The 53,882-nt window shown below is 71.1% G+C and carries 56 protein-coding genes, 3 pseudogenes and 1 riboswitch (1 of these 60 running past the window's edge); of the genes and pseudogenes, 24 read left to right on the top strand and 35 right to left on the bottom strand.

Annotation, left to right across the window (positions count from 1 at the left end; all coding sequences use genetic code 11):
• From ACFU8W_RS39980 to ACFU8W_RS40005, 6 genes and pseudogenes are all read right to left on the bottom strand, one after another.
• Positions 1–244: pseudogene (locus tag ACFU8W_RS39980) on the bottom strand (hypothetical protein); the annotation flags it as partial.
• Positions 241–642, bottom strand: coding sequence for a DUF6507 family protein (locus ACFU8W_RS39985; RefSeq protein WP_266983097.1), 402 nt, complete (start codon positions 640–642; stop codon positions 241–243). The pseudogene ACFU8W_RS39980 and the gene ACFU8W_RS39985, both read right to left, overlap by 4 nt.
• 43 nt (positions 643–685) lie before the next feature.
• Entirely contained in the window at positions 686–997 is a 312-nt protein-coding gene (locus ACFU8W_RS39990) for a pore-forming ESAT-6 family protein (protein WP_345512298.1), read from the bottom strand.
• A gap of 24 nt (positions 998–1,021) precedes the next feature.
• Positions 1,022–1,354: a hypothetical protein gene (locus ACFU8W_RS39995; protein WP_327245084.1), complete on the bottom strand. Its 333-nt coding sequence runs from the start codon at positions 1,352–1,354 to the stop codon at positions 1,022–1,024.
• Between the two features lie 155 nt (positions 1,355–1,509).
• Entirely contained in the window at positions 1,510–2,910 is a 1,401-nt protein-coding gene (locus tag ACFU8W_RS40000; protein WP_384048613.1) for an NAD(P)/FAD-dependent oxidoreductase, read from the bottom strand.
• The gene (locus ACFU8W_RS40005; RefSeq protein ID WP_384048728.1) at positions 2,907–3,626 is read right to left on the bottom strand and encodes a rhomboid-like protein; all 720 of its coding nucleotides are present in this window, start codon (positions 3,624–3,626) and stop codon (positions 2,907–2,909) included. Before ACFU8W_RS40005 ends, ACFU8W_RS40000 begins: the two co-directional genes overlap by 4 nt.
• A gap of 33 nt (positions 3,627–3,659) precedes the next feature.
• On the opposite strand from ACFU8W_RS40005, the gene ACFU8W_RS40010 reads away from it, so the two are divergent.
• Together ACFU8W_RS40010 and ACFU8W_RS40015 are read left to right on the top strand one after the other, a co-directional pair.
• Positions 3,660–4,571 (top strand): aminoglycoside phosphotransferase family protein, encoded by a 912-nt coding sequence (locus ACFU8W_RS40010; RefSeq protein WP_384048616.1) that lies wholly within the window; start codon positions 3,660–3,662, stop codon positions 4,569–4,571.
• Between the two features lie 38 nt (positions 4,572–4,609).
• Complete coding sequence (locus ACFU8W_RS40015) at positions 4,610–5,083, top strand: GNAT family N-acetyltransferase (protein WP_345512293.1); 474 nt, start codon at positions 4,610–4,612, stop codon at positions 5,081–5,083.
• A 7-nt stretch (positions 5,084–5,090) separates the two neighbouring features.
• Here the strand turns inward: ACFU8W_RS40015 and ACFU8W_RS40020 are convergent, their stop codons facing one another.
• Positions 5,091–6,092: a zinc-binding dehydrogenase gene (locus ACFU8W_RS40020; protein ID WP_384048619.1), complete on the bottom strand. Its 1,002-nt coding sequence runs from the start codon at positions 6,090–6,092 to the stop codon at positions 5,091–5,093.
• A gap of 46 nt (positions 6,093–6,138) precedes the next feature.
• Positions 6,139–7,368 (bottom strand): NAD(P)-binding protein, encoded by a 1,230-nt coding sequence (locus tag ACFU8W_RS40025; protein ID WP_384048622.1) that lies wholly within the window; start codon positions 7,366–7,368, stop codon positions 6,139–6,141.
• Positions 7,369–7,481: 113 nt separating this feature from the next.
• Between ACFU8W_RS40025 and ACFU8W_RS40030 the strand changes: the two genes are divergently transcribed.
• Positions 7,482–8,168: a pentapeptide repeat-containing protein gene (locus tag ACFU8W_RS40030; RefSeq protein ID WP_384048625.1), complete on the top strand. Its 687-nt coding sequence runs from the start codon at positions 7,482–7,484 to the stop codon at positions 8,166–8,168.
• 22 nt (positions 8,169–8,190) lie between these two features.
• Here the strand turns inward: ACFU8W_RS40030 and ACFU8W_RS40035 are convergent, their stop codons facing one another.
• The 3 genes from ACFU8W_RS40035 to ACFU8W_RS40045 form a co-directional block, all read right to left on the bottom strand.
• A complete protein-coding gene (locus ACFU8W_RS40035) occupies positions 8,191–8,688 on the bottom strand; it encodes a hypothetical protein (protein WP_037692856.1) in 498 nt (165 codons plus the stop codon).
• Positions 8,689–8,803: 115 nt separating this feature from the next.
• Positions 8,804–9,430, bottom strand: a complete 627-nt coding sequence (locus ACFU8W_RS40040; protein WP_376345531.1) for a response regulator — start codon at positions 9,428–9,430, stop codon at positions 8,804–8,806.
• On the bottom strand, positions 9,427–10,605 hold the full coding sequence (locus ACFU8W_RS40045; protein WP_384048730.1) for a sensor histidine kinase: 1,179 nt from the start codon (positions 10,603–10,605) through the stop codon (positions 9,427–9,429). The genes ACFU8W_RS40040 and ACFU8W_RS40045 overlap by 4 nt, the downstream gene beginning before the upstream one ends.
• Positions 10,606–10,916: 311 nt before the next feature.
• On the opposite strand from ACFU8W_RS40045, the gene ACFU8W_RS40050 reads away from it, so the two are divergent.
• From ACFU8W_RS40050 to ACFU8W_RS40060, 3 genes are read left to right on the top strand one after another with little or no spacing between them, the layout of a single operon-like run.
• On the top strand, positions 10,917–11,474 hold the full coding sequence (locus ACFU8W_RS40050; protein WP_345512287.1) for a heme-binding protein: 558 nt from the start codon (positions 10,917–10,919) through the stop codon (positions 11,472–11,474).
• Positions 11,475–11,506: 32 nt separating this feature from the next.
• Positions 11,507–12,109 (top strand): ankyrin repeat domain-containing protein, encoded by a 603-nt coding sequence (locus tag ACFU8W_RS40055; protein ID WP_327245071.1) that lies wholly within the window; start codon positions 11,507–11,509, stop codon positions 12,107–12,109.
• Positions 12,110–12,157: 48 nt separating this feature from the next.
• A complete protein-coding gene (locus tag ACFU8W_RS40060) occupies positions 12,158–13,552 on the top strand; it encodes a M1 family metallopeptidase (RefSeq protein WP_384048631.1) in 1,395 nt (464 codons plus the stop codon).
• Between the two features lie 27 nt (positions 13,553–13,579).
• On the opposite strand, the gene ACFU8W_RS40065 is transcribed toward ACFU8W_RS40060, so the two are convergent.
• Both ACFU8W_RS40065 and ACFU8W_RS40070 read right to left on the bottom strand, forming a co-directional pair.
• Positions 13,580–15,082 carry a M4 family metallopeptidase gene (locus ACFU8W_RS40065; RefSeq protein ID WP_384048733.1) on the bottom strand — a complete coding sequence of 501 codons (1,503 nt, stop codon included), beginning with the start codon at positions 15,080–15,082 and terminating at the stop codon, positions 13,580–13,582.
• A 304-nt stretch (positions 15,083–15,386) separates the two neighbouring features.
• Positions 15,387–15,962, bottom strand: a complete 576-nt coding sequence (locus tag ACFU8W_RS40070) for a TerD family protein (RefSeq protein WP_345512285.1) — start codon at positions 15,960–15,962, stop codon at positions 15,387–15,389.
• 181 nt (positions 15,963–16,143) lie between these two features.
• Here ACFU8W_RS40070 and arfB point away from each other — a divergent pair, with 181 nt between their 5' ends.
• Positions 16,144–16,578 (top strand): alternative ribosome rescue aminoacyl-tRNA hydrolase ArfB, encoded by a 435-nt coding sequence (arfB, locus tag ACFU8W_RS40075; protein ID WP_384048634.1) that lies wholly within the window; start codon positions 16,144–16,146, stop codon positions 16,576–16,578.
• Positions 16,579–16,702: 124 nt separating this feature from the next.
• Here arfB and ACFU8W_RS40080 read toward each other — a convergent pair whose 3' ends face one another.
• Entirely contained in the window at positions 16,703–17,209 is a 507-nt protein-coding gene (locus ACFU8W_RS40080) for a flavin reductase family protein (RefSeq protein WP_266983069.1), read from the bottom strand.
• A gap of 394 nt (positions 17,210–17,603) precedes the next feature.
• Between ACFU8W_RS40080 and cdgB the strand changes: the two genes are divergently transcribed.
• Both cdgB and ACFU8W_RS40090 read left to right on the top strand, forming a co-directional pair.
• Complete coding sequence (gene cdgB, locus ACFU8W_RS40085; RefSeq protein ID WP_384048637.1) at positions 17,604–19,271, top strand: diguanylate cyclase CdgB; 1,668 nt, start codon at positions 17,604–17,606, stop codon at positions 19,269–19,271.
• A 163-nt stretch (positions 19,272–19,434) separates the two neighbouring features.
• Positions 19,435–20,415: a carbohydrate-binding protein gene (locus ACFU8W_RS40090; RefSeq protein ID WP_384048640.1), complete on the top strand. Its 981-nt coding sequence runs from the start codon at positions 19,435–19,437 to the stop codon at positions 20,413–20,415.
• 70 nt (positions 20,416–20,485) lie between these two features.
• Here ACFU8W_RS40090 and ACFU8W_RS40095 read toward each other — a convergent pair whose 3' ends face one another.
• From ACFU8W_RS40095 to ACFU8W_RS40110, 4 genes are all read right to left on the bottom strand, one after another.
• Positions 20,486–21,334 (bottom strand): ketose-bisphosphate aldolase, encoded by an 849-nt coding sequence (locus tag ACFU8W_RS40095; RefSeq protein ID WP_384048643.1) that lies wholly within the window; start codon positions 21,332–21,334, stop codon positions 20,486–20,488.
• An 89-nt stretch (positions 21,335–21,423) separates the two neighbouring features.
• Positions 21,424–22,350 carry a 1-phosphofructokinase family hexose kinase gene (locus ACFU8W_RS40100; protein ID WP_384048736.1) on the bottom strand — a complete coding sequence of 309 codons (927 nt, stop codon included), beginning with the start codon at positions 22,348–22,350 and terminating at the stop codon, positions 21,424–21,426.
• A 168-nt stretch (positions 22,351–22,518) separates the two neighbouring features.
• Positions 22,519–23,673, bottom strand: a complete 1,155-nt coding sequence (gene nagA, locus ACFU8W_RS40105; RefSeq protein WP_384048645.1) for an N-acetylglucosamine-6-phosphate deacetylase — start codon at positions 23,671–23,673, stop codon at positions 22,519–22,521.
• Positions 23,673–24,605 (bottom strand): ROK family protein, encoded by a 933-nt coding sequence (locus tag ACFU8W_RS40110; RefSeq protein ID WP_384048648.1) that lies wholly within the window; start codon positions 24,603–24,605, stop codon positions 23,673–23,675. The genes nagA and ACFU8W_RS40110 overlap by 1 nt, the downstream gene beginning before the upstream one ends.
• Before the next feature lie 111 nt (positions 24,606–24,716).
• On the opposite strand from ACFU8W_RS40110, the gene ACFU8W_RS40115 reads away from it, so the two are divergent.
• The 3 genes from ACFU8W_RS40115 (at position 24,717) to otsB (ending at position 26,274) form a co-directional block, all read left to right on the top strand.
• Positions 24,717–24,917 (top strand): hypothetical protein, encoded by a 201-nt coding sequence (locus ACFU8W_RS40115; protein WP_384048651.1) that lies wholly within the window; start codon positions 24,717–24,719, stop codon positions 24,915–24,917.
• A 32-nt stretch (positions 24,918–24,949) separates the two neighbouring features.
• On the top strand, positions 24,950–25,243 hold the full coding sequence (locus ACFU8W_RS40120; RefSeq protein WP_384048654.1) for a DUF3263 domain-containing protein: 294 nt from the start codon (positions 24,950–24,952) through the stop codon (positions 25,241–25,243).
• 155 nt (positions 25,244–25,398) lie between these two features.
• Entirely contained in the window at positions 25,399–26,274 is an 876-nt protein-coding gene (gene otsB, locus ACFU8W_RS40125) for a trehalose-phosphatase (protein WP_384048657.1), read from the top strand.
• Positions 26,275–26,282: 8 nt separating this feature from the next.
• Here otsB and ACFU8W_RS40130 read toward each other — a convergent pair whose 3' ends face one another.
• On the bottom strand, positions 26,283–27,677 hold the full coding sequence (locus ACFU8W_RS40130) for a trehalose-6-phosphate synthase (protein WP_384048660.1): 1,395 nt from the start codon (positions 27,675–27,677) through the stop codon (positions 26,283–26,285).
• Positions 27,678–27,731: 54 nt separating this feature from the next.
• Positions 27,732–28,682, bottom strand: coding sequence for a glucosyl-3-phosphoglycerate synthase (locus ACFU8W_RS40135; protein WP_384048663.1), 951 nt, complete (start codon positions 28,680–28,682; stop codon positions 27,732–27,734).
• 152 nt (positions 28,683–28,834) lie between these two features.
• A riboswitch (SAM riboswitch) is annotated at positions 28,835–28,961 on the top strand.
• 17 nt (positions 28,962–28,978) lie between these two features.
• Here ACFU8W_RS40135 and thrC point away from each other — a divergent pair.
• The 4 genes from thrC (at position 28,979) to groL (ending at position 33,196) form a co-directional block, all read left to right on the top strand.
• Positions 28,979–30,280, top strand: a complete 1,302-nt coding sequence (gene thrC / locus ACFU8W_RS40140; RefSeq protein ID WP_327245060.1) for a threonine synthase — start codon at positions 28,979–28,981, stop codon at positions 30,278–30,280.
• Between the two features lie 33 nt (positions 30,281–30,313).
• Positions 30,314–30,592, top strand: a complete 279-nt coding sequence (locus tag ACFU8W_RS40145; RefSeq protein ID WP_317866360.1) for a MoaD/ThiS family protein — start codon at positions 30,314–30,316, stop codon at positions 30,590–30,592.
• A 433-nt stretch (positions 30,593–31,025) separates the two neighbouring features.
• Positions 31,026–31,232: a cold-shock protein gene (locus ACFU8W_RS40150; RefSeq protein ID WP_003967346.1), complete on the top strand. Its 207-nt coding sequence runs from the start codon at positions 31,026–31,028 to the stop codon at positions 31,230–31,232.
• A gap of 341 nt (positions 31,233–31,573) precedes the next feature.
• Positions 31,574–33,196 carry a chaperonin GroEL gene (groL, locus tag ACFU8W_RS40155; RefSeq protein ID WP_345512271.1) on the top strand — a complete coding sequence of 541 codons (1,623 nt, stop codon included), beginning with the start codon at positions 31,574–31,576 and terminating at the stop codon, positions 33,194–33,196.
• Between the two features lie 193 nt (positions 33,197–33,389).
• On the opposite strand, the pseudogene ACFU8W_RS40160 reads toward groL, so the two are convergent.
• The 3 genes and pseudogenes from ACFU8W_RS40160 to ACFU8W_RS40170 all read right to left on the bottom strand — a co-directional run.
• Positions 33,390–33,794 (bottom strand): annotated as a pseudogene (locus ACFU8W_RS40160) (hypothetical protein); the annotation flags it as partial.
• 170 nt (positions 33,795–33,964) lie between these two features.
• Positions 33,965–34,246, bottom strand: a complete 282-nt coding sequence (locus tag ACFU8W_RS40165) for a DUF397 domain-containing protein (protein WP_384048738.1) — start codon at positions 34,244–34,246, stop codon at positions 33,965–33,967.
• A pseudogene (locus ACFU8W_RS40170) lies at positions 34,232–34,653 on the bottom strand (Scr1 family TA system antitoxin-like transcriptional regulator); the annotation flags it as partial. The pseudogene ACFU8W_RS40170 and the gene ACFU8W_RS40165, both read right to left, overlap by 15 nt.
• 173 nt (positions 34,654–34,826) lie before the next feature.
• On the opposite strand from ACFU8W_RS40170, the gene ACFU8W_RS40175 reads away from it, so the two are divergent.
• On the top strand, positions 34,827–35,018 hold the full coding sequence (locus ACFU8W_RS40175) for a hypothetical protein (protein WP_384048667.1): 192 nt from the start codon (positions 34,827–34,829) through the stop codon (positions 35,016–35,018).
• Complete coding sequence (locus ACFU8W_RS40180; protein WP_345512269.1) at positions 35,008–35,241, top strand: hypothetical protein; 234 nt, start codon at positions 35,008–35,010, stop codon at positions 35,239–35,241. The genes ACFU8W_RS40175 and ACFU8W_RS40180 overlap by 11 nt, the downstream gene beginning before the upstream one ends.
• 53 nt (positions 35,242–35,294) lie before the next feature.
• On the opposite strand, the gene ACFU8W_RS40185 is transcribed toward ACFU8W_RS40180, so the two are convergent.
• From ACFU8W_RS40185 to ACFU8W_RS40195, 3 genes are read right to left on the bottom strand one after another with little or no spacing between them, the layout of a single operon-like run.
• Positions 35,295–36,812: a PTS transporter subunit EIIC gene (locus ACFU8W_RS40185; RefSeq protein WP_384048671.1), complete on the bottom strand. Its 1,518-nt coding sequence runs from the start codon at positions 36,810–36,812 to the stop codon at positions 35,295–35,297.
• A gap of 51 nt (positions 36,813–36,863) precedes the next feature.
• The gene (murQ, locus tag ACFU8W_RS40190) at positions 36,864–37,838 is read right to left on the bottom strand and encodes an N-acetylmuramic acid 6-phosphate etherase (protein ID WP_384048675.1); all 975 of its coding nucleotides are present in this window, start codon (positions 37,836–37,838) and stop codon (positions 36,864–36,866) included.
• Between the two features lie 41 nt (positions 37,839–37,879).
• On the bottom strand, positions 37,880–38,797 hold the full coding sequence (locus tag ACFU8W_RS40195; protein WP_266983028.1) for a MurR/RpiR family transcriptional regulator: 918 nt from the start codon (positions 38,795–38,797) through the stop codon (positions 37,880–37,882).
• 124 nt (positions 38,798–38,921) lie between these two features.
• Between ACFU8W_RS40195 and ACFU8W_RS40200 the strand changes: the two genes are divergently transcribed.
• Both ACFU8W_RS40200 and ACFU8W_RS40205 read left to right on the top strand, forming a co-directional pair.
• Entirely contained in the window at positions 38,922–39,290 is a 369-nt protein-coding gene (locus ACFU8W_RS40200) for a hypothetical protein (protein ID WP_266983026.1), read from the top strand.
• Positions 39,287–39,574, top strand: a complete 288-nt coding sequence (locus ACFU8W_RS40205) for a DUF4031 domain-containing protein (protein WP_345512263.1) — start codon at positions 39,287–39,289, stop codon at positions 39,572–39,574. Before ACFU8W_RS40200 ends, ACFU8W_RS40205 begins: the two co-directional genes overlap by 4 nt.
• Positions 39,575–39,597: 23 nt before the next feature.
• Here the strand turns inward: ACFU8W_RS40205 and ACFU8W_RS40210 are convergent, their stop codons facing one another.
• The 7 genes from ACFU8W_RS40210 to ACFU8W_RS40240 all read right to left on the bottom strand — a co-directional run bounded on the left by ACFU8W_RS40210 (position 39,598) and on the right by ACFU8W_RS40240 (position 46,487).
• On the bottom strand, positions 39,598–40,830 hold the full coding sequence (locus ACFU8W_RS40210; RefSeq protein ID WP_384048678.1) for a Cmx/CmrA family chloramphenicol efflux MFS transporter: 1,233 nt from the start codon (positions 40,828–40,830) through the stop codon (positions 39,598–39,600).
• Positions 40,831–40,925: 95 nt separating this feature from the next.
• A complete protein-coding gene (locus ACFU8W_RS40215; protein WP_384048681.1) occupies positions 40,926–41,609 on the bottom strand; it encodes a hypothetical protein in 684 nt (227 codons plus the stop codon).
• Between the two features lie 81 nt (positions 41,610–41,690).
• Positions 41,691–42,434, bottom strand: coding sequence for a GNAT family N-acetyltransferase (locus ACFU8W_RS40220; protein WP_384048684.1), 744 nt, complete (start codon positions 42,432–42,434; stop codon positions 41,691–41,693).
• Between the two features lie 146 nt (positions 42,435–42,580).
• Positions 42,581–43,609, bottom strand: a complete 1,029-nt coding sequence (locus tag ACFU8W_RS40225) for a DUF2891 domain-containing protein (protein WP_384048687.1) — start codon at positions 43,607–43,609, stop codon at positions 42,581–42,583.
• An 89-nt stretch (positions 43,610–43,698) separates the two neighbouring features.
• Entirely contained in the window at positions 43,699–44,667 is a 969-nt protein-coding gene (locus ACFU8W_RS40230) for a DUF979 domain-containing protein (RefSeq protein ID WP_384048690.1), read from the bottom strand.
• Complete coding sequence (locus ACFU8W_RS40235) at positions 44,664–45,395, bottom strand: DUF969 domain-containing protein (protein WP_345512257.1); 732 nt, start codon at positions 45,393–45,395, stop codon at positions 44,664–44,666. Before ACFU8W_RS40235 ends, ACFU8W_RS40230 begins: the two co-directional genes overlap by 4 nt.
• Positions 45,396–45,770: 375 nt before the next feature.
• Entirely contained in the window at positions 45,771–46,487 is a 717-nt protein-coding gene (locus ACFU8W_RS40240) for a GntR family transcriptional regulator (RefSeq protein WP_345512256.1), read from the bottom strand.
• A 165-nt stretch (positions 46,488–46,652) separates the two neighbouring features.
• Between ACFU8W_RS40240 and ACFU8W_RS40245 the strand changes: the two genes are divergently transcribed.
• Genes ACFU8W_RS40245 through ACFU8W_RS40255 form a run of 3 tightly spaced genes read left to right on the top strand, consistent with a single transcriptional unit; the run spans position 46,653 to position 49,014 of the window.
• Positions 46,653–47,402 (top strand): 5-oxoprolinase subunit PxpA, encoded by a 750-nt coding sequence (locus ACFU8W_RS40245; RefSeq protein ID WP_345512513.1) that lies wholly within the window; start codon positions 46,653–46,655, stop codon positions 47,400–47,402.
• Entirely contained in the window at positions 47,399–48,157 is a 759-nt protein-coding gene (locus ACFU8W_RS40250) for an allophanate hydrolase subunit 1 (protein ID WP_384048693.1), read from the top strand. Before ACFU8W_RS40245 ends, ACFU8W_RS40250 begins: the two co-directional genes overlap by 4 nt.
• The gene (locus ACFU8W_RS40255) at positions 48,154–49,014 is read left to right on the top strand and encodes a biotin-dependent carboxyltransferase family protein (protein WP_384048696.1); all 861 of its coding nucleotides are present in this window, start codon (positions 48,154–48,156) and stop codon (positions 49,012–49,014) included. Before ACFU8W_RS40250 ends, ACFU8W_RS40255 begins: the two co-directional genes overlap by 4 nt.
• Before the next feature lie 30 nt (positions 49,015–49,044).
• Here the strand turns inward: ACFU8W_RS40255 and ACFU8W_RS40260 are convergent, their stop codons facing one another.
• Positions 49,045–51,321, bottom strand: coding sequence for a heavy metal translocating P-type ATPase (locus ACFU8W_RS40260; protein WP_384048700.1), 2,277 nt, complete (start codon positions 51,319–51,321; stop codon positions 49,045–49,047).
• A gap of 255 nt (positions 51,322–51,576) precedes the next feature.
• Between ACFU8W_RS40260 and ACFU8W_RS40265 the strand changes: the two genes are divergently transcribed.
• A complete protein-coding gene (locus ACFU8W_RS40265; protein WP_384048703.1) occupies positions 51,577–52,266 on the top strand; it encodes a copper homeostasis protein CutC in 690 nt (229 codons plus the stop codon).
• Positions 52,267–52,373: 107 nt separating this feature from the next.
• Here the strand turns inward: ACFU8W_RS40265 and ACFU8W_RS40270 are convergent, their stop codons facing one another.
• Positions 52,374–53,882 carry the 3' portion of a HelD family protein gene (locus ACFU8W_RS40270; RefSeq protein ID WP_384048706.1) on the bottom strand. Its footprint extends 570 nt past the window's final position, so the window shows 1,509 of its 2,079 coding nt (coding positions 571–2,079); its start codon lies beyond the right edge, outside the window — the gene reads right to left on this strand; the stop codon is at positions 52,374–52,376.

Below are 53,882 nucleotides of genomic sequence, written 5' to 3' on the forward strand. Positions count from 1 at the left end.
GGGCGGTGGAGACTTTTTCCAGGTCGTCGCCGAAGGTGTCGGCGCGGTCCTGGACGGGTTTGGTGGAGTCGAAGAGTTTCTCGGCCTCGGGGGCTATGTAATAGGCGGACAGGCCCTGGAACTGGGTGTGGACGTCCGAGCCGGTGCTGCGGATGTGCCCGGCGTCCGCCTTCAGTCCCGCGTAGTCCTTCTCCAGCTGGCCCAGATCACCGGTGAACTGCGGGATCGCCTCCGGCTTGATCACTTGGTCTGCACTCCGGGCTTGGTGAGATCCAGATCGGGCACACCGAGCGCCTTGCGCTGGGACTCGGCGGCCATCTCCAGGTCGCCGTTGAGGTAGGCGGTCGTCGCGTCGACCGCACCGGTCAGCGACTTCCCGGCCCGCGCCGCGATGAACTTCAGGTCGCTCGTGGCGTGTTCGGCGTACTGCGACAACGCCAGCGCGACGAGACCACCGGCCGCCTTCTCGCCGTCCTTGCCCCCGCCGTCGCCACCCTCGGCGGTGATCGTGCCCGCACTCGTCGCCGCCGACGTCAGATGCTCGCCGTACGACTTCGCGTACGTCTCGATCTTCCCCGCCGTCTCACCCGTCGTCTTCAGCACGCCCTGAATACCCTGCGGCTTCAGATCCCACCCGGTCATGCGCTACCTCATGCTCCCCGTTACTGCCTGGCGCCCGCCCAGGTCAGCCGATGTTGTCGACCGCGGCCTTCGCGCGCGTGATGGTGTGCTGCGCGGTGCCGTCGTTCTTCTCCAGCGTCGTCTTCAGCAGCTGGATGATGTTCTTGACCTCCTGCGAGGCCCGGTTCCACCGCAGTTCCTTGCCGTGGTACTCGTCCGAGACGCCGTCCGCGGCGAAGTCCGCCATCGCCGCCTTGACCTGCCCGTCCCGCGCCGCGATCACTTCCTCCAGACGCGCGATCACGACCTGGATGTTGCCCTGCGCATCCGCCGACGCACCCGTGTCGTACGCACGACGGTCACTGCCACCAGCCATCACAAACCCCTGCCCCTCGAAAGATCAGCGTCCGCCGAAGCGGGCCGCGTCGAAGTTCGCCGCACCCTGCTGCTGCCGGGCGTTGTCACCCTGCTCCTGGTCACCCGAGCCGAACGCCTGCTCCATGCCCGACTGGCCACCCAGCAGCGCCGACAGCGAACCGTTCAACGCCGCCGTGATCTCGTCCGAACGGTTCTTGAACGAGTCGAACGCCACCCGCCCCGCACCGTTGAACTTCCCCTCCAACGGCGCAGCCGCCTGCACCAACTGACGGATCAACGTGCCCAAGTCATCACTCGAACCACGCGACTTCGACGTCAGAGTCGACAGGACCTGCGCCCCCATGTCGAACTTCATTCGCTTCCCCCCGTCACACCAACTGATCCCATGGAACGCCATCCTTGCGAACCCCGGCCCGGCGGTGCAACCGAGGGGCCCCGCTGTGACCAACGCATGACAGATCTGCGGGGACCCAATGCGTCCGAACAAGGACATCGGCGAACGAATGTATTTCAGTGCCGTCCCGCCAGCCGGTCCGCCGCCTTGGCGATCGGGTCGGTGGTGGCTTCGGCCGAGGTGAGTTCGCGGCGGTCCGCGGTGCGGTAGGCCGCGTACATGCTGTGGACGCCGATCCAGCGGAAGGGTTCCGGTTCCCAGCGGCGGACCTTGTGGTCGACCCAGGGGAGGGTGGTCAGGTCGGTGGGGCCCGACTGCCCGGAGTCCTGTTGGATCAGGTCGCGCAGGGTGCGGGCGGCGAGGTTGGTGGTGGCGACGCCGGAGCCGACGTAGCCGCCGGCCCAGCCGAGTCCGGTGGAGCGGTCGAGGGTGACCGTGGCGCACCAGTCGCGGGGGACGCCGAGGACGCCGGACCAGGCGTGGTCGATGCGGGCGCCCGCGGTGGTGGGGAAGAAGCGGACCAGGATCTCGCGGAGGGCCTCGATGGTGGCGGGCTGGGTGCGCGCTGTGTCGTTGAAGTGGGCGGCACCCGAGCCGAAGCGGTACGGGACGCCCCGGCCGCCGAGTGCGATGCGGTCGTCGGCGGTGCGCTGGGCGTACATGTAGGCGTGGGCCATGTCGCCGAGCGTCTCGCGGCCGTCCCAGCCGATGGTGTCCCAGACCGACTTCGGGAGCGGTTCGGTGGCGATCATCGAGGAGTTCATCGGGAGCCAGGTGCGCTTCAGGCCCTTGAGGTTGGCCGTGAAGCCCTCGGTGCAGCGCAGGATGTACGGGGCACGGACGGTGCCGTACGGGGTGTGGGCGTGCTTGGGTTTGATCTCGGTGACGGGGGTCGACTCGTGGATGGTGACGCCGAGCGCCTCGACGGCGTCGGCGAGCCCCTTGACGAGTTTGACCGGGTGCAGGCGGGCGCCGTGCGGCGTCCAGGAGGAGCCGACGGCTCCGGTGACGCGGATGCGTTCGGCGGTCTCGCGGGCGCCGCGCAGGACCCGGTCGGTCTCGCCGAAGGCGATCTCGACGGAGTGGAAGTCCTTGAGGCGGGCCAGCTGGGCCGGTGTGTAGGCCACTTCGAGGACGCCGCCCTGGTGGATGTCGGCGTCGATGTTCTCTTCGGCGGCGACGCGTACGACCTCGTCGACGGTGTCGTTCATCGCCTTCTGGAGGCGGACGGCGGCGTCGTGGCCGTGGAGTTTCGCGTAGCGGTCGCGGCCCGCGATGCCGTTGTAGAGCCAGCCGCCGTTGCGGCCGGAGGCGCCGTAGCCGCAGAACTTCGCCTCGAGGACGGTGATGTTCAGGAAGGGGACGGCCTTCTTGAGGTAGTACGCAGTCCAGAGTCCGGTGTATCCGCCGCCGACGATGCAGACGTCTGTGGCGGTGTCGCCGGGCAGGGGCTCGCGCGGGACGGGCGTGCCTTGGTCCGCGTACCAGAACGATATTCCGCCGTTGACCGTGCTCATGTTGCCCCTGCTTGTCCGTGTGAAGCCGAGTTCCTGTGGGGCGGGACGTTACTGCGCGGAGGCGGTTCCGTCCTCCCCCGGGTGAGCGGATAGCACGCGAGGCCGATGAGGACGGCGGTGATGTGGCCGAGGTCGGTGAAGGTGCGGTCGGTGAGGAGGGGGATGCCGTAGACGACGAGGACGGCGAAGAGGTACGCGTACCGCCAGGGTTGGGGGGCGTGGTACGTGAGAACGGCGACGACGCCCGCGAGTGCGTAACTGACCCCGACGTCCAGGGTATTGACCGCGGACACGGGTGCCTGTCCGTGGCGGACGGCCCAGGCGAGGACGCCCTCGCTGACGAGGGTGGCCAGGACGTGCGCGAGCGCGGCAACCGCGAACCAGCGCAGTGTGCCGAGCCAGCGTTCGGCGGGGGCGTGGAAGACCGTGAAGAGGAAGGCGTACGGGAACCACTTGCCGCCGTCGATCCAGAAGGCGCTGGAGATGAGGACGCGTACCGGGTCGCGGACCAGCTCGTGGATGTTGGTCGAGTGTTGACGCAGGAAGTCCTCCTCGAAGTCGGGGGACATCTGATGCACCACGACGGTGGTGACGAAGAGGATCGCCAGCCAGATGTACGTGCCGGGCGCGCTGCGGATCCAGAGGAGGACGGCGCGCAGGGTGCGCGTCGGGAGGGGGAGCGGGTTCGTGGGCGGGGCCGGGCTGCTGGGGGGCATAACCGATTGACGCACGGGCCTACGATCGGGTACGTGATTGACATTCCGGACGCGCTGATCGCCACCCGGTCCAAGTACAGCGGCGAGACCGGTCGGGCGTTCCTGGCCGCGCTCCCGGGGCTCGCGGACCGGTTCCTGGGCGAGTGGGGGCTGCGGCCGGACGGGGCCGCGATGCACGGAATGTGCGCGCTGGTGCTGCCGGTGGTCCGCGCGTCGGACAGCCGACGGGCGGCGCTGAAGCTCCAGGCGGCGGACGAGGAGACGGCGGGGGAGCCGGTCGCTCTGCGTGCGTGGGGCGAGGCGGGCGCCGGGGCGGTGGGACTGCTCGGCCACGACGCCGGGACCGGCACGATGCTGCTGGAACGGCTGGACGAGCGGCGGCCGCTGTCGGCGGTGGCGGACGAGCGGACGGCGGTCGAGGTGCTCGCGGGGCTGTTGGCCCGGCTGACATCCGTGCCGGCGCCGGACGGGCTGCGACGGCTGGGGGATGCCGTGGAGCAGATGCTGGACGGGGTGGAGCGGGCGGTGGCGGGGCTGGCGGACGCGGAGGAGCGGCGACTCCTGGTGGACTGTGCGGCGGCCGTACGGGAGGTGGCCGGCGAGCCGGGGGACCGGCTGCTCCACTGGGACCTGCACTACGAGAACGTCCTGGCCGGACGGGCGGAGGAGGGCCGGGCGCACGAGTGGGTCGCGCTGGACCCGAAACCGCTCGCAGGGGACCCCGGCTTCGATCTGATGCCCGCCCTGCACAACCGGTTCGACGCGTCGACGGTGCGGTGGCGGTTCGATCTGATGACGGAGGCCCTCGGTCTCGACCGGGAGCGGGCGCGTGCCTGGACGCTGGGGCGGGCGCTGCAGAACAGCATCTGGGACGTGACGGACGGGGAGAGACGCTTGGGGCCGGAGCAGGCGGAGATCGCCCGGCAGCTGCTGGGCCGGGGGTAGAGGGAAGCCGGTGGGGGGTGGCTGCTTACGCTGCCCCCATGATTCGTACCGCTACTGCTGCCGATGTCCCTGTCATCCATTCCATGGTCCGCGAACTCGCCGATTACGAGAAGGCGCTCCACGAGGCGAACGCCACCGAGGAGCAGCTGCACGAGGCGTTGTTCGGCGAGCGGCCCGCCGCGTATGCGCACATCGCCGAGTCGGACGAGGACGGGGAGATCGTGGGCTTCGCGCTCTGGTTCCTGAACTTCTCGACGTGGCGCGGGGTGCACGGCATTTACCTGGAGGACCTGTACGTACGCCCCGACCGGCGCGGCGGTGGGCACGGCAAGGCGCTGCTGAGGGAGCTGGCGCGGATCTGTGTGGAGCGGGGGTACGAGCGTCTGGAGTGGTCGGTGCTGAACTGGAACGCCCCGTCCATCGCGTTCTACGAGTCGCTGGGCGCGCGGCCGCAGGACGAGTGGACGGTGTACCGGCTGACGGACGGGGCGCTGGCGGAGCTCGGCGGCTGACCTTCCCTCAGGGGACGAGGACGACCTTGCCCATCGTGCCGCGCGTCTCCAGGGCGCGGTGGGCGGCGGCCGCCTCGGCGAGCGGGAAGCGCTGGACGGCGGGACGCAGGCGGCCCGCGGCGGCTTCGGCGAGCGAGCGTTCTTCGAGGACGCGCAGGCCGCCCGCCTTCTGCATCATCGCCGGGCCGAGGACGCCTCGGGAGGTGATACCGCGTTCGGCGAGCTCCTCGTCGGTGAAGGTGAGCGGCGACCCGTCGTGAAGTCCTTCGCCGGACCAGCCGAAGACGATGTGCTGCCCGCCCTTGCCGAGGAGGTCGACGGCGGCGCGCGCGGTGACGCCGCCGACGGAGTCGTAGACGACGGTGGCGCGGCGGCCGAGGCCGTCGAGGTAGGTACGGACCCGGGCCGGCCAGTCGGGAAGGGTGTAGTCGACGGCGAGGTCGGCGCCGTTTTCCTTCACCGCCGCGACCTTGGCGGGTCCGCCGGCGAGGCCGATGACGGTGGCTCCGGCGTGCTTGGCGTACTGGACGAGCAGGGTGCCGATGCCGCCCGCCGCGGCGGGGACGACGGCGACCGAGTCGGGGCCGAGCTCGGTGAACTGCAGGATGCCCAGGGCGGTGCGGCCGGTGCCGATCATGGCGACGGCCTCGGCCTCGTCGAGGCCGGGCGGGATCGGGTGGAGCTTGTCCGCGTCGGTGACGGCGAGTTCGGCGTAGCCGCCGGGGGCCATGCCGAGGTGGACGACGACGCGCCTGCCCAGCCAGTCGGGGTCGGTGCCCTCACCGAGCGCGTCGACCGTTCCGGCGACTTCGCGGCCGGGGACGGTGGGCAGCTCGGCGGGGGCCGGGAACGGCCCTGTCATGCCCTCGCGCAGGGCGGTGTCCAGGAGGTGCACACCGGCCGCGGCGACGGCGATCCGGACCTGGCCGGGGCCGGGCACCGGGTCGTCGGCCGTCTCGTACGTGAGGTTCTCGGCGGGTCCGAAGGTGTGGAGGCGGACGGCATGCATGGCGGGCTCCCCGGGTCGGCTGGCTCTTGGGGATCACCCTCCGACCTCAACCCTGCTCGAGGTCAAGGGCGGGTCGGGACGTCCGGGACCGTGCGCTCGCTCCGACGGCGAGCAGGGCGGCCTCCAGCCCGCTGTTGAACGACACCTCGCTGAGCAGTCCGGGCGCGGCGACCTGGTCTCCCGCGAGGTAGATGCCGTCGCCGCGGTCGATGGCGGGACGGTCCCGCCAGGTGGTGCCGGGCCGGTCGACCGCGCCCGTACGGCCGACGGCAAGGGCCTCGCGCCGCCACTCGGTGCGGTCGCGCCAGCCCGGGTGGCCGAGGTCGAGGAGCTCTTCGGCGCGGGCGATTCCGGTGGCCTTCGACTCGCCGGGGGCGACGGGGAACTGGCCCTGGACGAGCCGTCGGCCCGCCGGGGCGAGGGTGCGCTCCTGGGCGCTGCTGTGCTTTCCCGGTGGACGCCCCGGGACCTCCTGTTCGATCCAGCCGGGGGCGTCCAGGTCACAGACGGCGGACGCGTCGCCGCGCCGGGTGCGCAGGGCCAGGTCGATGAGGGCGGTCCTGCCGCTGTCCCAGGTCAGGGTGGGGTCGTTGAGCAGGCCGCGGGCGGCGTCGAGGGAGGTGGCGACGACGACCGGGCCGGTCCGGGCCAGGGCGTCGAGGGTGCCCGGGCCGATCCGGGTCGCCGTCTCGATCCGGACGCTCATGTTCCAGGCGCGGGCTGCCATCCGGTCGATGATCTGCGCCCAGCCGCCGACCGGGTGGCGCGCCTCGGGCGGCAGTGCGGCGGCGCGGCGCAGCCGTTCCTGGACGAACGCGGCGGAGAGCGAACCGGGGTCGTGGTGGAAGAGCGCGACGGCGGCGTAGTGCGCGGCCGCGCGGGCGGTCTCCTCGTCGGCCCGGCCGGTGGCCCAGGTACGGAAGTCGGTGTCGACGGGGGCGTGTCCGGCGCGGCGGCGGATGAGCCGGAAGAGGCCGGGGGGCGGGGTGCGGCGCAGGGTGCCGCCCAGCCGGAAACGGAGCCGGGTGGCTCGGAGGAGCGGCGCCGTGGCGACCGGGCCGAGGAGATCGCGCTGTGCGAGCCAGGCCCAGTGCGGTCCGTGGCGGTAGAGGGCGTGGGGTCCTTCGTTGGTGCGGTAGGGGCCCTCGGTGGTCCTGGCGCGGCCGCCGAGCGTGTGGTGGGCCTCGTGGACGGTCACCGGGGCGCCGGACTCGGCGGCTGTGATCGCTGCGGTGAACCCGGCGAGTCCGCCGCCGATGATGTGGATGCGCTGCATGCGTCCCTGTCTCCTCGTCGTCGTGAACGATGACAAAGAGGTGACGTCCGGAGAGGGCCTGGGTGTGACATCGGCGCGGGGGCGTTGTCAGTGGCGTGGGTCACGATGGGGCCATGGCACGTAACAGCAGGAGTGGTGGCGGGAAGGATGCCGTGGCGGCGGCGCGACGGCCGGAGGTGCGGTTGCCGCCGCTCGTTCCGTACGACGGGGAGGGGCTGGAGCCGGACGGGGACTACGACGGTGTGCGGTTCGAGGGGACGGACTTCGCGGACGAGTCGGGTCCGGGCGCCCGGTTCATGGACTGTGCGCTGGAGGGATGCGCGCTCGACCGTACGGAGCTGATCAGGGCCCGCTTCATCGACTCGGTCCTGACGGGGGTGCGGGGGGTGGGCACCGATCTCGCGGGGGCGTCGCTGCGCGATGTGGAGGTGGTGGACGCGCGGCTGGGCGGGGTGCAGCTGCACGGTGCGGTGCTGGAGCGGGTCCATGTGCGCGGCGGGAAGATCGATTATCTGAACCTGCGCACGGCACGGCTGAAGGACGTGGTCTTCGAGGGCTGTGTGCTGTCGGAGCCGGACTTCGGGGACGCGCAACTGGTGCGGGTGGAGTTCCGGGACTGTGTGCTGAAGCGGGCCGACTTCAGTTCCGCACAGATGGAGTCGGTGGACCTGCGGGCGGCCGCCGAGCTGGACATCGCGCGTGGGGTGGAGCGGCTGGCAGGGGCGGTGATCAGCCCGGTGCAGCTGATGGAACTGGCCCCGGCGTTCGCGGCGCAGATCGGGGTGCGGGTGGAGGCGTAGGAGAGGTGTCCGGATCCGCTCGTCAGACCCGGGGGAAGCGGGCCTGGAGGTCCCAGATCACAGGGTTGTCGGCGAGCCCCTCATGCATGTCGGCGAGGTCCGCGATCAGGTCGTGCAGGAAGTCGCGGGCCTCGCGGCGCAGCAGGGAGTGGCTGAAGGTGAGCGGGGGCTCGTCGCCGGGCATCCAGTCGGCTTCGACATCGACCCAGCCGAAGCGGCGCTCGAAGAGCATCCGGTCGGACGACTCGGTGAAGTCCAGCTCGGCGAACTGCCGCCGGTGCGAGCGGCTGCCGCGGGGGTCCTGGTCGATCTGCTCGACGATGTCGCAGAGCGCCCAGGCGAAGTCGAGCACGGGCACCCATCCCCAGGCTGTGGATACCTCGCGGTCCGCCTTGGTGTCCGCGAGGTAGACGTCCCCGGAGAACAGGTCGTGCCGCAGGGCGTGGACGTCCGCGCGGCGGTAGTCGGTCTGCGGGGGATCGGGGAAGCGTCGGGAGAGGGAGTAGCCGATGTCGAGCACAGTTCGATGGTGTCATGCCCGGGGGTGCGTCAACGCCGGATCGGTGGGTTGCCCCGCTGCCCGGGGGACCGCGGGCGCGTGGCGCTGCGGCGGTCCTCGCCGCAGGCGGCCCGGCTCACGGCAGCAGCCGCTGCTCCTTCGCCACGGCCACGGCGCCCGCGCGGGTGTCGACGCCGAGTTTGTCGTAGATGCGGCCCAGGTGCGTCTTGACCGTGGCCTCGCTGATGAACAGGGCCCGGGCGATGTCCCGGTTGCCCAGGCCCTGGGACAGCTGGCCCAGGATGTCGCGTTCGCGGTCGGTGAGCGTGGGCAGTGGACGGCGCATGCGGGCCATGACACGGCTGGCGACCGGTGGGGAGAGCGTGGTGCGGCCCTGGGCCGCCGAGCGGATCGCGGCGAATAGTTCCTCCGGGCGTTCCGCCTTCAGCAGATAGCCGGTGGCGCCCGCCTCGATGGCGCGGGTGATGTCGGCGTCCGTGTCGTACGTCGTGAGGACGAGGACGTGGACGCCCGTGGCCGCGATGCGACGGGTGGCCTCGACGCCGTCGATTCCTTCGCCCAGTTGGAGGTCCATCAGGACGACGTCGGGGGTGAGCCTGGCGGCCAGGGCGACGGCCTCCTCGCCGCTGCCCGCCTCGCCGGCGACCTCGATGTCCGGTTCGCTGCCGAGGAGGGCGAGCAGTCCGGCGCGTACGACGGCGTGGTCGTCGCAGAGCAGGATCCGTACGGCGGGTGAGGTCATGAGGGTTCCTCCGACGAGGGCGACGGGGCGGGGGCGGGCAGGGGGACCGCGGCGGAGACGACGGTTCCCTCGCCCGGTGCCGATTCGATCGTGAGCGTGCCGCCGAGCTGGTGCAGCCGGGCGCGTATCGCGGGCAGCCCGTGGCCGCGCACGCCCGCTGCCGGACGCAGAGCGGCCGGTGCGGGCGGGGTGAAGCCGCGGCCGTTGTCGGCGATGTCCAGGACGGTCCGGTCGTCCAGGTGGGTCAGTGTCAGCGCGGCCTCCGTGGCGTCCGCGTGCTCCCTCACATTGGCCAGCGCGCCCTGGGCGATGCGCAGCAGTGCGGACTGCACCCGGTCGGGCAGCGCCGCGTGCGGCGTCCCCTCCACATGGCAGCGGACCGTGAGCAGCCCCTGGGCCTGCGCCGTTTCGCGGGCGGCCAGTGCGTGCAGCGCCGCCTCCAGGCCGCCGCCCTCCGCGAGATCCGCCGGTGCCAGGTCGTGGACGAAGCGGCGGGCTTCGGCGAGGTTGCGTTCGGCGATGCCCGTGGCCGTACGGACGTGGCGGCGGGCGGTCGCCTGGTCCGCGTCCCAGGTGCGGTCCGCGGCCTGGAGCAGCATCTGCTGGCTGGACAGGCCCTGCGCGAGGGTGTCGTGGATCTCCATGGAGAGCCGCTGGCGTTCGGCGAGGGTGCCTTCGCGGCGTTCGGTGGCGGCGAGTTCGCGGCGGGTACGCAGTAGATCGTCGATCAGTTCGCGCTGGTGCACGGCCTGGCGCTGCATATGGACGAAGACCGCGGTCGCGATGGCCGCCACGGCGGGGGGCGCGAGCACCAGGTTCGGGTCGAAGCCGTGGGCCAGCCGCAGCTGCGCGGCCACGACGAACACGGTGAGCAGTGCGACGAGGGCGAGCGCGGCGCGCGGCGGGAGCAGCCGCAGCCCGGTGTAGAAGAGCGGCACCGCGCACCAGGCGAAGCTCGGCGCGAGGACGACGAGCACCATCCACACGGCCACGAGCACGGCGAGCCAGGCGAGCCGACGCGGGGTGGGGCGTGAGCCGAGCACCGGGCCCAGCAGATACAGCGCGGCGAGCGTGACGGACAGCGCGATGATCCACGGGGTGCGGTCCTCGCCCGGGTGGCGGAGCAGGAAGCGGGCCAGGGAGGCGCCGAGCAGCAGGAAGAACGCGGCGTGCATGAGCAGCGCGAGCCACCGGACATCCGGGTCGGCGGCTTCGGTCGGGTGCTCCACCTCGTACCTCGTACTCCCTGCCTACTGCCGAAAAGCTGATGCTGACCTGCGCAGATACATCCATGGTGACCCGGTGGGGCCACCCCCGCATCAACCGATCGGCCGATGGGGCCGTCAGCCGTCCTGACCGCGGTGTCGAGCCGGTACGTCGACGTTACGGGACCGGATCCGGCCGGAGGATCGAACACAGAGCCGGACACCGCCCGACCGGAACACCGCCGGGCGGAAACACCGTCGAATCGTCGAGGAGCCCCACCATGAAGAAGATGTCGCTGCGCACCCGTGTCCTCACCGGTGCTGTCGCCGCCGCCGCGCTCGGTGCCGGAACCTTCGGTGCCGTGTCCGCGAGCGCCTCCGCCCCCGCCGCTGCTCCTGCCGCCGCCGTCACGGCCGACACGGCGAACCGGAACCTCCAGCAGACCACCCATCTGACCGTCGCCGCCGCCACCGAGGCCGCGCGCGCCGCCCTCGACGCCGCCGAGAAGGAGAACCAGCGTGTCTCGGTCGCCGTCGTCGACCGGAACGGCAACACCATCGTGACGCTGCGCGGCGACGGCTCCGGCCCGCAGGCGTACGAGTCCGCCGAGAAGAAGGCGTACACCGCCGTCTCCTGGAACGCCCCCACCTCCGTGCTCGCCGGTCGTCTGGCCCAGGCTCCGAACCTGAAGGACATCCCTGGCACCCTGTTCCTCGCGGGCGGCGCCCCGGTGCAGGTCAAGGGTGCACCGGTGGCCGGCATCGGCGTGGCCGGTGCCCCCAGCGGCGACCTCGACGAGAAGTTCGCCCAGGCGGGCGTCGCCGCACTCGCGAAGTAGGACAGCCCTCAACAGCCCGGGAGAGACCACGGATGAACGCCCTCGATCACGACCTGCTCCGAGCCGCGCGCACCGGTGACGCCGATGCCGCACGCACCGCGATCGAGGGCGGCGCCCGCGTCGACGCCCGCGACGAGGAGCGGCGTACCCCGCTGCTCCTCGCCGTCCACGGCGATCACGTCGAGCTCGCACGGCTGCTCGTCGAGGCGGGTGCGGACCCCGATGCGCAGGACCGGCGCGAGGACAGTCCCTGGCTGGCGACCGGTGTCACCGGCAGCGTCGCGATGCTGCACACCCTGCTGCCGGCCGGACCCGACCTGAAGCTCCGCAACCGGTTCGGCGGCATCGCGCTGATCCCGGCGAGCGAGCGCGGCCATGTCGGTTACGTACGGGAGCTGCTCCGCGTCACGGACATCGACGTCGACCACGTCAACCGGCTCGGCTGGACCGCCCTGCTGGAGGCCGTGATCCTGGGCGACGGCGGCCGGGCGCACCAGGAGATCGTCGAACTGCTGCTGGCTGCGGGCGCGACCCCCGGTCTGCCGGACGGCGACGGGGTGACGGCGCTGGAACACGCGGAGCGGCGCGGGTTCGCGGAGATCGCGGCGCTGCTGCGGAACCGGGACCCGAGGTGAGCATCCGCTGATCCGCCAAACCGACATTCCGCACATAGGATCATCGGTGTGCGCCCCACCGCTCTGATCCTGGCCCTCGTCACGACCACCGTCGTCTCCCTCACCGCCGGCTGCTCCGGCGGTGTGGAGGGCACCCCCGGCGCCGCCGGTCTGCGCGACCCGTACTTCCCGAAGGCCGGTAACGGCGGGTACGACGTCACCCATTACGACCTCACCTTCGACGTCGATCCGGCCACCCAGCACCTGCGCGGCACTGCCGTGATCACCGCGCGCGCCACCCAGGACCTCAGCGCCTTCAATCTCGACCTGGCCGGGCTGACCGTCGATTCCGCGCAGGTCGAGGGCCGCCGGGCCGCCGTCAACCGGGCGGCCCACGAACTGACGCTGCGCCCCGATGCCGAGGTGGAGAGCCACCTCCACAAGGGCAGGACGTTCCGCACGGTCGTCCGCTACTCCGGCTCTCCGCTGACCCTCACCGACCCGGACAACTCGAAGGAGGGCTGGCTGAGGACGGCGGACGGATCGGTGGCGCTCGGTGAGCCGGCCGGGGCGATGGCCTGGTTCCCCGGCAACAACCACCCGAGCGACAAGGCGTCCTACGACCTCACGGTCACCGTTCCCAAGGGCCTGACCGCCGTGTCCAACGGCGAGCTGACGTCCCGCAGGACCTCCGGGGGCACCACCACGTACCACTGGCACACCGCCGCGCCCATGGCGACCTATCTCGCGACGCTCGCCATCGGACGCTTCGACACGAAGGCGTCGACTACCCCTGACGGCATCAAGGTGTTCACGGCCGTGGACCCGAAGTCGGCGGCGGCCGGCGCCCGGACCCTGGCCCGGATCCCCGAGGTCGTGCGGTGGGAGGCCGAGCGCTTCGGGCCGTATCCGTTCTCCTCGACCGGCGCGATCGTCGACCGCCCGAACGACGCCGGGTATGCGCTGGAGACCCAGAACCGTCCGTTCTTCCCCGGCCCGCCGGACGTCGGGCTCCTCGTCCACGAGATGTCCCACCAGTGGTTCGGGGACTCCGTCACGCCCGAGAGCTGGCGGGACATGTGGCTCAACGAGGGTTTCGCGACGTACGCGGAGTGGCTGTGGCAGGCGGACAAGGAGGGCGTCCCCGTCCAGGACAGCTTCGACCGCGCCTTCGCGAGCGATGCCAACTGGGCGTTCCCGCCGGCCGATCCGCCGACGGCCGCGGACATCTCTCAGCCGCCGGTGTACGGGCACGGGGCGATGGTGATCCACAAAATCCGGCAGGCGATGGGCGACGACAAGCGGTTCTTCGCCCTTGTCAGGGGCTGGACGAAGGCGCACCGGCACGGCAACGTGTCGACGGCCGACTTCACCGCCTATGTGGAGAAGACGACCGGCCTGGATCTGACGAACCTGTGGAACACCTGGCTGTACGGCAGGAGCCGGCCCGCCGCGAAGGACTGACCGGCTCCTGGAACCGCAGAGGCAGAGCTACTTCACGTTGATTCCGGACCAGGCGGCGGCGACGGCCGCGTACTCCGCGCCCCCCGCTCCGTACAGATCGGTCGCGGCCTTCAGGGTCGCGGTCCGTGCCCCGGCGTAGTCGGTGGTCGACGTCATGTAGGTGGACAGGGCCCGGTACCAGATCTGAATGGCCTTGTCGCGCCCGATCCCCGTGACCGTGGAGTTGTTGGAGGTCGGCGAGTTGTAGGAGACCCCATTGATGGTCTTCGCGCCGCTGCCCTCGGACAGCAGGTAGAAGAAGTGGTTGGCGGGCCCGGACGAGTAGTGGACGTCGAGCCGGCCGACGGTCTTCGACCAGGAGTCGGCGGAAGCGCCGTCCTTGCTCGGCTTGTCCATGTAGCGCAGCGGGGTGCCGTTGCCCCTGATGTCGATCTTCTCGCCGATGAGGTAGTCGCCGACGTCGCTGCTGTTGGCCGCGTAGAACTCGACCGAGGAGCCGAAGATGTCGCTCGTCGCCTCGTTGAGACCACCGGACTCGCGGCTGTAGTTGAGCCTCGCGGTGGCCGCGGTCAGACCGTGGCTCATCTCGTGTCCGGCGACGTCCAGCGAGGTGAGCGGCTTGAGGTTGCCCGAGCCGTCGCCGTACGTCATGCAGAAGCAGCTGTCCGACCAGAACGCGTTGACGTACGCGTTGCCGTAGTGGACCCGGGAGTAAGCGGCCTTGCCGTCGCCCGCGATGCCGTTGCGTGCCAGGACGTTCTTGTAGAAGTCCCAGGTCACGGCGGCGCCGTAGTGGGCGTCGACGGCGGCGGTCTGACGGTTGGTCGCGAGACCGTTGCCCCAGATGTCGTCGGCGTCGGTGAAGAGGGTCCCGGTGCCGGAGGTGCCGCCGTTCAGGTCGTACGTGTTGTGGCCGCCGCGACCGCCGTCGGTCAGGTTGTAGCCGGAACCGGAGGCCGTGGTGCCCAGGTTCACCGTGCCGCTGTACTGGCTGGTGCCGGACCCGGTGTCGATGGCCTCGTACGCGTAGAGCTCCTTGCCGCTCGCGGCGTCGGTGATGACGTGGCGTTCGCTGGGAGTCCCGTCGTCCTGGACGCCCTTGACCACGTTCTCGTACGCGAGCGTCGGCTTGCCGGTGGCGGCCCAGATCACCTTCCGTGCACCGGCCTCGGCGGTGAGTGCGGCGGTCGTCGACGGGACGGCGATGTCGGCGGCGGTGGCCTTGGAAACCCCCTTGAGCGAACCGTCCTTGCGGGTGTGGGTGACGAGGTCGCCGCCGAGGACGGGCAGTCCGTCGTAGGTGCGCTCGTACCGGGTGTGAACCGTGCCGTCGGCGTCCTTGATCACATCGCGGACGACGAGCTTTTCCTTGCCGCCGAGCTTGATCTTCGCGGCGGTCGAGGCGGCCCCGGCCTGGGCCTCCTTGAGGGCCGAGACCCGCTGGGACGCGCTGAGCGGCAGGGCGGTGGCCCCGGACTCGCGGTCCTGGGCCGCACCGGCCGGACCTGCTTGTACGCCGACGACGACCATGGCGGCGGTTGCGGCAAGAGCGGCGGCACGCAGAGTGGTTCTCACTCGTTCTCCTTCACTCGGTCCATGAGCTCTGTGAGGGGGGCGCGGTGAGAATGCCACCGACGCGCCCCTGTTGGCAGGGGCGCGTCAATGATTTGACCGGATCTTGTCCGTTGGTGAGGCAGCGTCATCCGATATGCGTCATACGGCCGTCGGTGCCGTGGCGGGTGGCCGACGGCACACAGACGAACGGGAGCCCTTGGCCGAAAACAATCGGCCGGGGGCTCCCGCTGTTCGGGCCTTCAGGCCCTGGGGCTCTGCGTCAGATGTTGACGCCGAAGTCCTGCGCGATGCCGCGCAGACCCGAGGCGTATCCCTGGCCCACCGCGCGGAACTTCCACTCCGCGCCGTTGCGGTACAGCTCGCCGAAGACCATCGCGGTCTCGGTGGCGGCGTCCTCACTCAGGTCGTAGCGGGCGATCTCGGCGCCGCCGGCCTGGTTGAGGATGCGGATGAACGCGTTGCGCACCTGGCCGAAGTTCTGGCTGCGCGTCTCGGCGTCGTAGATGGAGACCGGGAAGACGATCTTGTCGACATCGGCAGTGAGGCCCGCCAGGTTGACGTTGATCTGCTCGTCGTCGCCCTCGCCCTGGCCCGTGACGTTGTCGCCGGTGTGGACGATGGACTGGTCCGGCGTCGACTTGTTGTTGAAGAAGACGAAGTGGCCGTCGGAGACGACCTTCCCCGCCGCGTTCACCGCGATCGCCGAGGCGTCGAGGTCGAAGTCGGTGCCGGTGGTGGTGCGGACGTCCCAGCCGAGGCCGACCGTGACGGCGGTCAGGCCCGGGGCCTCCTTGGTGAGCGAGACGTTGCCGCCCTTGGACAGGCTTACTGCCATGGGAAGTCCCTTTCATCGTCGTGTGCGGGCTTCATGCGTTCACGAAGCTACCGTCACCCGTCCTAACGCAGGCGGAGGACCGAGAGGTTCCTGGTCTCTTTGCTTTCTTTACCGAATTCCCAGCCGGTCGACGGCCGGGCGCGGCAAAAAGAGGTGACGAACGGGTCCCGGGCCAGGGAACATGGGTGTCATGTCCGGGCCCTATGTCATCCGCGGTTCGGTCTCCCTGCCGGAGGCCGAACTCATGTGGCGTTTCTCGCGGTCCTCCGGGCCCGGCGGTCAGCACGTCAACACCAGCGACACCCAGGTGGAGCTGCGCTTCGACCTCGCGGCGACCGAGTCGCTTCCCGAGGTGTGGAAGGAGCGGGCGCTCCAGCGACTGGAGAGCCGGCTGGTGGGCGGTGTGGTCACCGTACGGGCGTCGGAGCACCGCTCCCAGTGGCGCAACCGCGAGACCGCACTCGTCCGCCTCGCCGCCCTGCTGGCCGAAGCCACCGCTCCGCCCCCCAAGCCGCGCCGCAGGACCAGGATCCCGCGCGGGATCAACGAGCGGCGGCTGCGCGAGAAGAAGCAGCGCGGTGACACGAAGCGCGGCCGCTCCGGCCGCGACTGGTAGGCGGTGGCTCCGGCCGCTCCGGCCGCTCCGGCCGCTCCGGCCGCTCCGGCCGCTCCGGCCGTGGCGGGTGGGCCGCACCCGTGATCCGCTCCGGCCCCGACCGGCGGGTGCCGGTGAATCCGGGTCAGCTCAGCTGCCGGTAGCGCCCCCGGAAGTACGTCAGCGGCCCGCCGTCCGCGCTCGGCAGCGCCGCGCTCACCACCCGCCCGATCACCAGGGTGTGGTCACCCGCGAGTACCCGCTGCTCCGTGCGGCACTCCAGGGTGGCGAGGGCGCCGCCGACCAGGGGGGCGCCGGACACCTCTCCCCGTACATAGGGGATGTCGTCGAACAGCAGCCGATCGCTGATCCGGCCCTTCATCGAGAACCGTCCCGCGATGTGCCGCTGGCTCTCCGCGAGCACGGAGACCGCCCACAGCGGCTGCTCGTCCAGCAGGTCGTCCATCCGGGAGCCGTTGCGCAGGCTCACCAGGACCAGGGGTGGGTCCAGTGACACGGACATGAAGGCGGTTGCCGTCATTCCCACGTCCTCGCCGCGGCCGTTCTCGTCGAGCGGCGGCTCCTGGGCGGTGATCAGGACCACGCCTGCGGCCAGCCGGGCGAGGGCGCCGCGGAACTCCTCGTTGCTCACCCCTTCAGCATGGGGGATGGGCTCGGATCGCGGGGTGGGGGGTTTCGTCTGCAACACACGGGCACGCTAGCCGTTGCCCGCGCGCGGTCGCATCGGGCCAGGGGACCAGCCGGGTCCTAGGACTCCGGCCGCATGAGGGTGCACCGCCACGGCACAATGCAACGGGGCGCGCCGCTGTGCAACCTACGGATTTGCGTTCAAGAAAAGGACGGACTGCTTCCGTAGACCACTCGGTACCCTTCACCATCTGTTGTGACTTGAGTCACAGAGCGCAATATTTGTTGACCCTGTGTACCGGGTGCACAGCTCACTGTGATTCAGTGGCCGTGACACTGAGAACAAGTACGTCGATATGAAACCTGGAGTGCTGTCGAGGTCTCGGGGAGTGCGAGCAATGGAGGCCGAGTCGGAGCCGTACGTTCGTCTAGCGACGATGCGGCAACTGCATCAGGCCGTCGCCGATCTCAACACGGCGCGGAGCCTGGCCGACACACTGCAGACCGTGGCCGACGGAATCGTCGCCGGTCTCGGGTACGAGCTGGCCTGCGTCAACCTCGTCCGCTCCGACGGCGACCTCGTCGTCGCCGCGTTCGCGGGCAACACCGCCGCCGAAGCCCTGATCACCGGCCGCGTCGGCTCGCGCGCCTCCTGGGAGCGCAGGCTCTCCATGGGTGAGTGCTGGGACGAGCTCTGTTTCATACCGCACACCGACGGCTGGATCCTCCACGACGACGACGTACCGCAGTGGCACACCGAAGGTCCCGAGCCCCGCTTCGAGGACGAGTGGCATCCGGAGGACCGGCTCTACGCCCCGATGTACGCGTCCGGCGGCGGCCGGGACCTCCTCGGCGTCATATCCGTCGACCGCCCGCGCAACGGCCGCCGCCCCGGCGCCTGGGGGCGCGAGGCCCTCCAGATGTACGCGTCCCAGTCGGCCATTGCGATCAGCAACGCCCGGCTCCGAGCAAACATGCAGCGTGCCCTGGTCCGGCTCGAACGGGAGCAGCAGGCGCTGCGGGCCAGCGAGGAATCCTTCCGCCAGGCCTTCGAGTACGCACCCAGCGGCATGGCCATCGCCGAAGTGGGCGGCGACCAGCACGGCCGGCTGCTGCGCACCAACGACGCCCTGTGCCGGCTCCTCGGCCGCCCCGCCTCCGTCCTGCGCCGCTACTCCTTCGCCGACCTCGTGCACCCCGAGGACATCGGCACCCTGCTGCGCACGTCCGCCGAGGGCGGCCGCGCCGAGCTGCGGCTCGGGCGCCGGGACGGCACCTACCTCTGGGTCTCGCTGCGCAACTCCGTCGTCGCGGACAGCACCGACGGACCCCGCTTCCTCCTCACCCATGTGGAGGACATCGAGGAGCGCAAGCGCCACGAGCTGCACCTCGCGCACCGTGCCTCGCACGACGCGCTCACCGGCCTGCCCAACAGCGCGGAGCTGCGCGCCCGGCTCGGCGCCCGGCTCTGCGAGCGCCCGCACTCGACGACGGCGGCCACCGCCGTGGAGGCGCTGGACGCGGCGTACGGCGGCGTCGAGGACGGGGACGCCGCCCGGACGCACGGCTTCCGGGCCGACGGCTTCGAGGCGGACGCGGTGGCGGGCGGCGGGCCGTACGACCACCATGTGCACGCGGTGGCGCCCGACAGCGAGCAGGACGACGGGACGAAGGGGCTCGCGGTCCTCTTCTGCGACCTCGACGGCTTCAAGTCCATCAACGACCGCTTCGGGCACCACACCGGCGACGCCGTCCTGATCGAGGTCGCCCGGCGGCTCACCACGTGTGTGCGTGACGGCGACACCGTCGCCCGGCTCGGGGGTGACGAATTCGTCGTCCTCGCGGACGGGCTCGGCGCCGCGGACGCCGCGGACCTGGCCGTACGGTTGCGTAACGCCATCATTCCCCCCATTCGGGTGGATGGCCGTGCCGTGCGCGTCGGGGCGAGCTTCGGGATCGGCTGGGCCGCCTGCGGCATGACCGCCGAAGAGGTGCTGCGCTCCGCCGACCAGCGGATGTATGTGGAGAAGCGGTCCCGGTCGAAGGTTCACCGCAGGGCCGGCTGACGTTCACGGACGGCCCGTTCCCGTGCCCCGCCCAGGTTTCGCCACGGCACCCCGAAGGCCGACGGCAATTCTTGGTGTGCTCCGTTCGAGGTAGGCTCGGCCGGTCGGCGACGGCTGGCGATATTCGGCGACGGCTGGCGACATGGTGAGGAGTGACCCAGGGATGACGGCCGGGAACAACGGCGCAAACACACCCGAGGACGACGATCCGTTCGGCTACCTGTACGAGGATGGACAGGCGTCCGGCGCCCAGTCGCCACGGCAGGGCGGCTACGGCTATCCGGGTCCCGCTTCTCAGCCCGGCGTGCCCAGAACCTCGTACAACCAGGTGCGGACGGTCGGCGAGCGCCAGTACGGGCAGCCGGTGCCGCAGCAGCAGCCGTACGCCGGACAGCAGCAGGCACAGTACGGCCAGCCGAACGCCCAGTACGCCGCCCCCGAGACGTACCCCGGCGGCGGGCCCACCACGCAGGTCCCGGCGCAGGGCGGCCATGGCCGCAGCGGCGGTCCCGGCAGCGGTGGTCCGAACACCAAGGGTCTGCTGATCGGTGCGATCGCGGTCGTCGCGGTCGTGCTCGTCGGCATCGGCGTCGCGATGATCACGAACGACGGCAAGGACAGCAACAAGAAGGACGAGGCTGCCACCTCGGCCGGTCCCGCCGGTCAGGTCGAGGAGTCCCCGAAGCCGAAGCAGTCCGAGGCGTCCTCCGAGCCCCCGGCGGAGCTGCCGAAGCAGGACGCCGCGACGCTGAAGCTCGGCGGCACGGCCACGCTCGACAACTCGGTCAAGGGCGCGAAGAGCGCGAACGGCCAGTACATCAATCTGAACGAGGTCGGCAGGTCCGCGACCTGGGCGGTCGACGTGCCGGCGGCCGGTGAGTACACGCTGTTCGTGACGTACGGCGTGCCCGGCAAGGACGCCAGGACGTCGCTGACGGTGAACGCCGAGGCCCCCCGCTCGATCAACATGACGAACTTCGCGAAGGCCCCGGAGGGCGACCTGGAGAAGGGCTGGACGACGACGTACGCCTACGTCAACCTCAGCAAGGGATCGAACACGCTGATGATCTCGTGCAACGAGGGCGATCAGTGCGACGCCAACCTGGACCAGCTGTCACTGAAGGCCGGCCACCAGACACGCTGAACCCCGAACGCGGTCCGGCCCCACCACCCGACAGGGGCGGTGGGGCCGGTTTTCGTATGTGCCGGGAGGGTCAGCCCATCAGGCTCAGGAACCCCGCCACCGTCGTGGCCATCGCCTCGCGGCCCGGGACGATGTACTTGCGCGGGTCGACGCCCGTCGGGTTGTCGGCCAGGTACGCGCGCACCGCGCCGGTGAACGCCGTGTTCAGCGCCGTACCCACGTTGATCTTGCGCATGCCGGAGGCGACCGCCTGGCGGATCTCCTGGTCCGGGACGCCGCTGGAGCCGTGCAGCACCAGCGGGACCGGGACCGCGTCGCGCAGCCGGCCGATGAGGGCGTGGTCGAGGGCGGCGGTGCGTTCCGTCATCGCGTGCGAGGAGCCGACCGCGACGGCCAGCGCGTCGACGCCGGTCGCCGCGACGTAGGCGGCGGCCTCGGCCGGGTCGGTCCGGACGCCGGGGGCGTGGGCGTCGAGCGGGGCCTCGCCCTCCTTGCCGCCGACCTTGCCGAGCTCCGCCTCGATCCAGATCCCGCGCTCGTGGCCCCAGGCGACCGCGTCGGCCGTGGCCCGCACGTTCTCCTCGTAGGTCAGCTTCGAGGCGTCGAACATCACCGAGCCGAAGCCCTCGTCGTGCGCCTGGTGCAGCAGCTCCACGGACTCGACGTGGTCGAGGTGGAGCGCGAGCGGTGCGTGGGAGGCGCGGGCGACGGCGGCGGCCGCGGCGGCGATGGCCGAGAGCCGGCCGCCGTGGAACTTCACGGCGTTCTCGGAGATCTGCAGGATGGCGGGCGCCCCGGCGCGTTCCGCGCCCGCGGCGATGGCCTCCGCGTGCTCCAGCGTGATGACGTTGAAGGCGGCGACTGAGCGTCCGTCGGCCTGGGCGGCCGAGACGAGTTCACCGGTGCTGACGAGCGGCATGCTGCCCCCTGGGACTTCGTGCGGTGCGGGATGGTGCTGGGTGGTCCGGGACGGTGCCGGGCGCGCGACGCGGGCTGGTTCCGCGCCGTTCAGACCGTCGGTGCTTGTTCCTCGATGCCGACGCGCGGCAACAGCTCCTCGTACGCCGCCCGGTCGAACTCCCCGGCTGCCGGTGCCAGCACCGTCGCCGTCGACAGTGCCACCGCCCTGCGCAGCCGGTCCGGCCAGCTCAGCCCCTCGACGAGACCGGACAGCAGCCCGGCCACCGCGGAGTCGCCCGCTCCGGTGGGGTTGCCCGCGACCCGGTCCGGCGGCGCCGCCCGCCAGGCGCCCTCGGGTGTGACGGCGAGCATGCCGTCCGCGCCGAGCGAGGCGATCACGCCGTGCGCGCCCCGGCGGCGGGCGTCACGGGTGGCGCGCAGCGGGTCGCGGGAGCCGGTGAGCTGGGCGAGCTCGTCGGCGTTCGGCTTGATCAGGTCGGGGCGGGCGGCTATGCCCCGGCGCAGCGGTTCGCCGCTGGTGTCGAGGAGAACGGGGACCTCGGCGGCGCGGGCGATGCGGACCAGTTCGGCGTAGGCGCCGACGTGGATGCCGGGCGGCAGGCTGCCGCAGAGTGCGACCGCGTCCGCGTCGGCGAGGAGCTTCTCGTACGTGGCGAGGAAGTCGGCCCACTCGTCGGCGCTGACGAGCGGGCCGGGTTCGTTGAGCTGGGTGGTGTCGCCGGTGGACGCATCGACGACGGCGATGGTGCGGCGGGTGTTCCCGGCGACGGGGACGAGTGCGTCGCGCGGCGGGAGGTCCGTCAGGAGCTCGCGGAGCACGGCTCCGGTTGCGCCTCCGGCGAAGCCGGTGACCACGGTCTCGTGGCCGAGCGCGGAGAGCACCCGGGCGACGTTGAGCCCTTTGCCGCCGGGGCGTTCGGAGATGTCACCGACGCGGTGGCTGGTGTGCGGGACCAGCGCCGGTACGCCGTACGTCAGGTCGAGTGCCGTGTTCAGCGTGACCGTGAGGATCACCTCGGTCACCCCTTCGATCCGTGCCGGAGCGCGGATCCCTTGCCAGAACGCGCTTTCCCTGCTGTTTACGGAAGCGATCATGCCAAAGAGCAAGCGGTCGGCCCAGACCTCCGGGCCAACCGCTGTCTCTTCGTTACGTATTCGGCCCACTGTCAAGAATGGCTGAAATCACCCGAGTTCGGGCTCAATAACCCATTCGCCCTTGCGCATGACGCCCTTGAGCGCGAAGTCCGCGTCCAGGACGACCAGGTCCGCATCCTTGCCCGGGTCGAGCGAGCCGACCCTGTCGTACACGCCGAGCAGCCGTGCCGGGTTGGCGGAGATGGACTGCACGACGTCCTCGATCGGGATCCGGTCGATCGTGACGGCCCGGCGGAAAGCGGTGTCCAGGGTGAGCGTGGAACCCGCGATCGAGTTGCCCTCGACGAGCCGGGCGACGCCGTCCTTGACCTCGACGGCGAGCGGGCCCAGCTGGTACTGGCCGTCGCCGAACCCGGCCGCGTCCATCGCGTCCGTGATCAGCGCGACGCGGGCGGCGCCCGCGTGGTGGTACGCCAGCTCCAGGGCGGCCGGGTGCAGATGTGTGCCGTCGTTGATCAGCTCGACGGTGATCCGCTCGTCCTCCAGGAGGGCGGCGATCGGACCGGGCTCGCGGTGGGCGAGCGGCGGCATCGCGTTGAACAGGTGGGTGGCGACGGTGGCGCCCGCGTCGATCGCCTCGACGGTCTGCTCGTACGTCGCGTCGGTGTGCCCGATCGCGGCGATCACGCCGTGCTCGGCGAGCAGCCGCACCGACTCGATGCCGCCCGGCAGTTCGGTGGCGAGCGTGAACATCTTCGCGGTGCCGCGCGCCGCGTCCATCAGCTTGCGGACCTCGGCCGGGTCCGGGTGGCGCAGCAGCTTCTCGCTGTGCGCGCCCTTGCGGCACGGCGAGATGAACGGGCCCTCGAAATGGATCCCGGCCAGGTCGCCCTGCTCGACCAGCTCGGAGAGGATGCCGGCCCGCTCGGCGAGGAAGTCCATCTCGCCGGTGACGGTGGAGGCGACCAGGGTGGTGGTGCCGTGCTCGCGGTGGGTGCGGATGCCGGTGAGGACCTCGTCCACGGTGCCGGAGGTGAAGGACGCACCGCCGCCGCCGTGGTTGTGCATGTCGACGAAGCCGGGGACGACCCAGTGGCCGGTCAGATCGATGGTCCGAGCACCCTCCGCCGGACTCCCGGCGATCCGAGTTCCCTCGACGATCACCCGGCTGTTCTCGACGGTGCCGGTGGGAAGAACCACCCGGGCCCCGGCGAGAACCGTGCTGTCTGCGGGTCCGGCCATCAGGCGGATACCTCCGTGGAGAGAAGATCCCAGGCGAGCAGCCCTGCACCCAGGCATCCGGCGGTGTCCCCGAGGGCCGCGGGGACGATGTCGGGCAGCTTCTGGAACGTGACACGTTCCTCGACGGCCGCACGGAGTGGTACGAACAAGGTTTCCGCTGCCTCGGCGAGACCGCCACCGATGATGAGCGTGTGGGGGTCCAGCAGGGTCAGCGCGGTGACGAGCCCGGCGGCGAGCGCGTCGACCGCGTCCTGCCATACCCGTACGGCCGCGGGATCGCCCGATTCGACGGCCTTCGCGCAGTCCGCGGCGTCGGCCTCCGGGTCCCCCGACGCGGCGGCCCAGGCGCGGCTGACGGCGGAGGCGGACGCGAGGGTCTCCAGGCAGCCGCGCTGTCCGCACCCGCAGTCCGGTCCGTCCGGCCGGACCACGATGTGCCCGATCTCGCCCGCGTACCCGTGTGCGCCCGCCTCGATGGTGCCCGCGATACCGATGGCTCCGGCGATGCCGGTGCCGAGCGGGACGAACAGGAAGCGGTCGGCGCCCCTGCCCGCGCCGATCCTGCCCTCGGCGAGGCCGCCGGTCCTGACGTCGTGGCCGAGCGCGACGGGTACGCCGCCGAGCCGTTCGCCGAGCAGGGTGCGCAGGGGGACGTCGCGCCAGCCCAGGTTCGAGGCGTAGACCGCGATCCCGTTCGCCGGGTCGACGATGCCGGGCACGGCGACACCGGCCGCGACGGCGCTCTCGCCGAAGTGTTCCTCCCCGTGGGCGCGCAGTTCCGCGGCAAAGGCGAGGATCGACTCCACGACGGCGTCGGGTCCGCGCTCCCTGCCGGTTGCGCGCCGGGCCTCGTGCAGCAGAGTGCCGTCGGCCCCGACCAGTGCGGCCTTCATTCCGGTGCCGCCCACATCGAGGGCGATGACGTGTTTCACGGGAGACAGTTTCGCCCGAGGACCCCCGATAGGTCTAGTCCACTATTGCTGTTTGTTGAGGATCCATACAAAAGTGTGGCAAAGCCTCGGAGTGCGCTCCGGAGCACGCCTTTGACCGGGCCTTCTGCCGAGCTCGGGGAGACGGGATCACATGGTTTCGTGCTCGCGGGCCTGACGATCCCTGCGTACACGTTTCTCATGCGGCTCACCGCGGGGCGGACACAGACACTCAACGAAACGGCCGCCGTGCTCGGTTCGATCTCGGCGGAGGCGTCGAAGGCGGCGGGCGCGGAGGGGCGGGTGACCGGGTAGCGGGTCCGGGGGCGGGCGATAGGTTGGCTCATATGACCGCCCCCGACGACGGCTCCAGCGAAGCGGAACCCCCTGCCGACAGCCCCGCCGACCGCCCCGGCACCGGGCTCTCCGACCGGGAGCGTGCGGTCCTGGCCGTGGAACGGCGCTCGTGGCCCGGCCCGGGGGCGAAGGAGCGGGAGATCCGGGAAGGCCTGGGCATCTCGCCGACGCGCTACTACCAGCTGCTGAACGCACTCCTGGACGACCGGCGGGCACTGGAGGAGGACCCGGTGACGGTGAACCGGCTGCGACGGATCCGGGAGGCTCGGCGGGGGCGGCGGTGATGCTGCGGCATCGCCGCGCATCCAGCCCCTCCGGCGACGCAGGAGCGGGTGCCCCGGTGCGGAGCCACCGATTCCGGGCAGGGTGGGCAGGGGGAACAGGCCGAGCGCGGGCGCGGGCCGTAGCCGCACCGCACCACCCTCGATACCCTCGACCCATGGGCAGCACTCCGGAACAGTCCCTGCCGACCCCCACCACCCCGGCCGGCCGCGAAGGCCTCGCCGCTCTCCTCGCCCGCCCCGAGCGCGCGGTCGTCGCGCTCGATTTCGACGGCACCCTCGCCGAGATCGTCCCGGACCCGGAACAGGCCCGCGCCCACCCCGGCACCGTCCCGGCCCTGGCCGCGCTCGCTCCGAAGGTCGCCTCCGTCGCCGTGATCACCGGGCGCCCGGCCGACGTCGCGGTCCGGCACGGCGGCTTCGCCGGGGTCCCGGGCCTTGACCACCTCGTCGTTCTCGGCCACTACGGCGCCGAACGCTGGGACGCCGTCTCCGGCGCCGTCCACGCCCCCGCCCCGCACCCGGGCGTCGCCGCAGTCCGCGCCGAACTTCCCGGCCTGCTCGAACGGTTCGCCTCCTGGCGCGGTACCTGGATCGAGGAGAAGGGCCGGGCGCTCGCGGTCCACACCCGCCGTGCCGCCGACCCGCAGGCCGCGTTCGACGCGCTGCGCGGCCCGCTCGGTGCGCTCGCCGCCCGGCACGGGCTGATCGTCGAACCGGGCCGTCTCGTCCTGGAGCTGCGACCGCCCGGCATGGACAAGGGTGTGGCGCTCACGGAGTTCGTCCGGGAGACGGACGCCGAGTCCGTTCTCTTCGCCGGCGACGACCTGGGCGACCTCGCGGCCTACGCGGCCGTGGAGAAGCTCCGCGCCGAGGGCCCCGACGGCATCCCGGGCCTACTGGTCTGCAGCGGCAGCGCCGAAGTACCCGAACTGGCCGAACGCGCCGACCTGTTGCTGCCGGGACCGGGAGCCGTCGTGGAGTTTCTCTCGGCCTTGGCGCACCGCCTCCGGTCGGGTCCCATCGAGGTGTGACGGGCGCGTCACCCCTGCCGCAGCGCCTCCAGCTGCTCCAGGAACCACTGCTGCGGCGGCAGCGCCGTCGCCGCAGCGGCCAGCCGCTTCGAGCGCTCAGCCCGTTCCCCGTCCGGCATCGTCAGAGCCTCGTGCAGGGCGGCCGCCGTCGCGGACACGTCGTAGGGGTTGACCACGATCGCGTCGGCGCCCAGCTCCTCGTACGCCCCCGCCTCCCGTGACAGCACCAGCGCGCAGCCCGCGTCGGAGACCACCGGGACCTCCTTGGCGACGAGGTTCATGCCGTCGCGGATCGGGTTGACGAGCGCCACGTCCGCCAGCCGGTACGCCCCCAGCGAGCGCGCGAAGTCGTCGTTCACATGGAGCAGGACCGGGGTCCAATCGGGTGTCCCGTACGCCGAGTTGATGTCGTCCGCCAGCCTCTGCACCTCGGCCGTGTACTCCCGGTACACCGTCAGGTCCTGCCGCGACGGGTACGCGAACGCCACATGCACCACCCGCTCGCGCCACTGCGGGCGGGTGCTCAGCAGCTCCCGGTACGCCAGCAGCCCGCGCACGATGTTCTTGGACAGCTCCGTACGGTCCACCCGCACGATCGTCTTCCGGCCGGTGCCGCCCACCTGCTCCCGCAGCACCGCCATCCGCTCGTCCACGTCCGCCTCGTGTGCGCGGCGGCGCAGGAAGTCCGCGTCCGCGCCCAGACCGTGCACGCCGATCCTCGTCCGGCCCGTGCCGCCCAGGATCTCCGTGCAGCAGCCGATGAACGCGTCCGCCCACCGCCGGGTCAGGAAGCCCGCCCGGTCCGCGCCGAGCATGCCGCGCAGCAGCTGCTCCGCGATGTCGTCGGGCAGCAGCCGGAAGTAGTCGACCGGGGCCCACGGGGTGTGCGAGAAGTGGCCGATCCGCAGGTCGGGCCGCAGCTCGCGGAGCATGCCCGGGACCAGCGCCAGGTGGTAGTCCTGCACCAGCACCGCGGCGCCCTCGCCGGCCTCCTCGGCGAGCGCCTGCGCGAAGGCCAGGTTGTACGTTTCGAATGACGCCCACTGCCGGCGGAACTCCGCGTCGAAGACCGGATCCAGCGGTGTCTGGTACAGCATGTGGTGGACGAACCAGAGCACCGAGTTCGCGATGCCGTTGTAGGCGTCGGCGTGGACGTCGGCGTCGATGTCGAGCATCCGTACGCCCGGCTCGGCGATCTTGTGCCGGACCGCCGCCCTGTCCCCGTCGCCGAGCGCCGCGCAGACCCACAGCTTGTCCTCGACCGCGCTCAGGCCGGAGACGAGCCCGCCGCCGCCCCGTCTGGCGCCGATCGAACCGTCCGCGCGCAGCGCGTACGAGACGGGGCCGCGGTTGGACGCGACGAGTACCTGGGCAGCCGACGTGACCGCGTGCTCGGAGACCATGTTGCGGAATCTAGCCCGATCGCGAACCACCCAAACGTGCGAAGTCAGGCCGCGTCAGGCCGCGCGGCGTGAAACGTACTCCGTGATCTCGCACATCGGGGGCCGCTCCTCCGTGTCCACCGGATGGGTGCGCGGTACGAAGCCGTCCTCGCCGCGCTCGAACTGGGTCAGGGCCGGACGTACCAAGTGACCTCGGGAAAGTCGGAGTTGAGCGGTGCGATAGATCGCCGCAGCCATCCGTCCCAGCGCCTGGCCGTCCTGGTGGCGGTGTCTGCGCACCCCCACGTCGACCTGCGCCAGCGCGTCCAGCCCGACGGTGTGCAGGGCGTCCACCAGCAGGCCGAGTTCCACTCCGTAGCCGACGGGGAACGGAAGCCGCTCCAGGAGCGAGCGCCGTACCGCGTATTCACCGCCGAGCGGCTGGACGAAGCCGGCCAGCTGTGGCCAGTGCAGATTGAGCAGCGGGCGGGCCACCAGTTCCGTGACGCGGCCGCCCTGACCCGCGGTGTCGCCCAGGGGGCGGTCGTACATCGCCTTGACGAACTGCACCCCGGGGTCGGTGAGCAGCGGGCCGACGATGCCGGAGACGAAGTCGGCGGAGAAGTCCCTCAGGTCGGCGTCTATGAAGCAGACGATGTCACCGCTGGTGACCAGGAGCGAGCGCCACAGGACCTCGCCCTTGCCGGGGAGCGCGGGCATGCGCGGGAGTATCGCGTCGCGGTGCACCACTCGGGCGCCCGCCTTCCGGGCGACTTCCGCCGTGCCGTCCGTCGAGCCGGAGTCGATCACCAGCAGCTCGTCGACCAGCGGCACCTTCTCCATCAGCTCGACCCGGATCGTCTCGACGATGGCGCCGACCGTCGCCTCCTCGTTCAGGGCGGGCAGCACCACGCTCACGCTCCCGCGCCGCGGGTCCCGGCCCTTGGCGGCGACGAGCCGGTCCAACGGGCGGTCGGCTGCCGACCAGGAACGCCTGGCCAGCCAGCGTTCGACCTCTTCCAGCACGGTCGATACTCCCTGTATGTGATCCATCTCGCGGTTCGGACGACTATCTCAACCGTCCGATGCTTCGGTTACAGTCTTGAACAACGCGGATGACCGGCGCATGTCGGGGTCCTCCGCCAATAAATGCCTGGGTCGATGATCCAGTGCCATAGCGCTCATCCAGAGGGACTGAGGGAACGGCCCGTTGAAGTCCCGGCAACCCTCCCGCCGACCGCGAGGTCAGGTGGGGAAGGTGCCAATTCCGGCTCGTGGCGAAATGCGCCGCGAGGAAGATGAGGAGAAAGGGCCTCGCCATCATGGCTGCGCAGACTGTTGCAGTAAGCACCGATTCTTCCACCGACGCCGTCGACCTCGGCCCCGCAGCGGCACTCTCCTGCCGCGAGTGCGGAGAGCGTTTCGAGCTCGGTCCCCTTTTCGCCTGCGCGTCCTGTTTCGGGCCGCTCGAAGTGGCGTACGACCTGCCGAGCGGCTCCCCGGACGAGCTGAAGAAGCGCATCGAGGCCGGACCGAACAACATCTGGCGCTACGCGCCGCTGCTGCCCGTCCCCGCCGATGTCGCGGACAAGCCCAACATCAACCCCGGTTTCACCAAGCTGGTCAAGGCCGACAACCTCGCCCGTGAGCTGGGCGTCACCGGCGGGCTGTACGTCAAGGACGACTCCGGCAACCCGACGCACTCCTTCAAGGACCGCGTCGTCGCGATCGCCGTCGAGGCCGCCCGCGCCTTCGGTTTCACCACCCTCTCCTGCTCCTCCACCGGCAACCTCGCCGGTGCGGTGGGCGCGGCCGCCGCCCGGGCCGGCTTCCGGTCCTGCGTGTTCATCCCGCACGACCTGGAGCAGGGCAAGGTCGTCATGGCCGCGGTGTACGGCGGTGAGCTGGTCGGCATCGAGGGCAACTACGACGACGTCAACCGCTTCTGCTCGGAGCTCATCGGCGACCCGCTCGGTGAGGGCTGGGGCTTCGTCAACGTCAACCTGCGCCCGTACTACGGCGAGGGTTCCAAGACGCTCGCCTACGAGATCTGCGAACAGCTCGGCTGGCAGCTGCCCGACCAGCTCGTCATCCCGATCGCGTCCGGCTCGCAGCTCACGAAGATCGACAAGGGTCTTCAGGAGCTGATCAAGCTCGGTCTCGTCGAGGACAAGCCGTACAAGATCTTCGGCGCCCAGGCCGAGGGCTGCTCCCCGGTCTCCACGGCCTTCAAGGCCGGTCACGACGTCGTGCGCCCGCAGAAGCCGAACACGATCGCCAAGTCCCTGGCGATCGGCAATCCGGCCGACGGTCCGTACGTCCTGGACATCGCCCGCCGCACCGGCGGCGCGGTCGAGGACGTCAACGACGAACAGATCGTCGACGCGATCAAGCTGCTGGCCCGCACCGAGGGCATCTTCGCCGAGACGGCGGGCGGGGTGACGGTCGGCGTGACGAGGAAGCTGATCGAGGCGGGTCTGCTGGACCCGACGCTCACCACGGTCGTCCTGAACACCGGTGACGGTCTGAAGACTCTGGACGCGGTCGCCCCGACGACCGGCCCGACCGCGACCATCCGGCCCAGCCTGGACGCGTTCCGCGACGCCGGCCTCGCCAACGGCTGACCCGACCACCCGAGACGTAAGGAAGGCACCCACATGAGCGTCAAGGTCCGTATCCCCACCATCCTGCGCACCTACACGGGCGGCCAGGCCGAGGTCCCGGCCGAGGGCTCGACCCTCTCCCAGGTCATCGAATCGCTGGAGCAGAACCACCCGGGCATCGCCGCGCGTGTCCTGGACGACCAGGGCAAGCTCCGCCGCTTCGTGAACGTGTACGTCAACGACGACGACGTGCGCTTCGAAGGCGGTCTGGAGACGGTGACCCCGGACGGCGCGGGCATCTCCATCATCCCGGCGGTCGCGGGCGGCTGCTGACGTGTAGTCGGCCTCTGCGGCCGACTCCGCAGCGTTACCGGAATTGCCCCCTCTGCGAGCTGAGCGGAGGGGGCAATTCTGCATGGTTGAGCGCGGTAGAGTTGGGAAGTCCCCTCCGCTGCCCGTGCCGACCGCATATGAGAATGCGCCCGCCCGCGACAAGATGCAGCCAAAGTGTTCCAACTCCTTGCGCCGTAAGTGGCCTTTGTCCGGCCCGACTTGCCCTGGAATCACATAAATTCCCCATATTCGGGCGTTCGGCGCTGCCCAGAATTCTCGTCCGATTGACCTGTTGCAGAGGGCAGTTGGGCAGATACATTCGGCCGCGGTCGACGCGTTCCGGCGCACGCACCCTCTCCTGTCGGAGGGTGAGTTCTGACCCGGGTCCGCGAAGTGCGGTCCTGTGCAGGGGCCAGTAATAGGGGAGTTAGGCATGGCTCAGGGCACCGTCAAGTGGTTCAACGCGGAGAAGGGGTACGGCTTCATCGCGGTCGACGGTGGTGCGGATGTTTTCGTCCACTACAGCGCGATCCAGATGGACGGGTACCGCACCCTCGAAGAGGGTCAGCGAGTTGAATTCGAGATCTCGCAGGGCCAGAAGGGGCCGCAGGCGGACATGGTCAAGCTCGCCGTCGGCTGAGCTCGGCGCGGTCGGCCAACGACACCACTCACGCACGAAGGGCCCGTACCCACCGGGGGGCGGGCCCTTCGTGCGTGCCCCCGCCCGTCGCGCCCCCCGGCACTCCGCGCGCCGTCGCCCGGCTTCCGGGTTGTCCGCAACCGCCGGGGGCGCTTGCACTCGGGGGGGTCGAGTGCTAATCATTGGCGTTAGCACTCTCCAGGTGAGAGTGACAGAACTTGGACCGGGCCGGTGAGGCCCGCAAGCTTGGTGGGGCAAGGAACCACCGGGCGCGCAGGCCGTCCGTCGCGGGCGCCACTCGGTCCGGAGAAATCCACCCCTGTCCGGGAGGACCACTTCACATGGCCAAGATCATCGCGTTCGACGAGGAGGCACGGCGCGGTCTCGAGCGCGGGATGAACCAGCTCGCCGACGCCGTCAAGGTCACCCTTGGCCCCAAGGGCCGCAACGTCGTCCTCGAGAAGAAGTGGGGCGCGCCCACGATCACCAACGATGGTGTTTCCATCGCCAAGGAGATCGAGCTCGAGGACCCGTACGAGAAGATCGGCGCCGAGCTGGTCAAGGAAGTCGCCAAGAAGACGGACGACGTCGCCGGCGACGGTACGACCACCGCCACCGTTCTCGCCCAGGCGCTCGTCCGTGAGGGCCTGCGCAACGTCGCCGCGGGTGCCAACCCGATGGCCCTCAAGCGAGGCATCGAGAAGGCCGTCGAGGCCGTCTCCGCCGCTCTGCTGGAGCAGGCCAAGGACGTGGAGACCAAGGAGCAGATCGCTTCGACGGCCTCCATCTCCGCCGCCGACACCCAGATCGGCGAGCTCATCGCCGAGGCGATGGACAAGGTCGGCAAGGAAGGCGTCATCACCGTCGAGGAGTCCCAGACCTTCGGTCTGGAGCTGGAGCTCACCGAGGGTATGCGCTTCGACAAGGGCTACATCTCGGCGTACTTCGCCACCGACATGGAGCGCATGGAGTCGTCCCTGGACGACCCGTACATCCTGATCGTCAACTCCAAGGTCAGCAACGTGAAGGACCTCCTTCCGCTGCTGGAGAAGGTCATGCAGTCCGGCAAGCCGCTGCTGATCATCGCCGAGGACGTCGAGGGCGAGGCCCTGTCGACCCTGGTCGTCAACAAGATCCGTGGCACCTTCAAGTCCGTCGCCGTCAAGGCCCCGGGCTTCGGTGACCGCCGCAAGGCCATGCTCGGCGACATCGCCATCCTCACCGGTGGCACCGTCATCTCCGAGGAGGTCGGTCTCAAGCTCGAGAACGCCGGCCTGGACCTGCTGGGCCGTGCCCGCAAGGTCGTCATCACCAAGGACGAGACGACGATCGTCGACGGCGCCGGTGACACCGACCAGGTTCAGGGTCGCGTCAACCAGATCCGTGCCGAGATCGAGAACTCCGACTCGGACTACGACCGCGAGAAGCTCCAGGAGCGCCTGGCGAAGCTGGCCGGCGGCGTGGCGGTCATCAAGGCCGGTGCCGCCACCGAGGTCGAGCTCAAGGAGCGCAAGCACCGCATCGAGGACGCCGTTCGCAACGCGAAGGCGGCCGTCGAGGAGGGCATTGTCGCCGGTGGTGGCGTCGCGCTGCTGCAGGCTTCCGCCGTCTTCGAGAAGCTGGAGCTCTCGGGTGACGAGGCGACCGGTGCCAACGCCGTCAAGCTGGCGCTGGAGGCCCCGCTCAAGCAGATCGCCGTCAACGGTGGTCTCGAGGGTGGCGTCGTCGTCGAGAAGGTGCGCAACCTGCCGATCGGTCACGGCCTGAACGCCGCGTCCGGCGAGTACGTCGACATGATCGCCGAGGGCATTCTCGACCCGGCGAAGGTCACGCGCTCCGCTCTGCAGAACGCCGCGTCGATCGCCGCGCTGTTCCTGACCACCGAGGCCGTCATCGCCGACAAGCCGGAGAAGGCCGCTGCGGCCGCTCCGGGCGGCATGCCGGGCGGTGACATGGACTTCTGATCCTGACGGATCGGTAGTTCGGTCGTACATCGGCCCCCTGGACCTGCACGGGTCCAGGGGGCCGATGCCATGTCCGCGGCGGCGCTGACGCTCCACGAAGTCCTCGATGGGCATGTCGGGGCGGTCGGCGATGCTGGGGGTCATGGCGTCGCCTCCTTCCCACCGGCGTGCCCCCGCTTTCGGTGCGGGTGAGGGTGCGGCCGAGCGCGGCGAGCAGGACGAACGCCCGTGAGCGGGTCGGCCGTTGCTGTTCCGGCGGTGCGTCGCCGCTGGTGAACGCCGCCCACCGGTCGTCGTCGCGCGGCGTGCGGGAGAAGGACGTACGCGTCACCCAGCGTGCGCCGCCCGAGCCGATGAGGTGCTCGCTGCCCCGGCGCAGATGCCCGGCCCGCTGGAGGTTGTTCAGCGCGGTCCGCAGCGCGCACTGCCCGTACGGCAGCACGGTGGCCAGCGTCTTCACGGAGATGTCGGCGCCGTCCGGCAGCCGGTCGACATGGGCGGCGAAAGCGGCCTCGCGCGGCGGAAGATGTGCGAAATCATACGCGGTACGGGGTTGTTGGTCGTGTGCAGACCGCTTGCCGTAGCCCGGATCGGCCATCGGGTGGGGCGGTACGTGCGGTGCGTGCGAGGCGGCACCAAACTGGCTCGAAGCCATTGGATCGCCTTCTTCGATCTTGGTGGTCAGACCCCTGTTCGGTGTTCCCGCACCGACGGGGGTCGTTCGTTCATCGGAACGCCAGAGCGTTCGCGCCGTGTGCGGCAAGCCGGTCACGAAAAGTGAACACCCCTGCTGGGGAGGGTGGGTGGGGTGGAGCCCTCCACCCATTCCTTGGAAAGGGCGCTCGGGCTCCGTGGCTTGAGCCCCGGGAAGCACACGGAGAAGGGGGCAGGGACCACACCGGGGTGCCCGTCGGCGACTTCCAGACGGTCCCCGCCGCTGCCGCCGCTGTACGTCGACTTCCGCCACGTGGCCACTTCGAGGCAGTCGCCGCCGCTCGCACCGCTGTACGAGGACTTGTGCCGGATCGTCGTGGTCAGGTCGTCGATCACGTTCTCCGGCGCCGTCGGCCGGTACGCGCGGAACACCGCTCGCGCGTACGCCTCCGTCTGCAGCAGACCGGGAGTCAGCTGAGATGCGTACTCCTCGATGGTCTTCGCGACGGCTTCCGCCTCCGCCGCCTCCGCGAAGTGATCCGGGTACTTCGACTTCTTCAGGGCGACGCAGTTCCGTACGAAAAATCCGTTCGCGCGCAGGATTTTTCGTCGAACTTCTGGGCCTGGTCCATCTGCATCCGGCGTGTACCGGACTCCAGTTGGCCGATGGACGAGCCACTGACGAAGAGCGGGAGACCGATTTCTTCCCGGGAGAGACCGGCTTTGTTCCTTCGGTGCCGGAGTTCGGCGCCGAGGGGGGCGCGCGGAGAGGAGGACGGGTCGAGTTTCTTGGGCCTCCGCATGACAACTCCCTGTGAAACACAGGCGGTTGTTGGTTCTTCGCCCTTTCCGGGCTAGCCGCGTGTTGGACACGCTGGGTGTGCATTGCGGTTACTGAGCGTGGAAGGTGTGCAGGATGACCACTACAGGGCGATGACGGGTTGCTGCCGGAAGAGTGGGGGAGGCGGAGGACGCGGTGGAGAAGTTGAGGCAAGAGCTGAAGGGCGTGGGGCTCACGCTGCCGTCGCTGCGGGTCGATCCGGTGTCGTGCGCAGGGAACGAGCCCGCGCCGCTGGTGGACCTCGGGCGGTGCACCGTCGATACGGCGCTGCGGCTGAGTGCTGTGCCGGCACGGACGGGCAACAGGGAGGCCGGTCATGACGAGTGAGGGGCTCGAACCGTGTACGCCGGAGCCCGGGTCGTTCGCGGTGGACTCCCGGGACGGGCGGGTGGGGCGCGTGATGGGGTGCGTCGGGCCGTACGTACAGCTGCGGCCGCCGGGCGGCGGTGCGGAGTGGGACTGCCCGCCGGAGGCTGTGCAGCCGGCGTCGCCCGGGGATGTGCTGCGGGCCAGGGTCAGGGAGGTCAACCGGGAGGGGAGGCTGCCCTGAGAAGCGTGAAGGGCGGCACCCGGTGCGGGTGCCGCCCTCCTTGCGTGACGGGATCAGGCGCGGGCAGGTTCCTGCGCCGGGTCCGTGGTCGGGGCGGCCGGGATGCCCGTCGCCGCGACCGTCGAAGCCGCCGGTTCCTGCGACACGTTGAACTCCGCCAGCAGGTCCTTGCTGAAGCCGAAGAAGTACGTGGCGACGAAGCCCGCCAGGTAGCCGACCAGCAGGCCGCCCGCGTAGATCGCGATCGTCGTGCCGAGGCCGTGGTTGCCGTCCAGGAGCGGGAACAGGGCCCAGCCGGACGGGCCGATCGCCGTCGAACCGACCGCGCTGCCCAACTGGTTGAAGAGGCCGACGAACGCGCCGCCGAACGCGCCGCCCACGCATGCCGTGACGAACGGGCGGCCGAGGGGGAGGCTGACGCCGTAGATCAGCGGTTCGCCGACGCCCAACAGGCCCGCCGGGAGAGCCGACTTGATCGTCCTGCGGATCGACTCGTTGCGCGGGAGGCGGAGGTAGACCGCAAGGGCCGCGCCCACCTGGCCCGCGCCCGCCATGGCGAGGATCGGGAGCAGGACCGTGTAGCCCTGCTGCTCGATCAGAGTGGTGTGGATCGGGATCAGCGCCTGGTGCAGGCCCAGCATCACCAGGGGAAGGAAGAACCCGCCGAGGATCAGCCCTGCGCCCGCACCACCGTTGGAGAGCAGCCAGTTGGCGAAGTCGCCGATGGCGGTGGAGACCTCGCCGGCCACGTACATCAGGCCGAAGATCGTCACCAGGCCGGAGACCAGCACCGTCAGCGTCGGGGTGACCAGGACGTCCAGCGCCTCCGGGACCCAGCGGCGGCACCACTTCTCCACGTACACCGCGAGGACGGCCGCGCCGAGCGCGCCCAGCACACCGCCCTGGCCCGGGGAGAGCTTCTGGCCGAACGCCTCGATGTTCGCGACGCCCGGGAAGACGATGATCGCGGCGACCGCACCGCCGAGGATCGGCGTGCCGCCGAACTCCTTCGCCGTGTTGTAGCCGACGAACACGGCGATCAGCGCCATGAAGCCGGACGCCATCGCGGCGAGGGCGGGGGTGACCGAGGTCAGCCAGCCCAGGTTCACCAGCAGGCCGTTGAGCCCGGCGATGATGCCGCAGCCGATGAGCGCCGGGATCAGCGGGACGAAGACATTCGCGATCTTCCGGAGGAAGAGCTTGAACGGGGTGGCGTTCTTCGCCTTCCGGGCCGCCTTGATCGCGGCGCCCTGGGCGGCGAGTTCGTCCGCGGTGGTGGTGGTGTGCGCGGGCACCGGTTCTGCTGCCCGGCCCTCCTCCACCAGCTGCTCGAACTCCGGGGTGACCCGGGCGACGGTGCCCGGGCCGAGGACGATCTGGTACGTGTCGTCCTCGACCACACCCATGACGGCGGGGAGCGCCTTCAGGGCCTCGTCGTCGACGAGCGAGCGGTCACGCAGACCCAGCCGGAGCCGGGTCATGCAGTGGACGACGGAGCTGACGTTCGAGGCGCCACCAACGAGCGGAAGGATCGCGGCGGCAGTGGCGCGGTTCTTGTCTTCTGTAGCCATGGTGCGTGGTGCCTTGCTGTGCGGGGGTGCGGAGCGGTGCCCCGGATGGGGTCAGGTGGTGCGGGGTGCGGCCGCGAGGGCGGCGCGGAGGTGGCCGTCGGACGCGGACAGGAGCGTGGCGGCGGTCGGACCGTCGACCTGGCCGAGGATGGCGAGGATCGCGTTCTTCACCTCGCCGTCGGTGGCGGCGAGCGCGGCTTCGATCTCCGTGTCGGAGGCGCCGGTGGCGAGGGAAACGATCCGGCGGGAGCGGGCGCGCAGCTTCTCGTTGGAGGCGCGGACGTCGACCATGAGGTTTCCGTACGTCTTGCCGAGTCGGATCATCGTGATCGTCGACAGCATGTTGAGGACGAGCTTCTGCGCCGTACCGGCCTTCAGGCGGGTCGAGCCGGTGAGGAGCTCCGGGCCGACGACGACCTCGATGGGGTGCTCGGCCGCGGCGCCGAGCGCCGAGTCCGCGTTGCAGGACAGGCCGATGGTCAGCGCCCCCTTGGCGCGGGCGTGTTCGACGGCTCCGATCGCGTACGGCGTACGGCCGGAGGCGGAGATGCCGACCACCGTGTCGTCCGGGGTGAGATCCAGTCCGTCGAGGTCGGCGGCGGCCAGCTCCTTGCTGTCCTCGGCGCCCTCGACTGCTGTGACCATCGCGGACGGGCCGCCCGCGATCAGACCGACCACCTCGGACGGGTCGGTGTTGAACGTGGGCGGGCACTCGCTGGCGTCCAGGACGCCGAGCCGGCCCGCGGTGCCCGCGCCCGCGTAGATCAGCCGGCCACCGCGGGCCATGCGTCCGGCGACCCCGTCGATCGCCGCGGAGATCTCGGGCAGCCGGGCGGCGACGGCGGAGGGGACGGACTGGTCCTCGCCGTTCATGATCCGGGCAATCTCCAGCGTGGCCAGCCGGTCGATCTCGGCGAGCTCGGGCCGGAACGCCTCGGTGGTGAGGGTGGCGAGTTCGGCGCGCAGCTCTCCGTACTCGGAGGGCTGATCGGGCGTCGCGGCGTTGGCGTCGGTGGTGGAGGTCATGGAGAGCGGCTCTGCTTTCTCGAACTCGTGGCTCGTACGGTTCAGCGGGTGCGGGGGGTGTGGCGGTGGGCCAGTGCCTCGTACGAGGCGGCGAGCGCCGGGGCTGCCGTCTCGTACGTCCGCTGGGCAACCCCTATGAACAGGCAGTCCACGACGAGGAGCTGGCTCGTCCGGCTCGACATGGCGGCGGGGCGCAGCTCGCTCTCGCGGGCGGTGGATGTGGTCAGCACGTGGTCCGCGTACTGCGTCACCGGGCCGTCGGGGCGGCCGGTGATCGCGATCGTCGTCGCGCCCCGGTCGAACGCCACCCGGAGCGGTTCGATCACGTCACCGGTGGAACCGGAGTGGGTGATCGCGATCGCCACATCGCCGGAGCGGAGCTGCACGGCGTTGGTGACAGCCAGGTGCGGGTCCATGTGCGCGTGCGCGATCAGGCCGATACGGAGCAGCTTCTGCCCCAGGTCCTGGGCGACGAGAGAGGAGGCGCCGACACCGTAGATGTCGATCCGGCGGGCGGTCGACGCGGCGGCGACGGCGGCACCGAGCTGTACCGTGTCGAGTCCGGCGGCCGTGTCCGCGAGGGTCTGCTGCTCGTCGAAGGCGAGCTTCGCGACCACGTCGGCGATCGGGTCGTCGACGGCTATGTCCGCCGTGACGGAGGGGGCGCGGCCGGACTGCTGGTGGGCGGCGAGCCCGGCGAGGGCGAGGCGCAGATCCCGGTAGCCGGGGTAGCCGAGGAGGCGGGCCGTGCGGACCACGGTCGCCTCGCTGGTGCCGGTGAGCTCGGCGAGACCGGTGACCGTCAGGGCGGCGCAGCCGGCCGGGTCACCGGCTACGGCCTCGGCGACCCGCTGCATGGAGCGCGTCATGGACGGCGCGAGCGTCCGCACCTTGGCCGCGAGTGCGGCCGGTGCGGGCGGCGCATCCCCGCTGAAACTTTCCTTCAGGTCATTGGTCACATTTGAAAGATATTTTCAACCCTGCGGTCCGTCAACCCCCTTTGGTCCCGACCTCTGACGGAACGGAGGACGGGACGGGTAACCGGACGCAGGACCTGTCCGCACTCGGGGTGACAATGGCTGCATGGAGCTGAACCGCCTGGAGCAGGCGCTGCACACCGCCCGCGCCCTGGTCATGGCCGATCTCGCCGCAGGCGGTGTCGCCGAGGCCGAGATCGTCTCGCTCGTCGAGGACGCGGTGACGCACCGGCGCTGGTGGGTCGAGCACTGGCCGGACGGCGTGGAATACGTCGTCGGCCTTGTCGCCCAGGACGTCCAGGACGCGCTGCTGGAGCGGTACGGCCGCTGGCCGCTCTGCCCCGTGTGCGACGCGGGCGACCCGCACGCCCTCGACGTCGAACCGGAGCTGGGCCCGGACCCGCGCTGGGTCTGCACCAAGGCGACCGTGATGGTGGCGCGCGTGGGCGCGCTGAGCGGAGTGCTGGGCCGGTGACGGTCTATATCGACCCGCCCGACTGGCCGGGCCACGGTCGGCTCTGGTCGCATCTGGTCAGCGACGTGTCCTTCGACGAACTGCACGCGTTCGCCGCCGCCATCGGCTGCCCGCCGCAGGCGTTCGAGCGGGACCACTACGACGTACCGGAAACGCGGTACGCGGACGCGGTGCGGGCCGGAGCCCGCGAGGTCGGCTCCAAGGAGCTCGTCCGCCGGCTCACGGAGGCGGGACTACGGCGCCCCAAGGGCCGCCGGGCGCCCGGCTGGGTGCCCGGCGGCTGAACCGACTGCCGAAGCCACCCCGCTCAGGCGGCGGAGGAGCTCCCCGCTTCCACGTCGACCGACGTCGGCGACGACATCGCGGCGGGCGACCCGGTCACCCGGCGCGACCTGCCTCCGCCGTGCAGTCGCAGCGAGAACACCACGGCGACCAGCGCCAGGACCGTCATCGCCGCGCCCGCCCAGGCCGTCGCCTCGAAGCCGAAGTCCGCGTCGATCACAGTGCCGCCCAACCAGGGGCCACCCGTGTTTCCCAGGTTGAAGGCGGCGGTCGTCGTCGCGCCCGCCAGGGTCGGGGCCGCGCCCGCGATGTTGAACATCCGGGCGTTCAGTGCCGGGGCCGTGTAGAACGCCGACAGGCCCAGCAGGAACGCGAGCCCGACCGCCGCGACCTGGTTCGAGGCGAACAGCGCCAGCGCGACCAGGAAGACCGTCGAGGCCGCGATACCGCTCATCAGCACCCCGAAGAGGTGCGCGTCCGCGACCCGGCCGCCGATCGTCGTACCGACCAGCGCCCCGATCCCGAACAGCGCGAGAACCGTCGGTACCCACCCCGAATCCAGCCCGGCGACATCCGTCAGCAACGGCGCCAGATAGCTGAACGCGCAGAAGACCCCGCCGGCCGCGAGCGCCGTGATCACGATCGACAGCCACACCTGCCGGTCGCGGTAGATGGACATCTCCCGCTTGAGCTGCGGCTTCTCCTCCGGGAGCGGGATGCGGGGGATGAGCGTCGCGACACCGACGAGCGCCACGGCGGACGCCGCGCCGACCGCCCAGAACGCCGACCGCCAGCCGAGGTTCTCACCGAGGAACGCCCCCAGCGGTACGCCGAGGACGTTCGCGATCGACAGCCCGCCGATCATCACGGCCATCGCTCTGGCACGCGCGTTCACCGGCACCGTCGCGATGGCGACCGCCGCTCCCACCGCCCAGAACCCGGCGCACGCGAAGGCGCTCACCACGCGGGAGGCGAAGAGCACCTCGTACGTCGGTGCGAGCGCACCCGCGACCTGCCCGAGGCCGAAGACCGAGATCAGTGTGATGAGGGTGGTGCGGCGCGGGAGCCGGAGCGTGGCCACGGCCAACAGGGGCGCGCCGATCACCATGCCGATGGCGAAGGCGGATATGAGGAGCCCGGCCCGGGGGATCGACACGTTCATGTCGTCGGCGATCGGTGGCAGCAGCCCCGAGAGCATGAACTCGCTCGTGCCGAGGGCGAAGACCGAGAGGCCCAGAATGTATACGGCCAGAGGCATGCGGGTACGGCGGCGAACGGCAGAGTCGGGCATGACAGCTGCCAACAGCGATCGTGACCGTTGCATTCCCGTATCGAGGTATCCCGTCTGCTGTCTCAACGGGTGAGCAGTTCCAGCTCCGTCAGCAGGTTCTGCCGGGCCCGCGGCTCCCACTCGGCGAACCCGTGCGGCGTACGGAACAGCCGCGGCAGTCCGAGCAGCTGCCGCAGGACGGCCGCACGCCCGCCCCGGAAGGCTTCGTCGGGGACGAAGCCGTACTCGTCCCGCACCTGCGCCGCGTACGCCGCGTACTCCTTCGGGGCGGCCGCCAGGATGGCCAGGTCCGCGTCGCACAGCACCTCGCCGTTGGTGTCGCCGTCCGCGGGGTCATGGGTGACGGTGAGCCGGACCAGCCGGGCGACCTCGGCGGTGACGGCGTCCGGGACACCGGCCTCGGGCAGGGCGCGCTCGGCGAGGGCGGCGCTGCGCTCCTCGTTCTCGGAACGGTCCGGGCGGTACACCGCGTCGTGGAACCAGGCGGCGAGGCGGACCGCGTCCGGGTCGTCGGCGTGCCCGGCGAGGGTGTCGATGCGGTCGAGGACCGCCGTCAGATGGGCGGTGGTGTGGTAGCGGCGCTGCGGTTCGGCCCAGCGGGCGAGCAGGTTGTCGGCGTACGGCAGCGGATCGGGGCCGGTCGCGTCGTCCCCTCGTGCGGCGACCAGGGCGTCGCTCCAGCGGGCGCGGAGCGCGTCCGCGGCGTCGGGGGAGGATCCGCTCTCGTGCGCGCTGTCGTCCGTCATACGCACGAGAGTAGATTCCCCCCGTCGTCCACGGCGAGCAGCGGGCGGGCCAGCCCTTGGGCGCGGGCACCGGCAACCGGCTCAAGCACTTCCGGTGGGTCCGTCCGGATCCAGGAGGACGCTGAGTTGGCTCCCGAGTTCCCGGAAGCCGAGCGCCCGCGCGACCTGGCGGGAGGCGGGAGGCCGGGCCCGCCACTGGGGCAGCAGACCTGCGGCGAGTGCGTGCGCCACCGCTGCGGAAGCCGTCTGCCGGGCCAGTCGGCGGCCTCGCCACTGCGGGTCGGTCAGCACACAGACATGCGCGGTCGCGACCGGCCAGGCGCGGTATCCCGCCGCGGCCACCACGTCCGTTCCCTCGCGCACGACGAACGCCGGAGAGGTGATCTCTTCCAAACCGCTCTCGTCCGCGTCCTCCGGTCCCGCCGACCGCACCAACTCACGAAGGCCGCGATGCCCAGGCGCGAGCTGCTCGACGGCGTGATGGGCCGGCGCGGGCCGGAAGCCGTCCCTCGCGACGTAGGCCAGCGTGGCCGGACCGAGTAGCTCGGTCACGGGCAGTACGGCCGTGACCGCTTCGGGCCGAGTGAGCGAACCGGCCGGCACCGCAGCCAGCACACGGCGCACCACCTGTGCAGCACCCCCGGTGGGCACAGTGGCGATGGCCGCGTCGCCCAGCATCACGATGCCGGCCCATGACGGTGGGCACAGACCTGAGCCGGGCGAAGTGACCACGGTCAAACCACCGGAGGGCGCGAACGACACCGGGACGGCGGCCAACGTCTCCCACAGACCACGAGCACGGATCAGCAGCGGATCGACAGGCATGACCCGATCCTGTCACCCCGAGATCGCCGGGCGCCCGGGAAATCAACCTCCGCAAGCACGGCACATCGGATGCTGAAGTGGTCCCGCGCTCACCGGAGAAACCCGTCTGTCAGTTCAAGGGACGGTTCCCGAATCCGCCGGACCGGTCAGTGGCCGGGCGGGGTGTCCAGGGCCAGTGCGGCGAAGGTGGCCAGCCAGTGGTCCGTGCTGAAGTCACCGGAGGAGACCGAGGGCAGGCCGACGGCGAGATGAGCCTCGGCCGAAGCGGTCAGAGCGGCGTGGGCGGGGCCCTCGCCCAGCGCGTCGCCGATCGTACGGAGGGCCGCTGCCCGGCTCAGGGTGAGGCCCAGGAGGTGACCGATCTGCGGGTCCGCGTGGTCGGAGATCACGGGCGGGGTGAGCAGCGGAGAGTCCGTCAGCCCCGGCAGGAACCCGGCCAGCCAGGTCCGGAACTCGGCGACGGGGAGCACCCGGCGCATCGCGTCCGCCTCGGTCAGGGCGGGGGAGAGGAAGTCCTGCCCGGACGGCTCCCAGTGGGCGGGGGCGTCGTGGTCCTCGGCGAACCAGGTGCGCAGCCGGTCCGTCACCGCGTCGAGGACCGGGCGGGACAGCCCGGCGCGCTCGCCCGCGTCCAGAACCATGCCCAGGCCGAAGGCGCTGTTGGGGTGGATCCCGTGCCGGATCGGGTAGGTCGCCTTGGGCAGCCAGACGGTGAGGAGTTCGCCGACCGTCTCCACGGCTGGGGCGAGGGCGTCGGCCCAGCGGTCTCCCTCGGGGGTGGCGAGCGCACGGCTTTCCGCCGCCAGCGCCACCAACCACGCCCAGCCGTAGGGGCGTTCGAAGTGCGGACGGTTGCGGAGATACGCCGCCTCGACGGCGAGGTTCTCCGGGGTGAGGTGGGAGTTCAGCACCTCGTGGACACGGGTGGTGACCGTGGCCGGGAGGTCGCCGGTGGCGGAGAAGCGGCGCAGCAGGCGGACGAGCAGCCAGTGCATGTGCACGGTGGAGTGCCAGTCGTACCCCCCGTAGAAGGCGGGGTGCAGGGTGCGGGGCGCGACCAGTTCCTCGGGGCCGGCGTACAGATGGGCCGGGGCGTTGGGGTATTCGCGTACGACATTGGCGAGGGCCAGTTCCGCGAAGGGGACGGCGTACGCGGCAGGGAGCGCGGGGGGCATCGGGGTCACTCCAGAGGGGTGGGTGAGCGGCTCGGGTCAAGGGGCGGCTCGGGGCGGGGCAGGGGTGGCGCGGGTCGGGGCGGCCCGGGTCAGAAGGCGAAGAGGGCCATGATCGCAACGTTGCAGACCAGCAGGGCCGCCGCCGTGGGGATCTGGGCCTTGATCGGTCCGTACTGGTCCTTGAGTTCGAGCAGAGCGGCGGGAACCAGGTTGAAGTTGGCGGCCATCGGGGTGACGAGGGTGCCGCAGAAGCCGCAGAGCATGCCGATCGCGAGGATCGCGGGCGCGTTGCCGTTCATCTGCTCGATGAGGACGGGCCAGCCGATCGCGGCGGTCATCACCGGGAACGCGGCGAAGGCATTGCCCATGACGATGGTGAACAGCGCCATGCCGCAGCAGTAGACGGCCACGGCCACGAACTTCTGGCCGTCCGGCAGCACCGCCTCGCTGATCCTTCCGACCTGCTCGCCGACGCCGGCGGACTGGAAGATCGAGCCGAGGACCGCGAGCAGCTGAGGCAGGATCAGCGCCCAGCCCATCGATTCGAGCATGTTGCGACCGGAGTGCAGTGGTACGGAGAGCCTCCGCTCGCGCAGCAGCACCATGCCCACGATCAGCGCGGCGATGGCGCCGACGCCGAGGCCGAGGATGGTCTCGTACCCCGGTTCGAGGACCGGTTCGCCACCGATCTTCCAGTTCTTCGCGAGCGTCGCACAGATCATCGCGACGACGGGGACGGTGAGGGCCGGAAGGAACAGCTTGTTGCCGAGGCGGGCGGCCGAGGCTGCGCGCTTCTCGCGGGAAGGAGTGTGTGATGCGCCCTTGCCGGTGAGACCGCAGCCGCCCAGGACGATCAGGATCAGGACGGCGACGCCCAGAGGTTCGGCGGGGAGGGACTTGTCGACGACTCCGGAGGAGTAGAAGAACGCGGCGCCCAGCAGTCCCCAGAAGCCGGCCGAGCCGAAGCGCTTGGGGTTGGTGCGGTCCCTGACCATCTGCGCGGCCATGACGAGGAACACCGCGCCGACCAGCCAGAAGAAGTACTCGGACTTGATCACTTGGCGTCCTCCGTCCGGAGCCCGGCGTGTGCCGTCATGTCGTTCTCGGCGGCGGCGACGGCGAGTTCGCGCTCCAGCTGCCGGTCCAGGTTGAGCAGGCGGGCCCCGTGGATCAGGAAGGCGCAGATCGCGGAGGGGATCGCCCACAGAGCCAGATGCAAGGGTTCGAGGTGCTGGTCGTACGTGGAGTTCACGAAGCCGGTGATCAGCAGGATCGATCCGATGGCGATGAAGCAGTCCTCACCGAAGAACACGCCGATGGTGTCGGCGCCGGACGCGTGCGAGCGGACCTTCTCGCGCAGCTTCTGCGGCAGCGGACGGCCCGCCTTGGCCTCGGCCGCGGCCTCGGCCATCGGGGCGATCAGCGGCCGCACACTCTGCGCGGGGCCGCCGATGCTGGTGAGGCCGACGGAGGCGGTGAGCTGACGGATCAGCAGGTAGAGCGCCAGGAAGCGGCCGGTGGTCAGCCTGCCCAGTTTGCCGATGAGAGTACGGGCCTGCTCCTGGAGTCCGTACCGCTCCAGAAGCCCGATGACGGGCAGGGTGATGACGAAGACGGTCACGGAGCGCGAGGAGGCGAAGCTGTTCCCGAATGTGGCCAGCACCTCCTGCGGGGAGAGCTTGCCGAGCAGCCCTGTGACGATGCCTGCGACACCCACTACGAGGAGGGGATTGCGGCGGGTGGCGAATCCGAGGATCACCACGAGCACGCCGAGGAGAACGATCACGCGTCGGCCTTCTTCCGCGCATGGACGTGCAGGCAGGCCTGCTCGGTCCTGATCAGACGGGGTAGTGCGCGAGACATTAAGCGATTGTTCAACAAACCCACAAGGGTGTGGGCTACATGGATCGAAATGTGCGTGGTGGGGGCGTGGTGTGCCCGGGCAGGCGGTGCGCGGTTCGTCCGATCCGGGCAATGGCTGACGCGAAATGCCCGTGATGTGCGGTTATGGCTGGAGGGAGGTCCGGCGCGTGGGGTGAGGGATGGGGTTCGGTGGATGGCGAGGATTGTGGAACATCCGATGCTTCGCACGGGCCGGCGCGGTGCGAAGCGCGGGGCCGTGCGGAGCGGGGTACCCGCGAGGCGGGCAGCCCGGGCAGGACTATCGCGTGGTCAGGCGCTCCGCGTACGCCTCCGCCAGCTGGCGCCGCGAGTCCTCCAGGTAGAAGGCCAGCATCCGCTCGGCGCCCGCCGCGTCGCCCTCGGCGAGCCTGTCCGCGATCTCCCTGTTCCGGGTGAGGTAGGGCTCGTGGAAGCGGCGCGGGTCGGCCATCACATGGAAGGCCAGCCGCAGTTCGGCGAGGACGTTGCGCATCAGCTCGTCCGTGCGGGGACTGTTCGCGAGACCGGCCAGGGCCTGATGGAAGCGGATGTTGGCGGTCGAGCAGACGGGCCAGTCGTCCGCCAGTGCCGCCTGCTCGCCCGTCGACACGGCGGCTTCGACGGCCGTCAGGTCGTACGGCGGTTCGCCCAGCGTCCGCAGGGCGGCGCACTCGACGAGCAGCCGGACCCGGTAGATGTCCACCAGGTCCTCGACGGCCAGGACGCGGACGAAGACACCCTTGTTGAGGCGGTGTTCCAGGAGGCGCTCGTGCGACAGCAGGCGGAACGCCTCGCGCAGGGTGTTCCGGGACACGGCGAGGGCGCCGCTGATGCTCTCCTCGGAGAGTCGGGTGCCCGGCGGGAAGTAGCCTTCGGTGATCCGGTCCCGCAGGACGGCGGCGACCCGCTCGGCGGTGCCGGACCGGGCCAGGGAGGCGCTGTCCGCCGCCAGTTCCGAGAGATCCGGAGAAGTCCGGCCGCCCGCAGTCCCCGCCATGCCCCGTCCCCTGCCTGTTGCCGTGCGCGTCGTCAGGTGCGCACTCTGTGCCCAGTGAACCGTACCGGCATCCCGCTCCCCGAGCCGGGTCTTGTCAGATTGTTGAACAATCGCTAGCGTGCGCTCGTGATGGATCTGACGAACCCGGCGAGTCCGACGAACCCGATGGATCTCAACGCGGATCTCGGCGAAGGGTTCGGGCACTGGACCCTCACCGATGACGACGCGCTGCTCGACTGCGTCACCAGCGCCAATGTGGCCTGCGGCTTCCACGCGGGCGACGCCTCCGTGATGCGGCGGGTCTGCGACACCGCGGCCGCCAGGGGCGTACGGATCGGCGCCCAGGTCGCCTACCGCGACCTGGCCGGCTTCGGGCGTCGCTCCATGGATGTGCCACCCGCCGAGCTCACCGCCGAGATCGCCTACCAGATCGGCGCCCTGCGGGTCTTCGCCGAAGCGGCCGGCTCCACGGTCGCGTACGTCAAACCGCACGGCGCCCTCTACAACCGCGCCGTCTGGGACGACGATCAGGCCGCGGCCGTGGTCGAGGGCGTCCGGCTGGCCGGCGGGGACCTGGCGGTCCTCGGGCTCCCCGGTTCGCGCCTGCTCGCCCACGCCGGGGCCGCGGGTCTCCCCGCCGTCGAGGAGGCCTTCGCCGACCGCGCGTACACCCCGCAGGGCACGCTGGTCCCGCGGAGCGAGCCCGGCGCCGTGGTGCACGACGAGGACGAAGTGGTACGCCGCAGTGTCGGGATGGCGGTGGGCCGGGGCGTCACCGGCGCGGACGGCAGCCGGATACCGGTCGCCGCACGCTCGCTGTGCGTCCACGGCGACACCCCGGGCGCGGCGGCGCTGGCGCGCAGGGTCAGAGCGGCGCTCGAAGAAGCGGGCGTGGCCGTGCGGGCTTTCGCATGAGCGTGGGCGCGGGTGCCGGCGCCGCTCGTGCGGTCACGGCCGAACGGGGCGCCCCCGCAGGGCAGTCGCGCGACGCGCATACGTCCCCCGACGCGAGCGCTCCGGACGGCATCCGCGTTCTTCCCGCCGGGGCCGGGGCACTGCTCGTCGAGTTGTCCTCCGGTGAGCACGCCGAGGCCTTCCACGCCGAGCTGCTGCGGCGTCGTGCACGCGGCGAGCTGCCCGCCGTACGCGAGATCGTTCCCGGTGCCCGGACCGTGCTGCTCGACGGCATCGCGGACCGCACCCCGGACGGCAGCGCGCGGCTCGCCCGGGAACTCGTCTCCTGGCGGATACCGCCGCTGCGGCGTGACACCGGGGAAGCCGTCGAGATCCCCGTCGTCTACGACGGCCCGGACCTCGCCGACGTCGCGGCGGCCTGGGGCGTCACCGCTGCCGACGTGCCCCGCATCCACGCCGGGACCGAATTCCGCGTGGCCTTCTGCGGGTTCGCCCCCGGCTTCGGCTACCTCACCGGTCTCCCCGAGCACCGGCACACGCCACGCCGTGCGACGCCGCGCACCAGGGTGCCGGCCGGTGCGCTGGCCCTCGCGGGGGCGTACACCGGGGTGTACCCGCGCCCGTCGCCCGGCGGCTGGCAGATCATCGGGCGGATGCCCGAGCCGGGCGAACTGTGGAACCCGGCCCGCGAACCGGCCGCCCTGCTGAGCCCCGGGGCGCGGGTGCGGTTCGTCGCGACGGAGGTGCGGCCATGACCGGTGCCATCGAGGTGGTCAGGGCCGGAGCCCTGACCACCGTTCAGGACGCGGGCCGTATCGGCTGGGCGCACCTCGGGGTGCCGCGCGCCGGGGCCCTGGACGCCCCCTCCCGCCGCCTCGCCAACCGGCTGGCCGGAAACCCCGCGGACGCGGCACTGCTGGAGACGACCGCCACCGGCTGCGCGGTCCGCCCGGACCGGCCCGCGGTCGTCGTCGTCGGCGGTGCGCCCTGCCGGGTCACGGTCGACGGGCGGCCCGTGGCCTGGGGGACTCCCGTGCACGTACCGGCGGGCGCGGTGCTGGACGCCGGCCCCGCGGTGCAGGGGCTGCGCAGCTATCTGGCGTTCGGGGGCGGCCTGTTGCCGGAACCGGTGCTGGGCAGCAGGTCCGCGGACCTGCTCTCCGGGCTCGGCCCGGCCCCCCTGCGTGACGGGGACGTACTGCCGCTGGGACACGGGCCGTCGAGGCCCGCGGCCTCCGACGCCGTGCCCTGGCCGGGTGCGCCCGCCGAACTCGTACTCCCCGTACGCCTCGGTCCCCGCCACACCTGGTTCACGGATGAGGCGCTGCGCACGCTCACCACGGCCACGTACCGGGTCTCGCCGCAGAGCAACCGGATCGGCCTGCGCACGGAGGGCCCGGCCCTGGCGCGCACCCACGAGGGCGAACTGCCCAGCGAGGGGATGGTGCTCGGCGCCGTTCAGGTGCCGCCGGACGGCCGCCCGGTGGTGTTCCTCAACGACCATCCGACGACCGGGGGCTACCCGGTCGTCGGCGTCGTGCACGAGACCGCACTCGCGGGGGCGGCACAGGCGGTGCCGGGAACCCGGGTGCGGTTCGTGAGCGCGGGCTGAGGGCCTGCCCCCGTCGGGGTGGGCGGCTTCCTACGCCGCCGCCCTGAACCCGCGCAGCCGCAGCGAGTTGCCGACCACGAAGACCGACGAGAACGCCATCGCGGCGCCCGCGATCATCGGGTTGAGCAGTCCGGCCGCGGCGAGCGGCAGGGCGGCCACGTTGTAGGCGAAGGCCCAGAACAGGTTCGTACGGATGGTGCCCAGCGTCCTGCGGGAGAGGCGGATGGCGTCCGCCGCGGCCCGCAGATCCCCGCGTACCAGCGTCAGGTCGCCGGCCTCGATCGCGGCGTCCGTACCCGTACCCATCGCCAGGCCCAGATCGGCCTGGGCGAGAGCGGCCGCGTCGTTGACGCCGTCACCGACCATGGCGACCGAACGGCCCTGGGACTGGAGTTCCTTGACGACGTCGACCTTGTCCTCCGGCATGACCTCCGCGTACACCTTCTCGATCCCGACCTCGGCCGCGACCGCCTCGGCCACCGCCCGGTTGTCACCGGTGAGCAGGATCGGGGTCAGCCCCAGGGCCCGCAGCCGCCGAATGGCCTCCGCACTGGTGTCCTTCACCGCGTCGGCGACCTCGAGGACCGCCCGTGCCTCGCCGTCCCAGGCGACCGCGATGGCCGTCCGGCCGGCGGCCTCCGCCGCGGCCTTCTGCCGGGCCAGCTCCACCGGCAGGTGGATCTCCCACTCGGCGAGCAGCTGCTCACGGCCGACGAGGACGGCGTGCCCCTCGACGACACCCTGCACGCCGAGCCCCGCGATGTTGGCGAAGTCCTCGGGGGTGGGCAGGGCGGCGCCGGTGCGCTCGGCGGCTCCGGCAGCGACGGCCTGGGCGATGGGGTGTTCCGATGAGTGCTCCAGGGCGCCCGCGAGCCGCAGCACATCGCGCTCGTCCGTACCGTCCGCCGTGTGCACGTCCAGCAGCGTCATCCGGCCGGTGGTGACCGTGCCGGTCTTGTCCAGGACGATCGTGTCGACGCGACGCGTGGTCTCCAGAACTTCCGGGCCCTTGATCAGGATGCCGAGCTGTGCGCCGCGTCCGGTCCCCACCATGAGGGCGGTCGGAGTGGCGAGGCCCAGCGCGCACGGGCAGGCGATGATCAGTACGGCGACGGCGGCCGTGAACGCGGCCGTCAGACCCGCCCCGTTGCCCAGCCAGAACCCCAGCGTGCCGAGCGCGAGCGCGATGACCACGGGCACGAAGACCGCGGAGATCCGGTCGGCCAGTCGCTGCGCCGCCGCCTTGCCGTTCTGTGCGTCCTCGACGAGCTTCGCCATCCGGGACAGTTGGGTGTCGGCGCCGACCCGTGTCGCCTCGACGACGAGCCGGCCGCCCGCGTTGAGCGTGGCACCGGTGACGGAGTCCCCGACCCCGACCTCGACCGGCACGGACTCGCCGGTGAGCATCGAAGCGTCCACCGCCGAGGCGCCCTCGACGACCGTGCCGTCGGTGGCGATCTTCTCGCCGGGGCGGACCAGGAACCGGTCCCCGACCTGCAGTTCCGCGGTCGGGACGGTCACCTCACGGCCGCCCCGCACCACGGTGACCTCCTTGGCGCCCAGCTCCAGCAGCGCCTTGAGCGCGGCGCCCGCCTTCCGCTTGGAACGGGCCTCGAAGAAGCGCCCGGCCAGGATGAACGCGGTGACTCCGGCCGCCGCCTCCAGATAGATGTTCCCGGCGCCGTCGCTGCGGCCGATGGTCAGCTCGAAGGGGTGCGTCATGCCCGTCATCCCCGCCGTGCCGAAGAACAGCGCCCACAACGACCAGAGGAACGCGGCCGACGTACCGAGCGAGATCAGCGTGTCCATCGTCGCCGCACCGTGCCGGGCATTGGTCCAGGCGGCGCGGTGGAACGGCCAGGCGGCATACGTGACGACCGGGGCCGCCAGGGTCAGCGACAGCCACTGCCAGTAGTCGAACTGGAGCGCCGGGATCATCGCCATCGCGATCACGGGGACGGCGAGCGCCACGGCGGTGAGCAGCCGCTGCCGCAGCGGACGGAGCTCATCGGCCTCCGCTTCGGCTTCCGACGGTGTGCCTTCCCCGGCAGTTACCGGAGGTGCGGGCTCCTGTGCGGTGTAGCCGGTCTTCTCGACCGTGGCGATCAGGTCCTGTACGGAGATGTCCTCGCCCCGGTAGCTGACCTTGGCCTTCTCCGTGGCGTAGTTGACGGTGGCGGTGACGCCGTCCATCCGGTTCAGCTTCTTCTCGATGCGGGCCGCGCACGATGCGCAGGTCATGCCGCCGATGGCGAGTTCGACCTCTGCGGTGGTGTCGGTGCCGGTTGCGGCGGTGGGCGCGGACACGGTTTCCTCCCGGACGTAGACGGATGCTGCATACCCCTAGGGGGTATCTAATCCTGATCCATGTATACCCCCCACCCCTATGAAACGCAAGGGTGGATCCGGGATCGAGAGATGGATCATGTGCGTCCGATTGCCGGGTACCGCTCCGACTTCGCGTATCTTCGCGTTCGCACCGAGGCTTCGTCTTGGCGCGACTGACCCGTAGGCTGGCCATTGGACTAGACCTGTAGCTGCTTACTGGAGGAATGGGGTCCCATGAGCAACCGTGCAGTCCTGGAGGTGATCGCTCTCGACGCGGAGGACGCGGTCGCTGCCCAGGCGGGTGGTGCAGACCGGCTGGAGCTGGTCACCGACATGGCGTCGGACGGCCTGACCCCGTCCTGTGCGACCTTCGCGGAGATCCGTGCCGCGGTCGACATTCCGCTGCGTGTGATGCTCAGGGTGGCGGACGGATTCGCGGCCGGTGACATCGATGTTCTCGTACGCAAGGCGCGCGAGCTGCGGGCCGAGGGTGCTGATGAATTCGTCCTCGGCTTCCTGGACGCGGCGGGCCACGCGGACCTCGTCGCCGTCGAACGGCTCGTCGCCGAGCTGGACGGCTGCCGCTGGACGTTCCACCGCGCGATCGACCGCGCCACCGACCGGGACACCCTGCGCAAACAGCTGGCAGATCTGCCGGGCCTCGACACGTACCTCACGGCGGGATCGGCGCGCGGCGTCGACGACGGCATCCCGACGCTGCTCGCCGAGGCGGCCCACAAGGGTGAGCCCGGGTACGAGCCGCAGATCCTGGTGGGAGGCGGACTCCGGCTCGAACACCTGCCCCAGCTGCTGGTCGCGGGCATCGACGCGGTGCACATCGGGGGTGCGGCCCGCCCGAAGGGCTGGGCGGCGCCGGTGGACGCGACGGCGGTACGGGAGTGGCGGGCGCGGCTCGACGGGTAGGCGGCTCACCGGGGTGACCGGTTCCGTCGGCAACCTCCCCCATGCCCTTGCGGCCATGGGGGAGATCGACGACAAAGCGGCCACCGGACGTCCCCGGTCACCGTCGCTCAGCCCCCGAGCGCCTCCGGCAGCCCCGTCGCATGCACCACCGTCAGCCCCGACACCGCACGGGTCAGCGCCACGTACAGCCGGCGCAGACCCGTGCGTTCGTCCGGCTCGCCGTCGACCACCGCCGCCGGCTCGTCCAGCACCACGTAGTCGTACTCCAGGCCCTTCGCCAGCGACGCCGGGACCAGCGTCAACCGCGACTCGGCCGTCGTCTCCTCGCCCGGCGACAGATACGCGTGACCCGCCGCCGTCAGCGCCTCCGCCAGCACCGGGATCCGCGCGTCCGCCGCGATCAGCCCGATCGATCCCTCCTGCGCCAGCGACTCCTCGCAGGCCGCGAGCACCGCCGCGTCCAGTCCGGCCACGTCGGGCACCTCCCGTACCGTCAGCGAACCCGGCGACTCACGCACCGACTCCACCGCCGCGAGACCCGGCGAGATGACCGGCAGCAGCCGTGACGCGTACGCGATGACCTCCCGCGGGACACGGAAGCCCGCCGTCAGCTCCTCCACCACGGCGTCCTCCTTGCCCAGGTGGTGCAGCGCCTGCGCCCAGCTCTCCGTCGACCACGGCGTCGTCCCCTGCGCCAGGTCGCCGAGCACCGTCGCCGAACCCGTCGTGCACCGCCGCCCCACCGCCCGGTACTGCATCGGCGACAGGTCCTGCGCCTCGTCGAGGACGACATGGCCGAGCGAGTGCGTACGGGCCACCAGATCGCTCGCCTCGTCGATCAGCACCGCGTCCGCCGCCGACCACTTCGCCGATTTCACGCTGCGGGCCGGCTTCGTCCACAGGATCGTCTTCTGCTCGTCCTCGGTGAGCAGTCCGTCCGCGTGCGCGGCCAGGAAATCCGGGTCGGAGAGCAGTCGCAGCACCAGCTTCGTCGGATCGACCGCGGGCCAGATCGCCTTCACGGCCGCCTTGACCGCCGGAGTACGGGCCACCGCGTTCTGCACCCGGTCGTCGGGCGCCTCGCCGGCCTCCTCCATCCGGACGAGGACGGCGTGCGCGATCCGCTGCGGGAGCGCCTCGTGCGCCGCGCCGTACCGCATGTCGCGGGCCAGCAACTCGGTGACCATCTCCTCCAGTTCGTACGCGGGCACCCGCCACCGCCGCGAACCGCGCACCACCATCACCGGCTCCGTCGGCACCGTCACATGCGAACGGATCGCCCGCCGCAGCACCTCGGCCATCCGGGCGTCACCCTTGACGACGGCCGCCTCCGCCGCGTCCGATCCCCGCACCTCGACGTGCGCCGCCACCAGATCGTCGACGGTCGCCTGCTTCACCTCCAGCTCACCGAGGGCCGGGAGCACCTGCTCGATGTAGTGGAGGAACGACCGGTTCGGCCCGATCACCAGCGTGCCGGTGCGGGCGAGACGCTCACGGTGCGCGTACAGCAGATAGGCGACACGGTGCAGACCGACGGCGGTCTTACCCGTACCGGGGCCTCCCTGGACGCAGACCGTCCCGCCCAGCCCGCTACGGACGATCTCGTCCTGCTCCGG

Source organism: Streptomyces sp. NPDC057565, from assembly GCF_042801455.1.
Taxonomy (GTDB): domain Bacteria; phylum Actinomycetota; class Actinomycetes; order Streptomycetales; family Streptomycetaceae; genus Streptomyces; species Streptomyces yanii.

Excerpts from the sequence above, each read along its gene's own strand:
- ACFU8W_RS40225 (WP_384048687.1), bottom strand. The coding sequence starts at position 43,609 with ATGCCCCCCGCGCTCCCTGCCGCGTACGCCGTCCCCTTCGCGGAACTG.
- ACFU8W_RS40005 (WP_384048728.1), bottom strand. The coding sequence starts at position 3,626 with ATGCCCCCCAGCAGCCCGGCCCCGCCCACGAACCCGCTCCCCCTCCCG.
- ACFU8W_RS40055 (WP_327245071.1), top strand. The coding sequence starts at position 11,507 with ATGAACGCCCTCGATCACGACCTGCTCCGAGCCGCGCGCACCGGTGAC.
- ACFU8W_RS40040 (WP_376345531.1), bottom strand. The coding sequence starts at position 9,430 with ATGACCTCACCCGCCGTACGGATCCTGCTCTGCGACGACCACGCCGTC.
- ACFU8W_RS40090 (WP_384048640.1), top strand. The coding sequence starts at position 19,435 with ATGACGGCCGGGAACAACGGCGCAAACACACCCGAGGACGACGATCCG.
- ACFU8W_RS40210 (WP_384048678.1), bottom strand. The coding sequence starts at position 40,830 with ATGCCTCTGGCCGTATACATTCTGGGCCTCTCGGTCTTCGCCCTCGGC.
- murQ (WP_384048675.1), bottom strand. The coding sequence starts at position 37,838 with ATGACCTCCACCACCGACGCCAACGCCGCGACGCCCGATCAGCCCTCC.
- ACFU8W_RS40255 (WP_384048696.1), top strand. The coding sequence starts at position 48,154 with ATGACCGGTGCCATCGAGGTGGTCAGGGCCGGAGCCCTGACCACCGTT.
- ACFU8W_RS40200 (WP_266983026.1), top strand. The coding sequence starts at position 38,922 with ATGGAGCTGAACCGCCTGGAGCAGGCGCTGCACACCGCCCGCGCCCTG.
- ACFU8W_RS40070 (WP_345512285.1), bottom strand. The coding sequence starts at position 15,962 with ATGGCAGTAAGCCTGTCCAAGGGCGGCAACGTCTCGCTCACCAAGGAG.
- ACFU8W_RS40180 (WP_345512269.1), top strand. The coding sequence starts at position 35,008 with ATGACGAGTGAGGGGCTCGAACCGTGTACGCCGGAGCCCGGGTCGTTC.
- ACFU8W_RS39995 (WP_327245084.1), bottom strand. The coding sequence starts at position 1,354 with ATGAAGTTCGACATGGGGGCGCAGGTCCTGTCGACTCTGACGTCGAAG.
- ACFU8W_RS40120 (WP_384048654.1), top strand. The coding sequence starts at position 24,950 with ATGACCGCCCCCGACGACGGCTCCAGCGAAGCGGAACCCCCTGCCGAC.
- ACFU8W_RS39985 (WP_266983097.1), bottom strand. The coding sequence starts at position 642 with ATGACCGGGTGGGATCTGAAGCCGCAGGGTATTCAGGGCGTGCTGAAG.
- ACFU8W_RS40250 (WP_384048693.1), top strand. The coding sequence starts at position 47,399 with ATGAGCGTGGGCGCGGGTGCCGGCGCCGCTCGTGCGGTCACGGCCGAA.
- groL (WP_345512271.1), top strand. The coding sequence starts at position 31,574 with ATGGCCAAGATCATCGCGTTCGACGAGGAGGCACGGCGCGGTCTCGAG.
- ACFU8W_RS40045 (WP_384048730.1), bottom strand. The coding sequence starts at position 10,605 with ATGCACGCCGCGTTCTTCCTGCTGCTCGGCGCCTCCCTGGCCCGCTTC.
- ACFU8W_RS40095 (WP_384048643.1), bottom strand. The coding sequence starts at position 21,334 with ATGCCGCTCGTCAGCACCGGTGAACTCGTCTCGGCCGCCCAGGCCGAC.
- ACFU8W_RS40025 (WP_384048622.1), bottom strand. The coding sequence starts at position 7,368 with ATGCAGCGCATCCACATCATCGGCGGCGGACTCGCCGGGTTCACCGCA.
- ACFU8W_RS40185 (WP_384048671.1), bottom strand. The coding sequence starts at position 36,812 with ATGGCTACAGAAGACAAGAACCGCGCCACTGCCGCCGCGATCCTTCCG.
- ACFU8W_RS40000 (WP_384048613.1), bottom strand. The coding sequence starts at position 2,910 with ATGAGCACGGTCAACGGCGGAATATCGTTCTGGTACGCGGACCAAGGC.
- ACFU8W_RS40130 (WP_384048660.1), bottom strand. The coding sequence starts at position 27,677 with ATGGTCTCCGAGCACGCGGTCACGTCGGCTGCCCAGGTACTCGTCGCG.
- arfB (WP_384048634.1), top strand. The coding sequence starts at position 16,144 with ATGGGTGTCATGTCCGGGCCCTATGTCATCCGCGGTTCGGTCTCCCTG.
- ACFU8W_RS40015 (WP_345512293.1), top strand. The coding sequence starts at position 4,610 with ATGATTCGTACCGCTACTGCTGCCGATGTCCCTGTCATCCATTCCATG.
- ACFU8W_RS40240 (WP_345512256.1), bottom strand. The coding sequence starts at position 46,487 with ATGGCGGGGACTGCGGGCGGCCGGACTTCTCCGGATCTCTCGGAACTG.
- ACFU8W_RS40220 (WP_384048684.1), bottom strand. The coding sequence starts at position 42,434 with ATGCCTGTCGATCCGCTGCTGATCCGTGCTCGTGGTCTGTGGGAGACG.
- nagA (WP_384048645.1), bottom strand. The coding sequence starts at position 23,673 with ATGGCCGGACCCGCAGACAGCACGGTTCTCGCCGGGGCCCGGGTGGTT.
- ACFU8W_RS40215 (WP_384048681.1), bottom strand. The coding sequence starts at position 41,609 with ATGACGGACGACAGCGCGCACGAGAGCGGATCCTCCCCCGACGCCGCG.
- ACFU8W_RS40065 (WP_384048733.1), bottom strand. The coding sequence starts at position 15,082 with ATGGTCGTCGTCGGCGTACAAGCAGGTCCGGCCGGTGCGGCCCAGGAC.
- thrC (WP_327245060.1), top strand. The coding sequence starts at position 28,979 with ATGGCTGCGCAGACTGTTGCAGTAAGCACCGATTCTTCCACCGACGCC.
- ACFU8W_RS40030 (WP_384048625.1), top strand. The coding sequence starts at position 7,482 with ATGGCACGTAACAGCAGGAGTGGTGGCGGGAAGGATGCCGTGGCGGCG.
- ACFU8W_RS40050 (WP_345512287.1), top strand. The coding sequence starts at position 10,917 with ATGAAGAAGATGTCGCTGCGCACCCGTGTCCTCACCGGTGCTGTCGCC.
- ACFU8W_RS40245 (WP_345512513.1), top strand. The coding sequence starts at position 46,653 with ATGGATCTCAACGCGGATCTCGGCGAAGGGTTCGGGCACTGGACCCTC.
- otsB (WP_384048657.1), top strand. The coding sequence starts at position 25,399 with ATGGGCAGCACTCCGGAACAGTCCCTGCCGACCCCCACCACCCCGGCC.
- ACFU8W_RS40265 (WP_384048703.1), top strand. The coding sequence starts at position 51,577 with ATGAGCAACCGTGCAGTCCTGGAGGTGATCGCTCTCGACGCGGAGGAC.
- ACFU8W_RS40145 (WP_317866360.1), top strand. The coding sequence starts at position 30,314 with ATGAGCGTCAAGGTCCGTATCCCCACCATCCTGCGCACCTACACGGGC.
- ACFU8W_RS40020 (WP_384048619.1), bottom strand. The coding sequence starts at position 6,092 with ATGCATGCCGTCCGCCTCCACACCTTCGGACCCGCCGAGAACCTCACG.
- ACFU8W_RS39990 (WP_345512298.1), bottom strand. The coding sequence starts at position 997 with ATGGCTGGTGGCAGTGACCGTCGTGCGTACGACACGGGTGCGTCGGCG.
- ACFU8W_RS40150 (WP_003967346.1), top strand. The coding sequence starts at position 31,026 with ATGGCTCAGGGCACCGTCAAGTGGTTCAACGCGGAGAAGGGGTACGGC.
- cdgB (WP_384048637.1), top strand. The coding sequence starts at position 17,604 with ATGGAGGCCGAGTCGGAGCCGTACGTTCGTCTAGCGACGATGCGGCAA.